The organism is Methylobacterium fujisawaense (assembly GCF_014138435.1).
GTDB lineage: Bacteria > Pseudomonadota > Alphaproteobacteria > Rhizobiales > Beijerinckiaceae > Methylobacterium > Methylobacterium fujisawaense.
Genome location: NZ_JACJIM010000007.1, coordinates 224,406 through 280,544 on the forward strand (window position 1 = coordinate 224,406; position 56,139 = coordinate 280,544).

Annotated in this window: 50 protein-coding genes (2 of these 50 running past the window's edge); 37 read left to right on the plus strand and 13 right to left on the minus strand. The window is 71.8% G+C overall.

The window, feature by feature from the left end; genetic code table 11:
• On the minus strand, positions 1-731 hold the 5' portion of the coding sequence (locus GGQ91_RS22060) for an AAA family ATPase (protein WP_182592842.1). Its footprint begins 274 nt before the window's first position; only the first 731 of its 1,005 coding nucleotides appear in the window; its start codon is at positions 729-731; its stop codon lies off the left edge, out of view.
• Between the two features lie 356 nt (positions 732-1,087).
• Between GGQ91_RS22060 and GGQ91_RS22065 the strand changes: the two genes are divergently transcribed.
• The 5 genes from GGQ91_RS22065 (at position 1,088) to GGQ91_RS22085 (ending at position 8,696) form a co-directional block, all read left to right on the plus strand.
• A complete protein-coding gene (locus GGQ91_RS22065) occupies positions 1,088-4,234 on the plus strand; it encodes a rhamnan synthesis F family protein (RefSeq protein ID WP_182592843.1) in 3,147 nt (1,048 codons plus the stop codon).
• Between the two features lie 19 nt (positions 4,235-4,253).
• The gene (locus GGQ91_RS22070; protein WP_182592844.1) at positions 4,254-5,786 is read left to right on the plus strand and encodes a glycosyltransferase; all 1,533 of its coding nucleotides are present in this window, start codon (positions 4,254-4,256) and stop codon (positions 5,784-5,786) included.
• Positions 5,787-5,969: 183 nt separating this feature from the next.
• Entirely contained in the window at positions 5,970-6,473 is a 504-nt protein-coding gene (locus GGQ91_RS22075) for a cupin domain-containing protein (protein WP_043349987.1), read from the plus strand.
• A gap of 140 nt (positions 6,474-6,613) precedes the next feature.
• A complete protein-coding gene (locus GGQ91_RS22080; protein ID WP_182592845.1) occupies positions 6,614-7,753 on the plus strand; it encodes an acyltransferase family protein in 1,140 nt (379 codons plus the stop codon).
• Positions 7,743-8,696: a phosphatase PAP2 family protein gene (locus GGQ91_RS22085; protein ID WP_182592846.1), complete on the plus strand. Its 954-nt coding sequence runs from the start codon at positions 7,743-7,745 to the stop codon at positions 8,694-8,696. The genes GGQ91_RS22080 and GGQ91_RS22085 overlap by 11 nt, the downstream gene beginning before the upstream one ends.
• A 7-nt stretch (positions 8,697-8,703) precedes the next feature.
• Here the strand turns inward: GGQ91_RS22085 and GGQ91_RS22090 are convergent, their stop codons facing one another.
• Positions 8,704-9,969 (minus strand): FAD-dependent monooxygenase, encoded by a 1,266-nt coding sequence (locus GGQ91_RS22090; protein WP_182592847.1) that lies wholly within the window; start codon positions 9,967-9,969, stop codon positions 8,704-8,706.
• Between the two features lie 99 nt (positions 9,970-10,068).
• Here GGQ91_RS22090 and tesB point away from each other — a divergent pair, with 99 nt between their 5' ends.
• The 3 genes from tesB (at position 10,069) to GGQ91_RS22105 (ending at position 13,187) form a co-directional block, all read left to right on the plus strand.
• Positions 10,069-10,968 (plus strand): acyl-CoA thioesterase II, encoded by a 900-nt coding sequence (tesB, locus tag GGQ91_RS22095; protein WP_078947062.1) that lies wholly within the window; start codon positions 10,069-10,071, stop codon positions 10,966-10,968.
• Positions 10,969-11,267: 299 nt separating this feature from the next.
• Positions 11,268-11,606 carry a P-II family nitrogen regulator gene (locus tag GGQ91_RS22100; protein WP_010683623.1) on the plus strand — a complete coding sequence of 113 codons (339 nt, stop codon included), beginning with the start codon at positions 11,268-11,270 and terminating at the stop codon, positions 11,604-11,606.
• Between the two features lie 81 nt (positions 11,607-11,687).
• Positions 11,688-13,187, plus strand: a complete 1,500-nt coding sequence (locus GGQ91_RS22105) for an ammonium transporter (protein ID WP_043381174.1) — start codon at positions 11,688-11,690, stop codon at positions 13,185-13,187.
• A gap of 155 nt (positions 13,188-13,342) precedes the next feature.
• Here the strand turns inward: GGQ91_RS22105 and GGQ91_RS22110 are convergent, their stop codons facing one another.
• Together GGQ91_RS22110 and trmD are read right to left on the minus strand one after the other, a co-directional pair.
• Positions 13,343-14,512, minus strand: coding sequence for a phosphoserine transaminase (locus tag GGQ91_RS22110; RefSeq protein ID WP_182592848.1), 1,170 nt, complete (start codon positions 14,510-14,512; stop codon positions 13,343-13,345).
• 352 nt (positions 14,513-14,864) lie between these two features.
• Positions 14,865-15,614, minus strand: a complete 750-nt coding sequence (gene trmD / locus GGQ91_RS22115; protein WP_043381166.1) for a tRNA (guanosine(37)-N1)-methyltransferase TrmD — start codon at positions 15,612-15,614, stop codon at positions 14,865-14,867.
• A gap of 75 nt (positions 15,615-15,689) precedes the next feature.
• Between trmD and GGQ91_RS22120 the strand changes: the two genes are divergently transcribed.
• Entirely contained in the window at positions 15,690-16,409 is a 720-nt protein-coding gene (locus GGQ91_RS22120; protein ID WP_182592849.1) for a class I SAM-dependent methyltransferase, read from the plus strand.
• Between the two features lie 7 nt (positions 16,410-16,416).
• Here the strand turns inward: GGQ91_RS22120 and GGQ91_RS22125 are convergent, their stop codons facing one another.
• Both GGQ91_RS22125 and GGQ91_RS22130 read right to left on the minus strand, forming a co-directional pair.
• Positions 16,417-17,454 (minus strand): aromatic ring-hydroxylating oxygenase subunit alpha, encoded by a 1,038-nt coding sequence (locus tag GGQ91_RS22125; protein WP_051975996.1) that lies wholly within the window; start codon positions 17,452-17,454, stop codon positions 16,417-16,419.
• A 406-nt stretch (positions 17,455-17,860) separates the two neighbouring features.
• Positions 17,861-18,490 carry an ATPase gene (locus tag GGQ91_RS22130; RefSeq protein WP_182592850.1) on the minus strand — a complete coding sequence of 210 codons (630 nt, stop codon included), beginning with the start codon at positions 18,488-18,490 and terminating at the stop codon, positions 17,861-17,863.
• A 299-nt stretch (positions 18,491-18,789) separates the two neighbouring features.
• Here GGQ91_RS22130 and GGQ91_RS22135 point away from each other — a divergent pair, with 299 nt between their 5' ends.
• The 10 genes from GGQ91_RS22135 (at position 18,790) to GGQ91_RS22180 (ending at position 27,035) form a co-directional block, all read left to right on the plus strand.
• A complete protein-coding gene (locus GGQ91_RS22135) occupies positions 18,790-19,008 on the plus strand; it encodes a glutathione S-transferase (protein WP_043381159.1) in 219 nt (72 codons plus the stop codon).
• An 18-nt stretch (positions 19,009-19,026) separates the two neighbouring features.
• Entirely contained in the window at positions 19,027-20,589 is a 1,563-nt protein-coding gene (gene ffh, locus GGQ91_RS22140) for a signal recognition particle protein (protein WP_043349964.1), read from the plus strand.
• Positions 20,586-20,918 carry a chorismate mutase gene (locus GGQ91_RS22145; protein ID WP_043349961.1) on the plus strand — a complete coding sequence of 111 codons (333 nt, stop codon included), beginning with the start codon at positions 20,586-20,588 and terminating at the stop codon, positions 20,916-20,918. Before ffh ends, GGQ91_RS22145 begins: the two co-directional genes overlap by 4 nt.
• Positions 20,919-20,925: 7 nt before the next feature.
• Positions 20,926-21,288: a 30S ribosomal protein S16 gene (rpsP, locus tag GGQ91_RS22150; RefSeq protein ID WP_020092607.1), complete on the plus strand. Its 363-nt coding sequence runs from the start codon at positions 20,926-20,928 to the stop codon at positions 21,286-21,288.
• Between the two features lie 11 nt (positions 21,289-21,299).
• Positions 21,300-21,995, plus strand: coding sequence for a ribosome maturation factor RimM (gene rimM / locus GGQ91_RS22155; RefSeq protein WP_043349959.1), 696 nt, complete (start codon positions 21,300-21,302; stop codon positions 21,993-21,995).
• 438 nt (positions 21,996-22,433) lie between these two features.
• Positions 22,434-22,670 carry a DUF6894 family protein gene (locus tag GGQ91_RS22160; protein ID WP_043349956.1) on the plus strand — a complete coding sequence of 79 codons (237 nt, stop codon included), beginning with the start codon at positions 22,434-22,436 and terminating at the stop codon, positions 22,668-22,670.
• A gap of 86 nt (positions 22,671-22,756) precedes the next feature.
• On the plus strand, positions 22,757-23,818 hold the full coding sequence (locus tag GGQ91_RS22165) for an MBL fold metallo-hydrolase (RefSeq protein ID WP_182592851.1): 1,062 nt from the start codon (positions 22,757-22,759) through the stop codon (positions 23,816-23,818).
• 147 nt (positions 23,819-23,965) lie between these two features.
• Entirely contained in the window at positions 23,966-25,585 is a 1,620-nt protein-coding gene (locus GGQ91_RS22170) for an ABC transporter substrate-binding protein (protein ID WP_075380774.1), read from the plus strand.
• Positions 25,586-25,924: 339 nt separating this feature from the next.
• Positions 25,925-26,338 (plus strand): EF-hand domain-containing protein, encoded by a 414-nt coding sequence (locus GGQ91_RS22175; RefSeq protein WP_043349950.1) that lies wholly within the window; start codon positions 25,925-25,927, stop codon positions 26,336-26,338.
• 370 nt (positions 26,339-26,708) lie between these two features.
• Positions 26,709-27,035 (plus strand): hypothetical protein, encoded by a 327-nt coding sequence (locus tag GGQ91_RS22180; RefSeq protein WP_043381150.1) that lies wholly within the window; start codon positions 26,709-26,711, stop codon positions 27,033-27,035.
• Between the two features lie 73 nt (positions 27,036-27,108).
• Here the strand turns inward: GGQ91_RS22180 and pcaD are convergent, their stop codons facing one another.
• The gene (gene pcaD / locus GGQ91_RS22185) at positions 27,109-27,906 is read right to left on the minus strand and encodes a 3-oxoadipate enol-lactonase (protein WP_182592852.1); all 798 of its coding nucleotides are present in this window, start codon (positions 27,904-27,906) and stop codon (positions 27,109-27,111) included.
• A gap of 424 nt (positions 27,907-28,330) precedes the next feature.
• Between pcaD and GGQ91_RS22190 the strand changes: the two genes are divergently transcribed.
• Positions 28,331-28,600: a hypothetical protein gene (locus tag GGQ91_RS22190; RefSeq protein ID WP_043381144.1), complete on the plus strand. Its 270-nt coding sequence runs from the start codon at positions 28,331-28,333 to the stop codon at positions 28,598-28,600.
• A gap of 52 nt (positions 28,601-28,652) precedes the next feature.
• Here GGQ91_RS22190 and GGQ91_RS22195 read toward each other — a convergent pair whose 3' ends face one another.
• Positions 28,653-29,036 carry a hypothetical protein gene (locus GGQ91_RS22195; protein ID WP_182592853.1) on the minus strand — a complete coding sequence of 128 codons (384 nt, stop codon included), beginning with the start codon at positions 29,034-29,036 and terminating at the stop codon, positions 28,653-28,655.
• A gap of 101 nt (positions 29,037-29,137) precedes the next feature.
• Between GGQ91_RS22195 and GGQ91_RS22200 the strand changes: the two genes are divergently transcribed.
• The gene (locus tag GGQ91_RS22200; protein ID WP_182592854.1) at positions 29,138-29,566 is read left to right on the plus strand and encodes a DUF1810 domain-containing protein; all 429 of its coding nucleotides are present in this window, start codon (positions 29,138-29,140) and stop codon (positions 29,564-29,566) included.
• Positions 29,567-29,570: 4 nt separating this feature from the next.
• Here GGQ91_RS22200 and GGQ91_RS22205 read toward each other — a convergent pair whose 3' ends face one another.
• Together GGQ91_RS22205 and GGQ91_RS22210 are read right to left on the minus strand one after the other, a co-directional pair.
• Complete coding sequence (locus GGQ91_RS22205) at positions 29,571-32,036, minus strand: PBP1A family penicillin-binding protein (RefSeq protein ID WP_182592855.1); 2,466 nt, start codon at positions 32,034-32,036, stop codon at positions 29,571-29,573.
• A gap of 161 nt (positions 32,037-32,197) precedes the next feature.
• A complete protein-coding gene (locus GGQ91_RS22210) occupies positions 32,198-32,863 on the minus strand; it encodes an HdeD family acid-resistance protein (protein ID WP_075380771.1) in 666 nt (221 codons plus the stop codon).
• Positions 32,864-33,054: 191 nt separating this feature from the next.
• On the opposite strand from GGQ91_RS22210, the gene GGQ91_RS22215 reads away from it, so the two are divergent.
• Together GGQ91_RS22215 and GGQ91_RS22220 are read left to right on the plus strand one after the other, a co-directional pair.
• Positions 33,055-34,332, plus strand: coding sequence for an HlyD family secretion protein (locus GGQ91_RS22215; protein WP_182592856.1), 1,278 nt, complete (start codon positions 33,055-33,057; stop codon positions 34,330-34,332).
• Between the two features lie 5 nt (positions 34,333-34,337).
• Positions 34,338-36,020: a DHA2 family efflux MFS transporter permease subunit gene (locus tag GGQ91_RS22220; protein WP_210281390.1), complete on the plus strand. Its 1,683-nt coding sequence runs from the start codon at positions 34,338-34,340 to the stop codon at positions 36,018-36,020.
• A 208-nt stretch (positions 36,021-36,228) separates the two neighbouring features.
• On the opposite strand, the gene GGQ91_RS22225 is transcribed toward GGQ91_RS22220, so the two are convergent.
• Positions 36,229-37,461 (minus strand): transglycosylase SLT domain-containing protein, encoded by a 1,233-nt coding sequence (locus GGQ91_RS22225; RefSeq protein ID WP_182592896.1) that lies wholly within the window; start codon positions 37,459-37,461, stop codon positions 36,229-36,231.
• Between the two features lie 324 nt (positions 37,462-37,785).
• Between GGQ91_RS22225 and GGQ91_RS22230 the strand changes: the two genes are divergently transcribed.
• From GGQ91_RS22230 to GGQ91_RS22280, 11 genes are all read left to right on the plus strand, one after another.
• Positions 37,786-38,976: an inositol-3-phosphate synthase gene (locus GGQ91_RS22230; protein WP_182592857.1), complete on the plus strand. Its 1,191-nt coding sequence runs from the start codon at positions 37,786-37,788 to the stop codon at positions 38,974-38,976.
• Positions 38,977-39,015: 39 nt separating this feature from the next.
• Positions 39,016-39,942 carry an HD domain-containing protein gene (locus GGQ91_RS22235; protein ID WP_182592858.1) on the plus strand — a complete coding sequence of 309 codons (927 nt, stop codon included), beginning with the start codon at positions 39,016-39,018 and terminating at the stop codon, positions 39,940-39,942.
• A 44-nt stretch (positions 39,943-39,986) separates the two neighbouring features.
• Positions 39,987-41,168, plus strand: a complete 1,182-nt coding sequence (locus GGQ91_RS22240) for a class I SAM-dependent methyltransferase (protein ID WP_053609047.1) — start codon at positions 39,987-39,989, stop codon at positions 41,166-41,168.
• Positions 41,168-42,163, plus strand: a complete 996-nt coding sequence (locus GGQ91_RS22245; protein WP_053609048.1) for a Gfo/Idh/MocA family protein — start codon at positions 41,168-41,170, stop codon at positions 42,161-42,163. Before GGQ91_RS22240 ends, GGQ91_RS22245 begins: the two co-directional genes overlap by 1 nt.
• 224 nt (positions 42,164-42,387) lie before the next feature.
• On the plus strand, positions 42,388-43,989 hold the full coding sequence (locus tag GGQ91_RS22250) for a YcaO-like family protein (protein WP_053609049.1): 1,602 nt from the start codon (positions 42,388-42,390) through the stop codon (positions 43,987-43,989).
• Positions 43,986-44,858, plus strand: a complete 873-nt coding sequence (locus GGQ91_RS22255) for a sugar phosphate isomerase/epimerase family protein (protein ID WP_053609050.1) — start codon at positions 43,986-43,988, stop codon at positions 44,856-44,858. The genes GGQ91_RS22250 and GGQ91_RS22255 overlap by 4 nt, the downstream gene beginning before the upstream one ends.
• Positions 44,859-44,943: 85 nt before the next feature.
• Positions 44,944-46,182 (plus strand): glycosyltransferase family 4 protein, encoded by a 1,239-nt coding sequence (locus GGQ91_RS22260; RefSeq protein ID WP_053609051.1) that lies wholly within the window; start codon positions 44,944-44,946, stop codon positions 46,180-46,182.
• A gap of 157 nt (positions 46,183-46,339) precedes the next feature.
• A complete protein-coding gene (locus GGQ91_RS22265; protein WP_075380767.1) occupies positions 46,340-47,098 on the plus strand; it encodes a PIG-L deacetylase family protein in 759 nt (252 codons plus the stop codon).
• Positions 47,088-47,717, plus strand: a complete 630-nt coding sequence (locus GGQ91_RS22270) for a uracil-DNA glycosylase (protein ID WP_043350466.1) — start codon at positions 47,088-47,090, stop codon at positions 47,715-47,717. The genes GGQ91_RS22265 and GGQ91_RS22270 overlap by 11 nt, the downstream gene beginning before the upstream one ends.
• Before the next feature lie 151 nt (positions 47,718-47,868).
• Positions 47,869-48,957: a lysylphosphatidylglycerol synthase domain-containing protein gene (locus tag GGQ91_RS22275; RefSeq protein ID WP_043350479.1), complete on the plus strand. Its 1,089-nt coding sequence runs from the start codon at positions 47,869-47,871 to the stop codon at positions 48,955-48,957.
• A 15-nt stretch (positions 48,958-48,972) separates the two neighbouring features.
• The gene (locus GGQ91_RS22280) at positions 48,973-50,244 is read left to right on the plus strand and encodes an ATP-binding protein (protein WP_078947064.1); all 1,272 of its coding nucleotides are present in this window, start codon (positions 48,973-48,975) and stop codon (positions 50,242-50,244) included.
• Here the strand turns inward: GGQ91_RS22280 and GGQ91_RS22285 are convergent.
• Positions 50,226-50,837, minus strand: coding sequence for a glutathione S-transferase family protein (locus GGQ91_RS22285; RefSeq protein WP_075380766.1), 612 nt, complete (start codon positions 50,835-50,837; stop codon positions 50,226-50,228). The two genes, GGQ91_RS22280 and GGQ91_RS22285, sit on opposite strands and share 19 nt — an antisense overlap.
• A gap of 178 nt (positions 50,838-51,015) precedes the next feature.
• On the opposite strand from GGQ91_RS22285, the gene GGQ91_RS22290 reads away from it, so the two are divergent.
• The 3 genes from GGQ91_RS22290 to GGQ91_RS22300 all read left to right on the plus strand — a co-directional run bounded on the left by GGQ91_RS22290 (position 51,016) and on the right by GGQ91_RS22300 (position 55,411).
• A complete protein-coding gene (locus GGQ91_RS22290) occupies positions 51,016-53,490 on the plus strand; it encodes a heavy metal translocating P-type ATPase (RefSeq protein ID WP_182592859.1) in 2,475 nt (824 codons plus the stop codon).
• The gene (gene cueR / locus GGQ91_RS22295; protein WP_043356871.1) at positions 53,487-53,960 is read left to right on the plus strand and encodes a Cu(I)-responsive transcriptional regulator; all 474 of its coding nucleotides are present in this window, start codon (positions 53,487-53,489) and stop codon (positions 53,958-53,960) included. The genes GGQ91_RS22290 and cueR overlap by 4 nt, the downstream gene beginning before the upstream one ends.
• Before the next feature lie 278 nt (positions 53,961-54,238).
• Positions 54,239-55,411, plus strand: coding sequence for a M20 aminoacylase family protein (locus GGQ91_RS22300; protein ID WP_043381111.1), 1,173 nt, complete (start codon positions 54,239-54,241; stop codon positions 55,409-55,411).
• A 38-nt stretch (positions 55,412-55,449) separates the two neighbouring features.
• Here the strand turns inward: GGQ91_RS22300 and GGQ91_RS22305 are convergent, their stop codons facing one another.
• Positions 55,450-56,139: the 3' portion of a leucyl aminopeptidase family protein gene (locus GGQ91_RS22305; RefSeq protein WP_043381109.1), read on the minus strand. It continues 711 nt past the right edge of the window; the window shows 690 of its 1,401 coding nt (coding positions 712-1,401); the start codon falls outside the window, past its right edge; the stop codon is at positions 55,450-55,452.

Here is a 56,139-nt window from a genome sequence, read left to right on the forward strand (position 1 = left end):
GCCTCGACCACGGCCTCCCCCACGGGCAGCCGGCGCACGAGGCGCTGGGCGGTGAGCAACTGCTCGGTGGACATCACCGCGCGCGGCCGCGCCTCGTCGACGCCGGTGGTCTCGATCAGGATCCGCCGCTCGGCGGCGCGGTCGGGATAGCCGACGTCGATCTCCAGAAGGAAGCGGTCGAGCTGCGCCTCGGGCAGGGGGTAGGTGCCCTCCTGCTCGATCGGGTTCTGCGTCGCCAGCACGTGGAACGGCCGCGGCAGGTCGTGGCGGGCGCCCGCGACCGAGACGTGGCCCTCCTGCATGGCCTGGAGCAGGGCCGACTGCGTGCGCGGGCTCGCCCGGTTGATCTCGTCGGCCATCAGGAGCTGCGTGAAGACCGGCCCCTGCACGAACCGGAAGGCACGGCGACGCTCGGCATCCTCCTCCAGGATCTCGGTGCCGAGGATGTCGGAGGGCATCAGGTCCGGGGTGAACTGCACGCGCCGCGCGTCGAGGCCCAGCACGGTGCCGAGCGTCTCCACGAGCTTGGTCTTGGCCAGCCCCGGCAGGCCCACCAGCAGCCCGTGGCCGCCGGCCAGGATGGTCACGAGGGCGAGATCGACGACCTTCTCCTGGCCGAAGATCACCCCGTGGATCGCCTCGCGGGCCGCGCCGACGGCAGCGAGGCAGCTCTCCGCGGTCGCCACGATGCCGTCGTCGAGGGTCGTGGCCGGGCTGATCCCCTGCGTCATGCCGTTATCCATCTCCTGTCCGGAGCCCCGCGGGACCCCTCTGGCCATTCCGACAAGTGTGGGGCTTCTGGTGCCGGGCTGGCAAGGTCGGGATCGCCGCACGCCATCGTCGCACGATTTTGCCCGGATGCTTCGGTCCGCGGCGCCGCTATCGCAGCGTGGACCCGACACCACAACCCGAAGCGAAACCGCCTCCCCGGGCGCAGGTCTTGGCGTCGGCGACCCGGACCTTTAGGAAGGCGCCCAAGCCGGGGCGGTCCTCACCCGCGACCGCCGGGCCGGCCGAACCCTCTGATGTCTCTCGCGGATCGCGGCGTGGGCAGCTTTGCGGGCTTCCCGCGTATCCGGACCTGACCATGCGCCTTCGAGATGTGTTCGTCGTCGGATCGTCGGAGAAGGCCGGCCTCGCCGGTGCGGCGCAATCCCTCGCGCGCCCGCTGACCCGGCGCCTGAAGCGCCGCCGCCGCAGCGAGCCCCGTCAGGCGGACCTCGTCCGCGCGGTCAAGGAATCCGGCCTGTTCGATCCGGCTTGGTACGCGCGGCGCTATCCCGACGTCGTCGGCGAGGGACTCGATCCCGCGCTCCACTACGCGGTCCATGGCGGCCGCGAGGGCCGCTGGCCGCACCCGCTGTTCCACGGCGATCTCTACCTCAATTCCGTTCCCGGCCTCCGGGCCGAGGGCATCAACCCCCTGCTCCACTATATCGACCGCGGCGCCGCGGCGGGTCTCCGGCCCAACCCCCTGTTCGATCCGGACTGGTACGCGGAGCGCTATCTCGGCGGCGCCGAGCACCGCGCCCGGGCGTTGTCCGATTTCCTGTCCCGGTCCGACACCGACCCGTCGCCGCTGTTCGACACCGCCTGGTACCTGTCCCGCTACCCGGATGCCCGCGCGGCCGGCGGCAACGCCCTCAGCCACTTCTTCGAGACCGGCCGGAAGCAGGGCTACCTGCGCAACCCGGAGGAATTCGCCGGCCTGTCCCGGCATGTCGACCTGATCCGCCGGTCGGGCCTGTTCGACGCGGCGTTCTACCGGGCGCGCTGCCCCGAGGCGGAGACCAGCGGGCTCGAGCCGCTGGAGCACTACGTGATGGCCGGCGGCTACCGCCGCTACGCGCCCCATCCGCTGTTCGATCCCGACTGGTACGCGGCGCAATCCGCCGCGGTCCGGGCCGACAGCCTCAACCCCCTGGTCCACTACCTGGAGCACGGCGCCGCCGAGGGGCTCGATCCCGGGCCCTGGTTCGACACGCGCTGGTACGCCGAGACCTACTTGGCGACCCGCGCGGCCGACGACGCGGCCGGGCAGAACCCGCTGGCTCATTTCCTCGCCGATGGCGGGCGCACGACGAGCCCGTCGCCGCGCTTCGACGCGCCCTGGTACCGCACCCGCTACCCGAAGGTCGCCGCGCTGGGCCTCAACCCGCTGGTCGACTACGTCACCACCGGCCTGGAGGCCGGCCGCCTGACCCGCCGCGTCCCCGGCGCCGCTGTGCCGGAAGCCTCCGACGCGCGCCTCTCCTGCCTGAAGCGCACGGCCCGCCGGCACGGCCGCACGGCCCTGTTCATCACCCACTGCCCCGAGGGGCGGATCCGCGGCCATGTCGAGCCCTACTTGAGGGCCTTCGCGGAGAACGGGACCGACCTCGTCCTGATCATCGCCGCCGACCAGCACAAGAACGCCGTGCCCCAGGCGATCCTGGATCTCTGCGCCTCCGTCTATCTCCGCGAGAACCGCGGCTTCGACTTCGCCGCCTGGGCGCATGTCCTCCTGGAGGACACCGATCTCCTCGATTCCGAGACGCTCTACCTCGCCAACGACAGCCTCGTCGGGCCCCTCGACCGCGCCGACTTCGCCGGCCTGCTCACCAAGATCGACGCCTTCCCGGAGGCGGTGATCGGGCTCGCCGACAATTTCTACTACAGCCACCACCTCCAGAGCTTCTTCCTGGCCCTGAAGAAGCGCTGCCTGTCCTCCTACGCGTTCAGCCAGTTCCTCCAGGCCGTGGCGAACTGGCCGGACAAGAACGCGGTGATCACCGAGTGCGAGTTGACCTTCTCGGGACGGATGCGCGCCGCCGGCCTCGGCATGCGCAGCCTGTTCTCGGCCCAGAACAAGCACATGTCGCTGGTCAACGACCCACGCAACAACCGCACCCTGTTCGACTGGGAGAACATGCTGGCCCAGGGCTTCCCGTTCGTGAAGCGCTCGCTGCTGGGCGAGCACGCCGCGATCGGCGGGGCGGCGGTGCGAGAGGCGATCGCCGAGCGCGGCTTCGACCTCGATCGGCTTGACGTGACCTACACGTATCCGGGCGGCAGGGTCTGGGCGGACCTGCGCAAGCCCCAGGCGCCGGAGCGGCCGCTGCGCGTCGCCTTCGTCTCACCGATGAACTACGCCAACGGGCTCGGCGTCGCGGCCCGCAGCTACGCCCGCGCCCTGCACCGCGCGCCCTTCGCGCTAAATGTCCACCCGATGGAGCGGCCGTTCCACGTCCATGCCCGGGTGGCGCCCGCGTGGCAGGCCCGGACCTTCTCGGGGCCCGCGGACGTCGCGCTGGTGCACTTCAACGGCGACAGCTGGCACTCGCTGATGAGCGACCGGCAGCGGGCGATCGCCGCGGCGGCGCGGCTGAAGATCGGGCTGTTCGTCTGGGAGACCTCCCACGTGCCCGGCGGCTGGCTGCCCACCGTCGACGGCCTCGACGCGATCTGGGCGCCCACGGAGTTCTGCGCGGCGATCTTCCGGCAGATCACCGACATCCCGGTCGACGTCGTGCCCTACGTGGTCGAGAACGAGGCCGGCGAGCCGGCGAGCGCCGCCGCCAAGGCGAACCTGCGCAAGGCCTTCGCCATCGACCCGTCCAAGCGGGTGATCCTCTACGCCTTCGACGGCTCGAGCTATCTCGCCCGCAAGAACCCGCACGCCCTGATCCGGGCCTTCCGGGCGGCCGGGCTCGGGCAGGCGGGCTGGCAACTGGTGCTGAAGACCAAGCACGTCTTCGACCTGCCCGAGGAGGGCAAGAAGCTCCTCGACCTCGTCGGAACGGCGGGCGACGTGGTGGTGATCGACCAGCCGCTCTCCCAGAACGAGCTCGGCGCGCTGTTCGACCTCTGCGCGGTCTACGCCTCGTCGCACTCCTCGGAGGGCTTCGGCCTGACGATCGCCGAGGCGATGGAGATGGGCAAAGTCGTGGTCGCCACCGATTACGGCGGCTGCCGCGACTTCCTCGACGCCACCTGCGGCTTCCCCGTGAAGGCGGAGGTCACGGCCCTCGACCAGACCTACGGCCCGTATCTGCGCGGCGCCGAATGGGGCCAGGTGGACGAGGCGGACCTCACCCGGGCCCTCAACGACGCGGCCCGGGCGGTGACCGGCGGCGACGCGGCCCGGATCGGCGCCGCCGCAAGGGCGCGCATCCGCGAGCGGCTGTCCATCGGCGCGGTGGCGACCGCTATGGAGGCGAGCCTGACCCGCCTGCTCGCCGCCGAACGGTCCTGATTCCCCGGAGACGCGACCCGTGTTGAAGAAGAAGCCGGTTCCGGCCCCGTCGGCCTCGTGGGGCACGCTCCCGTGGCCGGACGCGATCCTGCCGCTGCCCCTCGACGCGCAGGTCCGTCCCCTCGACGAGCGCCGGCTCGGCCAGATCGCGGCCGGTCAGATGCCCGCCTGCCGGGCCGTGTTCGTGGCTCCCGCAGCCTCCGAGCTGTGCCCCGACCTCGTGGCGCATCTCACGCGCGCGATGGCCGAGCGGCCCGATATCGGCATCTTCTACGGCGACGACGCCGTGGTGGACGGCGCGGGTCAGGTCCGCAGCGTCCATTGCAAGCCGACCTTCAACCCGGCCCTCCTCATGGCCGACGATTATATCGGCTTCCCGCTCCTCATCCGGGTCTCGGCCCTGGCCGGTCTGAGCCCGGATTTCGGGAAGCGCCACGGCAGCGCCGCGTGGTTCCGCGTCCTGCTCGGCGCGATCTCCGCCGGGATCGGGATCGACCGGATCCCCCAAACGCTGATCGCCTCGCCGCTGCAACGCCCGAAGGCGACGCGTACGGCCCGCGCCCACGCCCTCGACCGGTGGTTCGACGCGTCCGGCATGCCCCTGCGCGCCGCCCCCGGACTGACCGCTGACACGCTGGAGATCCGCCGGACCCTCGACGCGCGGCCCAGCGTGACCCTGGTGGTGCCGACCAACCAGAGCCGCCCGAAGGACGATCAGGGCCGCGTCGTGGAGGGCGCCAAGCCGCATGTGATCAACCTGCTCGACAGCCTCGGCCGCAGCACCTACCCGGCCGACAGGATCCGCGTGCTGATCGGCGACGACGTGGCCGACGACGCGATCTATCGCGGGCGCTCCGACCGGTTCGCCGTGACCCGCCTGCTGACCACCCGGGCTCCGGGGGAGCGGTTCAACTACGCGGCCAAGATGAACACGCTCTGGCGCGCGGCCGAGACGGATCTCGTCATCCTGATGAACGACGATCTCGTCGTGCGCCGGCCCGGCTGGATCGAGGCGCTCCTGGCCTTCGCGCTGGACCGCGGCGTCGGCGGGGTCGGCGGCCGGCTGCTGTTTCCCACGGGCAAGATCCAGCATGCCGGCATGACCGGCGGCATCTTCGACGTGTTCGCCCACCCCTGGTACAACCGGGACGCGGCCGAGCCGACCTACGGCGACTGGGCCCTGACGCAGCGCGATTGCTCGGCGGTGACCGGCGCGCTCTTCGCCACCCGCAAGGCGGTGCTGGAGGCCGTGAACGGCTTCGACGAGGCCTTCGCCCTCGACTTCAACGACGTTGACCTGTGCCTGAAGATGCGGCAGCTCGGCTACCGCATCGTCTACACGCCGTTCGCCGAGATGGCGCATCACGAGAGCGCCTCGCGGCAGACCAGCTTCGCGCCGGGCTCGCAGATCGCGCGCTTCCTGCGCCGCTGGGGCGACGTCATTGCGGAGGATCCGGCCTACAGCCCGCAACTGCGCATCGACACCGATGTCGTCGCCCCGCGGGCCGACGCGACGCGCTGGATCACGGAGCGCCGGGCCGACGCGGCCTGAGCCGGATCGCACGGGCGGCCCGGGCCGCGTCCGCTCCGGCGCGGGCGCATTAAGGACGACCCAAGAAGATCTTGGGGTTGTGCTGGAACAGGGTCGCCCGAGCCGCTACCCCTGCGCGGGCAATGCGCGGATAGTCTTGTCTTCGCCTGAAAGCGGGCCGCGCGCCGAGGTGCGGAGCTGACCGTGAAGAAGTTTCTCGTCGCCGCCGCCATCCTGCCGGTTCTGGTCGGCGCCGGCGCCTTCGCCGAGATCCGGCTGCACGAGCAGGGGCGTCCCGTCGCCAGCACGGCGATCCGGCCCGGCGGGGCCGCCTTTGCCCCGGCGCCGATCCCGGCGCACTGGGTTGTCGCGGGCGATCCGGTCACCGAGGTCGCGGAAGTCGCCCAGACCCACGACGGGAGCGCGCAGGTCTACCTGTGGCGCACCACGGCCAGCACGTTCCGCTGGACCCACCACGCCGACGAGATCGTCACCATCCTCGACGGCGAGGTCTTCATCACCGACGCGGATGGCCGGCGCCATCACCTGACGCCGGGCGACGTGGCGCATTTCCCCGTGGGGTCCGTCCAGCTCTGGGAGGTGCCCCGGACGCTGCTGAAATCGGCGATCCTCAAGCATCGCAGCCCGACCCTGATCGAGGCGTCCCTGCGCTGGCTGCGCCGGGCCCGCGCCCTCGTCACCGGCTGAGATCAAGGCGCGGCCCGCCGGTGCGTCCCGACGCGCGGCGCTGCGCGGGCGCCGTCGAGGGTGGATTCCGCAAGCGGGTGATACGGCTTGCTAAAGCATGGCGCGGCATCATCCGGTTCCCGATGCCGCGAACCGATCTCATGGCCCGACACCGCGACACGCAGCTCGACGCCGCGCGCGGCCTCGCCGTGCTGCTGGTCCTCTTCGGCCACCTCCTGCAGCCCGTCTTCTACGGCCCGTCGGGGCCCAACCCGGGGCCCGCCCTCGCGGTCTGGCGGGTCATCTACGCCTTCCACATGCCGTTCTTCTTCCTGCTCTGCGGGATGGTCGACCGGGTCAGGGGGGATGAGGATATCGCCGCGGCGAGCCTCTCCGCCCTGAAGCTCGTCCTCACGGCGCTGGCGTTCAGCACCCTCGCGTTGATCCCGCCGCTTCTCGACGGCACCGTTTCGCCGGGGAGCGCACTCCTCGACATGCTGCGCGCCCGTGACCTCAGCTTGAGCGTGCTCTGGTTTCTGGTCGCCCTGGGGCTGGTGCGGGTGGTCTACGCCGCCGCGCTCGCCCTGGCCTTTCCTCATGCCTATTGGGTCGTTCTGGGCGGCGCCCTGGCCGTGTCCTGGATCTGCAGCGCGCAGGCCTTCCCGTTCTGGCAGATCCACGCGCTCCTCGGCGCCCTGCCGTTCTACGTCGCGGGCCGGCGGCTCGGCCGGCGCGCGCTCGACGCGTCCGCGCTGCTCGGCGTCTGCGGTCTGGCCGTGCTCCTCCTCTGCGCGCCGCGGAACTTTGTCCATGTCGCGACGGGGCAGTACGGCAACCCGGCGCTCTTCGCGGTCACGGCCGTGGCGGGCTGCGGGTTCATGCTAGCGGTCGCGGGCCGGCTGCGCGGTCCGCCGCGCGCGGTGGCGGCCTTCCTGGGGCGGACGAGCTTCGATCTCTACATCGTCAGCGGCGCCTTCCTGCTCCTGGCGCCGTATCGTCCGGACTGGGACAGGTGGGGTCTTCTGGTGCTGCTGGCCGCCGTCGGTCTGCCGCTGCACCTGCTGGTAGCCCTGTCGCTGCGAGGGCCGATCCGGGCCGTCCGCAGGGGCGCCGAGGGCGTGGTCGACGGGCTGGCCGGCCGATGGCGCCTGCGGGCTCGGATCGACGCGCCCGGGTCGACGCGGCGAAGCCGGGCTTTTCCGATGCGGATCCTTAAGACTTGTGCGGGACCATCCCCGGCCAGTCCGGCCTCAAGACCTTCGATGACAGCGCCACACGCGATCGGCCCCGATGTTCGCTGAGCGCCCCCGCGGCCGCGTCGGCAGCTGGCCTCTGATCGCCGCCATGCTGGTCGCGACCGGCGTCTGGATGGCGATCGCCGGGCTGCGCTTCGCCTGGGACAGCGCGCTCGTCACCCTCGGCGCCTGCCTGGGCCTCGAAGCCCTGGCGCTGGTCTATCGCACGCGCCGTCCCGAACCGCGCATCGCGGCCACGCTCGACGGCCTGGCGCAGGTCATCGCCTTCAGCGCCTGCGCGGCCGCCCTGTCCTACGCCGTGGCGAGCACCGGCGGGCCGCTCTGGGACGCGACCTTTTACGCCTGGGACCAGCGGCTCGGTCTGGACTGGCGCGCCTACCTGGCCTTCGTGGACGGCCATCCGCGGCTCGGGCTGGTGCTCTCGCTCGCCTATCGCAGCCTGATCCTGCAGACCATGCTGGCGGTCATCTTGCTGGGCTTCAGCGGCCGGTTGCGGGCCCTGCAGGATTTCGTCCTCGCCTTCGCCATCGCCGGGACCGTGACGGTCCTCATCTCGGCGCTGACGCCAGCTATGGCGAACTTCGAGTTCCTGGGACTGTCTCCGGCAGACTTCCCCCAGCTGGAGCCGGCCGCGGCCGACGTCCATGTCGCGGATCTGACCGGCCTGCGCGACGGCACGCTCCGGACGATCTCCCTCGATCGTGTCGAGGGCATCATCACGTTTCCGAGCTTCCACGCGGCTTTGGGCGGCCTCTACATCTGGGCCTTCTGGAGCGTGCGCGCGGCGCGGTTCCCGGCCCTCCTGGTCAACGCCCTTCTCATCGCCGCCACGCCGATCGACGGGGGCCACTACTTCGTCGACGTGATCGCCGGGCTGGTCGTCGCCGCCCTGGCGATCTGTGCCGCGCGGGCCCTCGGGGGGAGGCCGGCCCCGGAGGCCGACCGCCCGCTCGTCTCCGGGTCCGGTCCCGCTCCGGAGCGGGCCTGACGCCCGCTTAGAGCGCTTCGCCCCGCAACAGACGCGGCCGCGATCCGCGCGCGGCCGCGGCCTCGCCGATGAAGAAGCGCTTGAGCCCCGGCAGCCGGTCCACGATCCCGAGGCCGAGGTCGCGGGCGAGGCGCAGCGGCAGGGCGTCGTTCGAGAACAGACGGTTCAACCCGTCGGTGGCCGCCGCCATGGCGAAGCTGTCGAAGCGCCGGGCGCGTTCGTAGGCGCGCAGCACGTCGGGTCCGCCGGGATCGAGCCCGAGACGCAGCGCTTCGGTCACGGCCTCGGCCAAAGCCGCGGCATCCGCGAGCCCGAGATTGAGGCCCTGGCCGGCGATCGGATGGATCACGTGGGCGGCATCGCCCAGCAGGGCGAGACGCTCGGCCCGGAAGGCACGGGCGATGCCGAAGGCCAGGGGATGCCGGCTCGGGCCGTGCTCCAGCGCGAGGGTCCCGAGATCCAGGGTGAACCGCCGCTCGATCTCGGCCAGCACCTCGTCGGGCCCGCCGGACAGCAGGGCCTCGGCGTCGTCCGAACGCTCGGTCCAGACGATGGAGGAGCGGTGCCCCAGGGGGCCGCCGTCCCGCAGTGGCAGGATGGCGAACGGGCCTGCGGGCAGGAAATGCTCGACGGCGCGTCCCCCGTGCGGCCGGGCATGGCCGATGGTCGCCACGATGCCGACCTGCGGGTAGGACCAGCCGACCCAGCCGATCCGCGCCGCCTCGCGCAGCCGCGAGCGCGCTCCGTCGGCGGCCACGAGCAGATCGCCCCGCAGGGTCTCGCCGGTCGTCAGCACCGCACCGATCGCCGCACCCTCCGGCACCGCGCGCACGACCCCCGCGGCGACGATCGACACCCCCGCCCCCCGGCAGGCCTCCGCCAGGGCTTCGGCCAGCGGTTCCGCCTCGATCATGTGGGCGAAGGGTTCGCCGGGGTCGCGGTCGTCCTCCGCCTCGCGGCCGAAGGTCAGGAAGACGGGCCGCACCGGGTCGGCGAGGCGGCTGTCGCTGATGACCATCTCGGTGATCGGCTCGGCCGCCTCCGCGACGCGGGGCCACAGGCCGAGGCGGTCCAGCATCCGCCGGCCGCCCGCCGCGAGGGCGTAGGCGCGGCCGCGATGCCGCCCGGGATCGGCGCGGCCCGGATCGATCACTGTCACGGCGAGCGCCGGTCCATGGGCCTGCTTGAGCGCCAGGGCCAGGGCGAGGCTGGGCAGGCCGCCGCCGGCGATCAGGAGGCGGCGGCTGCCGGGTCGGGGCGTCTCGGCCGTCATCGTGGCGGATCTCCTTCGGTCGCGCATGCGGGACGCGTGGATTGGTGCATTCGAAAAGCCTATGTCGCACGCGGACAACGAACGGAAACCCCGCGGGTCATGACCGACGCCAACACCGACGCGATGACGGATGCCGTCGCCGAGCTGATCGCCATCCTCGATCTGGAGCGCCTGGAGGTCGACCTGTTCCGCGGCCAGAACCCCAAGACGGGCTGGCGGCGGGTCTTCGGCGGGCAGGTGGTGGCGCAGGCGCTGGTCGCCGCGACCCGGACGGTGCCGGACGACCGCCCGGCCCATTCCCTCCACGCCTACTTCCTCCTGCCCGGGGACCCCCGGACGCCGATCGTCTACGAGGTCGAGCGCATCCGGGACGGACGGAGCTTCACGACCCGCCGGGTCAAGGCGATCCAGCACGGGCGGGCGATCTTCGCCACGACCGTCTCCTATCAGGTCGTGGAAGAGGGCCTGACGCACCAGCCGGCGATGCCCGCGGTGGCCGGACCGGAGGGGCTCCTCGACGGCAAGGCCCTGGCGGCCGCCGGCGGCACCGGGATGCCGGAGGCGATCGCGGCCTATTTCGGTCGCGAGCGGCCGATCGCCCTGCGGCCGGTCGACCTGAACCGCTACCTGCCCGCGGGCGCGGGCGGCCGGGCCCCCGACCCGATCTTCAATGTCTGGCTGCGCGCGGCCTCGGCGCTGCCGGACGATCCGGCGCTTCATCGGGCCGTGCTGGCCTACGCCTCCGACATGACCCTGCTCGACGTCTCGCTGATCCCGCACGCCCGCTCGGTGTTCGATCCGGCGATCCAAGCCGCGAGCCTCGACCACGCGCTCTGGTTCCACCGGCCTGTCCGGATCGACGACTGGCTCCTCTACGCGCAGGACAGCCCGGTCGCGGGCGGCGCCCGCGGCTTCGCGCGGGGCCAGATCTTCGACCGGGCCGGCAACCTCGTGGCCTCGGTCGCCCAGGAGGGTTTGATCCGCCCGATCCGGGATTAAAACGCGATCCGGCGCGTGCGTTGCCGATCCGCAACATCGCTGTGTGCACGGAATCGTGCAGTTTGCCTGATCGTTGTGCGGCACCTGCGCCGGGTCTGCCCGGGATGTGATCGATCCGGGCTAATCGATGGGCAGAATGACGATCCGCGAAAATGTTCCCAGCCAAGCGCGACTGGCATAGTCCTTGAATAGCGGCTTGCGACCGCGGGTCATCCCGAGCTTGCGGATGGTCCGGGCCGGGCCATCCCGCAGTCGGGTGACGGCAACGGTTCCCAAGGACTTCGAAGGGGGCGTCGCCCATGAAAATCGTGATGGCCATCATCAAGCCGTTCAAGCTCGAGGAGGTGCGCGACGCGCTCACCGGAATCGGCGTCCACGGCCTGACGGTGACGGAAGTGAAGGGCTATGGCCGCCAGAAGGGCCACACCGAGATCTACCGCGGCGCGGAATACGCGGTGAGCTTCCTGCCCAAGCTGAAGATCGAGGTCGCCGTCGCCTCCGACCTGACGTCCAGCGTGATCGACGCCATCGCCGGGGCTGCCCGCACCGGCCAGATCGGCGACGGCAAGATCTTCGTGATGCCGCTGGAGAAGGCGGTGCGCATCCGGACCGGCGAGACCGACGCCGACGCCCTCTGATCCGCGGCCCGGCGCGTCCGGGCCCGCCGATGTCGAGACCTTCTGACACAACACGGATTTAAGACCGGGAGCCACGTGCCCATGAAACTTCGTCATGCCCTCATGCTCGGCTTGGGAGGGGCGGCCATCGCCGCCCTCCTGATCGAGCCCTCCCTCGCACAGACGCCGACCCCGGAAGCCGCTTCGCCGCCGCCGTCGCCGATCCCCAACAAGGGCGACACGGCCTGGATGATGATCTCCTCGGCCCTGGTGCTGATGATGAGCATCCCCGGCCTCGCGCTGTTCTACGGCGGCCTCGTGCGCACCAAGAACATGCTGTCGGTGCTGACGCAGGTGTTCGCGATCGTGTCGATCGTCGGCCTGCTCTGGGTGTTCTACGGCTACAGCCTCGCCTTCACCAACGGCGGCGGCCTCAACGACTTCGTCGGCGGCCTCTCGAAGGCCTTCCTGAAGGGCATCGACGCGAACTCGACGGTGGCGACCTTCTCGAACGGCGTCGTGATCCCGGAATACGCCTATCTGTGCTTCCAGATGACGTTCGCCATGATCACGCCCGCGCTGATCGTCGGCGCCTTCGCCGAGCGGATGAAGTTCTCCGCGCTGGTGGTGTTCACGATCCTCTGGGTCACGATCATCTATTTCCCCATGGCCCACATGGTCTGGTACTGGGCCGGCCCGGACGCCGTCGGCAACGCCGCCAAGGCGCTGGCCGCCGCCACCGACGACGCCTCGAAGGCGACCGCCCAGGCGGCCCTCGACGCGGTCAACAAGGATGCCGGCTTCCTCTTCCAGAAGGGCGCCCTGGACTTCGCCGGCGGCACCGTGGTCCACATCAACGCGGGCATCGCGGGCTTCGTCGGCTGCCTGATCATGGGCAAGCGCATCGGTTACGGCCGCGACCTCCTCGCCCCGCACTCGCTGACCATGACCATGATCGGCGCCTCGCTGCTGTGGGTCGGCTGGTTCGGCTTCAATGCCGGCTCGAACCTCGAGTCCAACGGCACCGCCGCGCTGGCGATGCTCAACACCTTCGTGGCGACCTGCGGCGCCGCGGTGGCGTGGCTGTTCGCCGAGTGGGCGCTCAAGGGCAAGCCGTCGCTGCTCGGCATGCTGTCGGGCGCGGTCGCCGGCCTCGTGGCCGTCACCCCGGCCTCCGGCTTCGCCGGCCCGATGGGCTCGATCGTGCTCGGCCTCGTCGCCGGCGTGGTCTGCTTCGTGATGTGCTCCACCGTGAAGAACGCGCTGGGCTACGACGACTCCCTGGACGTCTTCGGCGTCCACTGCGTCGGCGGCATCCTGGGCGCGCTCGCGACCGGCATCCTGGTCGATCCGAACCTCGGCGGCGTCGGCATCCCCGACTACACCTCGAAGCCGGGCGAGCTGGCGGTCGGTGCCTACGACATGGTGAGCCAGGTCATCATCCAGGCGGAGGCGGTCGGCTTGACGCTCCTGTGGTCGGGCCTCGGCTCGGCGATCCTCTACAAGCTCGTCGACGTGACGATCGGCCTGCGTGTCACGCAGGAAGAGGAGCGCGAGGGCCTCGACATCGCCGATCACGGCGAGCGCGCCTACAATTACTGAGATGGGACGGCGCGGCCCTGCGGGGCCGCGTCCAGGCAAACGAAAACCCCGGCTCCGAAAGGGCCGGGGTTTTTTACGTCAGGCCGTCATCGCTTCGCTGCGCCGCGCTCGCGATGACGATGCGGGGCTGCGACCGGGCATCGACCCCGACGCTTTTACGCCGCCCGCGTCAGCGCCGCCTTCTCCTCCGCGAAGGCCCAGTCGAGCCAGGGCGTCAGCGCCTCCAGATCGGCGGTCTCCACGGTGGCGCCGCACCAGATCCGCAGGCCCGCCGGGGCGTCGCGATAGGCGCCGATGTCGAGGGCGACTCCCTCGCGGTCGAGGCGCTCCACGATCCCCGCCGCGAAGGCCGAGACCGCCGCATCGCCCCGGGCGAGCACGTCCGGATCGGCGATCACGAGGCAGACGCCGGTGTTGGAGTAGGTGGTGGGATCGACGGCCAGCGGCGCGATCCAGGGCGTCCGGGCGACCCAGTCGTAGATCGCCCGGGCGTTGGCGTCGGCCCGCGCGTGCAGCGCCGGCAGTCCGCCGATCCGCTCGGCCCAGTCCAGGGTGTCGAGGTAGTCCTCCACCGCCAGCATCGAGGGCGTGTTGATCGTGTCGCCCTTGAAGATGCCCTCGATCAGCTTGCCGTCCTTGGTGAGGCGGAAGATCTTCGGCAGCGGCCAGGACGGCGTGTGGCTCTCCAGCCGCGCCACGGCGCGGGGCGAGAGGATCAGCATGCCGTGCGCCGCCTCGCCGCCCATCACCTTCTGCCAAGAGAAGGTCACGACATCGAGCTTGTCCCAGGGCAGGGGTTGGGCGAAGGCCGCCGAGGTCGCGTCGCAGATCGTCAGGCCCTCGCGGTCCGCCGCGATCCATTCGCCGTCCGGCACCTTCACCCCGGCCGCGGTGCCGTTCCAGGTGAAGACCACGTCGCTCCGCTGGGTGTCGATCGCCGCGAGGTCCGGCAGGATCCCGTAGGGCGTCTGGTGGATGCGGGGCGCGATCTTGAGCTGCTTCAGCGCGTCGGTGACCCATTCCTTGCCGAACGCCTCCCAGGCGGCGACCTCGACGGGCTTCGGCCCGAGCATCGTCCACATCGCCATCTCGACGGCGCCGGTGTCGGAAGCCGGCACGATGCCGATCCGGTACCCGGCGGGCACCTGCAGGACGGACCGCGTCAGGTCGATGGCCCGGGCGAGCTTGGCCTTGCCGAGGGGCGAGCGGTGCGACCGGCCCAGCGCGGCGTCGGCCAGGGCGGCCGGGGACCAGCCGGGCCGCTTGGCGCAGGGGCCGGAGGAGAAATGAGGCACGCGCGGGCGCTGCGTGGGGCGGCTGGTCATGACGGATCCATCCTTGCAGAGGGACGCTCCTCCGCGGGGAGACGTGTCCCGGCTCGCGCATGCGCCGAAACCCGCCGGCTTGCAAGCACTTGTTCCGTCAGCAGTCTTCGCGTCGATGCCCCTGCCCGGGACAATGCGTCGAGACGCGGGGAACAGTCGATTAATCCAGGCCCGTTAGCCTTAATGCGGTGCCGCGTTGCGTTTGAGGTGCGCCGATGTCTTTCCACAGCGCCGCGATATTGGCGATTTGGTCAGTTCTTCTCTTGGTTATTGGGGCCTTAATACCCCGCGTCGTGCTGGCGAGCCGGACGCCGCGGCTCGTGCCGCAGCCGCTGCAGCTCGATCCCTTGGATTACGACCGCGACGGCCCGGTGATCGACCTCGAGCCGGCCTGACCGGGGTCGCCCCCGGCGCGCAGGTCCGGGCGCCGCTCGGCGGTGATCCGCTCGGCTTCCGCCCGCCGCCAGCGGGCGATGGCCGCATGGTTGCCGCCGGAGAGGACGTCCGGGATCGCGCGTCCCTCCCACGCGCGGGGCCGCGTGTAGTGCGGATATTCCAGAAGCCCGCCCTCGAAGCTCTCCTCGACGCCGGATTCCATCTTGCCCATCACGCCCGGCAGGAGCCGTACGCAGGCGTCGAGCACCACCAGGGCGGCGATCTCGCCGCCGGACAGGACGTAGTCGCCGATCGAGACTTCCTCCAGGCCGCGTCCGGCGATCACGCGCTCGTCGACGCCCTCGAAGCGGCCGCAGACGATCAGCGCGCCCGGTCCCGCCGCGAGGTCGCGGACGCGGGCCTGGGTGAGCGGCCGGCCCCGCGGCGACATCAGCAGGCGCGGGCGCGGATCCTCCGCCCCGGTCGCGGCGTCGATGGCGGCGCCGAGCACGTCGCAGCGCAGCACCATCCCGGCGCCGCCGCCGGCCGGCGTGTCGTCCACGGAGCGGTGGCGGCCGAGGCCGTGCGCGCGGATGTTGCGGGCCTCCAGGGTCCAGTCGCCCCGCGCCAGGGCATCGCCCGACAGGGAGACGCCCAGCGGGCCCGGGAACATCTCCGGGTAGAGAGTGAGGATCGTGGCCCGCCAGGGCGTGTCCGCGCGTGTCATGGCGCTTGATGGCGTGACGGGTGCGGCACGGTCAACGGACCCGGCACCGTCGGGGCCCCCCGCGGGTTGTCGGCCATGATCCGTGCCCTCGCTGTCCTCTCCGTCGCCCTGGCCGGCCCGGCCCTCGCCGCCGAGCCGCTGGCCCCCCCGGGTGCGCCCGCGGGCGCCTTTCCCAGGCCCGACCGGCCGGTGGCCGAGATCGTCGCGCCCCGCTGGTCCTCGGAGGCCGAGCGGGACAAAGCCGGCGAGTTCGAGCAGGTCGCCAAGGGGATGGGCATCGCCCCCGGCGAGACCGTGGCGGATATCGGCGCCGGCAGCGGCTACTACGTGGTGCGGCTGAGCCCCCGGGTCGGGTCGGCGGGCCGCGTGCTCGCCGAGGACGTGACGCCCGCCTACCTGTCGGCCCTGGAGACGCGGGTGAAGGCGCTGAAAAACGTCACGGTGGTGCGGGGCGAGCCCCATGATCCGCGCCTGCCGCCGGCCTCGGTGGATGCGGCGATCCTCGTGCACATGTACCACGAGATCACCCAGCCCTTCGGCCTGCTCCACAATCTCGCTGCGGGGATGCGCCCGGGCGGGCGCGTCGGGATCGTGGATGCCGACGCGATCCCCTCGCGGCACGGCACCCCGCCGGCGCTCCTGCGCTGCGAACTCGCCGCCGCCGGCTACCGGGAGACCGGCTTCCAGCCGCTGACCGACGGGGCCTATCTGGCGGTCTTCGCGGCGCCCGCGCCGGAGGCGCGCCCGAAGCCGGAGGCGATCCGTCCCTGCCGGGACGACGCGACGGCGCGGTAGACGCGCCTCAGGAGCGCCAGCGCAGCTCGCGGCGCTCCAGCGGATTGACGAACGGGCGCCCGTCGCGGGCCGATTCCAGGGCCTCGCGCTTCAGCCGGAAATACCATTGCGAGGGCAGGTCGCCCTGGCCGAACAGGACCATGGTGGGCTTGCGGTCGAGCCCGTCCTGCGCGTGCTGAAGCACCTGCTGGTCCTGGGTGAGGAACTGCCGCATCAGCGGGCGCGCCACCGGCTTGAGCAGGTTCAGAGCCGGCATGCTCCAGTAGAGGGCGTTGGTGAGCAGCGTCCGGTCCGGCGTCAGCGGCGTCGCGAAGGTGTAGTTCGCCACCCGCTTCTCACCCGCGCGGATGCGCTCCAGCCGCACGCCGGGCAGGCGGAACTCGATCTCCACCTCGGGGACGCCGCCGAGCAGGCGGTAGACCGGCGAGCTCGTCGTGGTGGCGTGGCTCGTCATCACGAAGCCGTGGGGCACCGGCTGGAAGGTCTTCACCTTCTCGCGGAGCTGCTTCGAGGGCCGGAACCACCACGAATCGTGGACGAAGGCGACGTGCCCGGGATCGACGAGGCTCAGGGTGGTGAGGTCGAAGGAGGCCTCGACCACGAGTTCGACCACGAGGGAGCCGGCCGGCGCGAAATCCAGTGTGGGCACCTCCGGCACAGCCCCGGTGGCGGGACCGATATGCGGGTTGACCCAGAGGAAGCCGGCGCTCTCGCGGATGGGGAAGCGCTGCACCTGGATGCGGGAGAAGTCGGCCGCGTCGTGCTCCGACAGGGTCGGGACGTCGCGGCAGCGCCCGTCTGTGCCGAAGCGCCAGCCGTGGAACGGGCACATCAGGGTATCGCCGTCGAAGCGGCCCTTCGACAGGGCCATGCCGCGATGGGGGCAGCGGTCGCGCAGCGCGAAGGGCGTGCCGTCGGGGGCGCGGCCCAGCACGATCTGCTCGCCGTTGAGTTCCACGGCCCGCAGGCCCGTCCGGCTGCCTGCCGTGCCGAGGCTCCGGGCCTGCCCGACGCAGTACCACGCATTGCCCAGAGGCTGGCGCATCGCGTCGGGATCGAGCGCGGCCTCGTCGGCGGGACGTTGCGGATTGGCGAAGGGCGCGTTCAAGGCGGTACGGGCTGACCTCGGGGCACCCGTCATACGCCCCGCCGGAGATGCGGGGAAGCGCGGGCCGGGAGAGGACAAACGGGCGCAGGCGCGGGGCTTCACAAGCCGGGCGCGGCCACTTACCTTCGCGTCACCCGCAACCAACGAAAGGAGGTGATCCAGTGTCTCATTGTCATCAGCCGTGTGTCTCGGCTCATCGGACCTGGACCGTCGCCTCCGGCGCGTCGCTCTAAGACGCGTCAGAGACCCGATCTCGGGACAGTTCCGCCGGACAGCACGGTTCGGCAATGGAAGGGCCACCCTCGCGGGTGGCCCTTCGTCGTTTCGGGGGTCGGATGCCGCGTCAGCGCCGCTGGGATTGGAACAGCGGCTGGGCCAGCGCCTCGGTCCGGGCGCGCCACAGGTCGCGCTCCTCGCGCAGGGCATCGCGCTCGCCGACCAGGGTCAGCCGCTCGGACCGCAGGGCGTCGCGGTCCGCAAGCGCCCGGTCGCGCTCGGCGCGCATCTCCTCGCGCTCGATCCGGAAGCGTTCCCGCTCCCCGCGGAACTCCTCGCGCTCGATGCGGATCTCTTCCTGCTCGGCCCGCAGATCCTCCAGCGAGCCGATCTCGTCGCGGATGTGCTCGCGCAGGGTCCGGATCTCCTCGGCCAGGATCGCCTGCAACTCGTCCTGGCGCCCGGCTTCCACGCGGAGCTTGGCCTTGAGCATCAGGTTCTCGGCCATCAGCTCGGCGATGTCGGGATCCTCGGTCGCCACCCGCGGCGCCTCGGGGGCCGGCACGACCCGGGGCGACCATGCCGCCTCTCCGCCGCGGACCCGCTTCGGTTCCGGCTGGGCCTCGGCCGGCCGCGCGTCGCCGTGCGTCTCCGTCGGCGCGTGGGCCTTCATCGCCGCCAGCCAGTCGCGGAGCGGGCCGGTGGCGGGGAAGCTGCCGGACTCGGTCGGCGAGAGGGAGCGGGCGGGTTCCGACATCGGAGGGCGTCCTGAGCGAATATGGCACGAAGACAATCCGAACATGCTTAACGTTCGGTAAAGCCGCACTTCGATCGGCCGCCCATTCCAGCACGCCGCCGCCGGCGGCGGGGCCGGAAAATTGACTTTCCGGCCGTGTACCGCTACGCCCCGCCCTCCCGATCCGTTGCAGATCGACCGATGCCAAGCCGACCGGTCCCATGAGACCGGAGGTCAACGCCCGACAGCGCGTCCGCGCCCTCGGGCGCGATGGGTGTTGGCCGATTCGCGGCGACGGGATCCGCCGGCCGAGGCATCCCATGACGCGCGATCAAGAAGCGTTGAACATCGAGGACGCGATCAACGAGACCTGCCCGTGGTCGGGCAAGCCGATCTCGGCGGATTCGCTGACCCTCTACAACGGGGCCGTGGTCGGCTTCTGCAACCCGGAGTGCCGGGACAAGTTCGCGAGCGCGGTGCGCGGCTTCGAGGCGGCCCTGCAGGCCCGCCGCGTCGAGCGCGCCGGGCTCGAACAGTGACGGCGGGGCTCTAGGATCATGTTCGAAGGCCTGTCCGACCGCCTCTCCGGCATCCTCTCGGGGCTGACGCGCCGCGGCGCGCTCACCGAGGCCGACGTCACCGCCGCCATGCGCGAGGTGCGGCGCGCCCTGCTGGAGGCCGACGTTGCCCTTGAGGTGGTCCGCGGCTTCACCGACCGGGTGAAGGAGAAGGCCGTCGGCGCCGTCGTGCTGAAGTCGGTGACGCCCGGCCAGATGGTCGTGAAGATCGTCAACGACGAGCTCGTGGCGATGCTCGGCACCGATGCCGAGACCGTGGACCTCAACGCCCCCGCGCCGGTGCCGATCCTGATGGTCGGCCTGCAGGGCTCGGGCAAGACCACCACGACCGCCAAGATCGCCCGCCGCCTCTCCGACCGCGAGAAGCGCAAGGTGCTGCTCGCCTCCCTCGACACGCGCCGCCCGGCCGCCATGGAGCAGCTCGCGGTGCTGGCCAAGCAGGTCGGCGTCGAATCCCTGCCGATCATCGCCGGCCAGTCGGCGGTGCAGATCGCCAAGCGCGCCATGGACGCCGCCCGCCTCGGCGGCTTCGACGTGGTGATGCTCGACACCGCCGGCCGCACCACGGTGGACGAGGGCCTCATGGCCGAGGCCGCCGAGGTGAAGGCCGCGACCCGACCGCACGAGGTGCTGCTGGTGGCCGACGCGCTCACCGGCCAGGACGCGGTCAACACCGCCCGCGCCTTCGACGAGCGGCTCGGCGTCACCGGCATCGTGCTGACCCGCATGGACGGCGATTCCCGCGGCGGCGCGGCGCTCTCCATGCGCGCGGTCACCGGCAAGCCGATCAAGCTCGTCGGCGTCGGCGAGAAGGTCGACGCCCTGGAGGAGTTCCATCCGGCCCGCGTCGCCAACCGCATCCTCGGCATGGGCGACATCGTCTCGCTGGTCGAGAAGGCGGCCGAGACCATCGACCACGAGCAGGCGCTCCGCACCGCGGAGAAGATGCGCAAGGGCAAGTTCGATCTTGAGGACCTGTCCATGCAGCTCGCCCAGATGGAGAAGATGGGCGGCATCGGTGGCCTGATGGGCATGCTGCCCGGCATGGGCGCGATCAAGAAGCAGGTCGAGGGCGCCAACCTCGACGAGAAGATGTTCAAGCGCCAGCGGGCGATCATCTCGTCGATGACCCCGCAGGAGCGGAAGAACCCCGACCTCCTCAAGAACAGCCGCAAGAAGCGCATCGCGGCGGGCTCGGGAGTCGACGTCTCGGAGATCAACAAGCTGCTCAAGATGCACCGGACCATGGCCGACATGATGAAGGCGATGGGCCAGGGCAAGCGCGGGATCGGGCAGGCGCTCGGCTCGATGTTCGGCCTCGGCGGCGGTGGGATGGGCGGCGGCATGCCCGGCTTGCCCCCCGGCATGCCGGAGCCGACGCCGGAGCAGATCGCGCAGCTTGAGAAGCAGTTCGGCGGCAAGCTGCCGCCGATGCCGCCGGGCCTGGGCGGGGGCGGAATGCCTAAGCTTCCCGGACTTCCGGGCCTGGGCGGTCCGAAGCTGCCGGGTCTCGGCGGGTTCATGCCGGGGAAGAAGAAATGAGCATCCTCTCCGCTCAAGCCGTCGATCCCGAACTCGCGCGTCTGCGGGAGAGCATCGACAATTTCGATGCGGCGCTGATCCATCTCCTCGCCGAGCGCTTCCGCTGCACGCAGCGGGTCGGCGAGCTCAAGGCCCGAAAGGGGATCCCCCCTTCCGATCCGGACCGGGAGGCCCGTCAGGTCGCCCGGCTCCGCAAGCTCGCGGTCGAGGCCAAGCTCGACCCCGACTTCGCCGAGAAATTTCTGGCCTTCGTGGTCAAGGAAGTCATTCGGCACCACCAGTCGATCAAGGCGGACCACGAGTCCCAGATCGAGCAACAGCGAAAGTAGTCAGACCATGGCCCTCAAGATCCGTCTCACCCGCGGTGGCGCCAAGAAGCGCCCGTACTACCGCATCGTCGTCGCCGACGCCCGCGCCCCCCGCGACGGCCGCTTCATCGACAAGGTCGGCGCCTACGACCCGATGAAGGCCAAGGACGATCCGGCCCGCATCGTGCTCGACAACGAGAAGATCCAGAGCTGGCTCGCCAAGGGCGCGCAGCCGACCGACCGCGTCCTGCGCTTCCTCGACCAGGCCGGTCTCGCCAAGCGCCCGACCCGCAACAACCCGCAGAAGGCCGAGCCGGGCGAGAAGGCCAAGGAGCGCGCCGCCAAGCGCGCCGAGAAGGCCGCGGCGCCCGCCGAGGACGCCGCCGCGTAAGGCGCCCGATCATGGCGCGCCGCCCCGCAGGTTCCACGCCCCGCGACGGCGGCCGCCGCGGCCGCACGAGCTCGGCGATCGGCAAGATCGCCCCCGATGCGGCGACCTCGCCCAAGGCGCCGGCCCCCAAGCCGGCGCCGCTCCCCGTGCCGCCCGATCCGAACCTCGTCCTGCTGGGCGAATTCGGGCGGGCGCACGGCCTCAACGGCGAGGTCCGGCTCAAATCCTACACCGGCGATCCGCGGGCGATCGCCGGCTACGGCGCCCTGCTAACCGCGGACGGACGGTCGTTGACGCTCGCCGACGTGCGTCTCGCCCCCGGTTCATCACCCGACATGCTGATCGCCCGGGTGAAGGGCGTCTCCGGCCGCAGCGCCGCCGAGGCGCTCAACCGCGTCGCCCTGTTCATCCCCCGCGACCGCCTGACGGCCCCCGAGGACGACGACGAGGTCTATACGGCCGACCTGATCGGCGCCACGGCGGTGGACGAGGCCGGGACACTCGTCGGGACGATCGTGGCCGTGCCGAACTACGGTGGCGGCGATCTTCTGGAGCTGCGCCCTCCGAACGGCGGCGCCACGGCGCTCCTGCCCTTCACCAAGGCCTTCGTGCCGGTGCTCGACATGGCGCAGCGCCGCGTCACCGTGGCGGCGCCGGAGGATCTGTTCGCGCCCCCGGGCGAGAAGCCCGCCGACGATCCCGGCTGAAGGGTCGGGCGCGGCCTGTCGAACGGTCGTCGCCCGATCGAGGCAGCCCGTGCCCTCGCTCGTCCGGGCCGGGACGTCCGCGCCGGACGCGGCTCCGTTAGTTTTCTCCCGCGAATCTCTCTCGCGGTTCTCTCGTGCGCCGAGCCGGCCCTCGGAACGGGCCCAACCCGGGCCAACGCGCTGCCCATCGGCGCTGCGGCGGCGGATCTCCAGGCCGCCCTTCATCCCGAAAAAAGCTCGTCGGTTTCAGGTCCAGGTCGGGCGCAATCCACCGGACGGGCCCTTCGCCGGACTGCCCGATGCGCACCCTCCGGCCGTCGCAGCGGCGGCGTCGGCCGAGCGACCGAGCGGCCTCAAAACCTGAAATTTAAGGCATCATTAACCATAGCAAGACCAATCTTCTCGGCGAACGACTTCTCTTTGAGACGCTTCGAGCCGATGCCCCGCTTCTTCATCGACCTGCACGACGGCTCGCAGCCGATCCATGACGAGGTCGGCTTCGACCTGCCGGACCTCCCCGCCGCCCGCGCCAAGGTGACCCGCATCATGTCGGCGATCGCCCGCGACATGCTGCCGGATGTCGAGCGTCAGGACTATGTCGCCTGCGTCCGCGACGGCGTCGGCAAGATCGTCTACCGGGCGCGCCTGTCGCTCGCCGCCGAGATGGTGGAGTGAGCCGGCGGCGTCCCGCAGGCGCCTGAGGCTCCCCGTCGCGCCGCCCGGGTGCTTGACCGGCCCCCGGATCCGGCCATCTCGGATCCATGAAACGGCGCAGCCTGCTCACGGTCGCGAGTGCGGCCACGGTCATGACGCTCGGCGGTGTCGGCTATGCCGCGCACCGGCGCGGCCGGAACCCCTATTACCGCGGCCCGACCTCCGACCATTTCGACGGTCTGCGGTTCTTCCTGCCGGAGCAGGCCACCGACAAGGCGCTGTCCGACGTGGTGCGCTGGCAGGCCAAGCGGCAGCGCGAGCCGTGGCCGAAGAGTTTTCCCAGCCCCTATCCCGCCGACCGGCCGCCCGAGCGCGTGGCGGGCCTGCGGGTCGTGCTGATCGGCCATGCGAGCTACCTCGTGCAGGTCGCCGGCCGGAACATCCTGATCGACCCGGTCTTCGCCAAGCGTGCGAGCCCGGTCCGGTTCGCCGGGCCGAAGCGCGTCAACCCGCCGGGCATCGCCTTCGCCGACCTGCCGCCCATCGATGCGGTGCTGGTCACCCACAATCACTACGACCATCTCGATGGGCCGTGCCTCGCCCGGATCTGGCAGGCGCACCAGCCGCTGATCGTGGCGCCGCTGGGCAACGACACGATCCTGCGCGGCTACGACGACACGATGCATGTCGAGACCCGCGACTGGGGGCAGTCGGTCGATCTCGGCGACGGCCTGCAGGTCCATCTCGTGCCCGCCAACCACTGGTCGGCCCGGGGCGTGAACGACCGGCGGATGGCGCTGTGGTGCGCCTTCGTGATCACCTCGCCCCGCGGCGTGCACTACCACGTCGGCGATACCGGCTTCGGCGACGGATCGCTCTTTTCCGACATCCGGGCCCGCTTCGGGCCGCCCCGCCTCGCGACGCTGCCGATCGGGGCCTACGAGCCGCGCTGGTTCATGCAGGCCCAGCACGTCGATCCGGCCGAGGCGGTGAGGGCCTTCGCGCTGCTCGGCGCCGAGCAGGCCCTCGGCCACCACTGGGGCACGTTCCAACTCACCGACGAGGGCGTCGAGCGGCCCGCGGAGGCGCTGACGGCCGCCCTTGGCGGGGCCGGCATCGCGCCCGGGCGGTTCCTCGCCCTCAGACCCGGCCAGGTCTGGGAGGTCTGACCAGAGCGGACCCGGGGCCCGGCCCGTCGGGCATGATGCATGCATCATTCGGTGTGCCGCATGGGGGCACGGTCCGGACAGCGCCGCCGCGCGCCTGAAGGCGTGTGCCGCGCCCTGCGACGCCCGCGCCTTCAGCCGAGAGACACGATGGACCCGATCAAGCCGACACGCCGATCCCTGATGGCCGGGGGCGTCGCCCTCGCCGCGCTCGGGGCGGCGGGCCGGGCCGGCGCGCAGGGCGCGGCCCCCGGCACCCTGACCTACGGCATCTCGATGACCGACCTGCCGCTCACCACCGGTCAGCCCGACCGGGGGGCCGGCGGCTACCAGTTCACCGGCCTGACCCTCTACGATCCCCTGGTCGCCTGGGAACTCGACGTCGCGGACCGGCCGGGCCGGATGGTGCCCGGGCTCGCCACCGCCTGGGAGGCCGATCCGGCCGATCCCAAGGTCTGGACCTTCCACCTGCGGGAGGGCGTGGCCTTCCACGACGGCTCGACCTTCGATGCCGACGCGGTGATCTGGAACTTCGACAAGGTGCTGAACAAGGAGGCGCCGCATTTCGACCAGCGGCAGGCCGCCCAGGTCCGGCCGCGCCTGCCCGGGGTCGCGAGCTACCGGAAGCTCGACGCGAAGACCGTCCAGGTCGTCACGAAGACGCCCGACAGCCTGTTCCCCTACCAGATGCTCTGGTTCCTGATCTCATCGCCGGCGCAGTACGAGAAGGTCGGGAAGGACTGGGCGAAGTTCGCCTTCGACCCCTCGGGGACCGGGCCGTTCCGGCTGGGGCAGCTGGTGCCGCGGGTGCGCCTCGAGTTGCTGCCGAACGTCGGCTACTGGAACCCGAAGCGGGTCCCGAAGCTCGCGAAGCTGACCCTCACCTGCGTGCCCGAGGATCTCGCCCGGGTGAACGCGCTCCTGTCGGGCAGCGTCGACCTGATCGAATCGCCCGCGCCCGACGCGGTGCCGCGCCTGAAGGCCGCCGGCATGCGGGTGGTGGGCAACGAGACGCCCCATGTCTGGAACTACCACCTGTCGATGCTGGAGGGCTCTCCCTGGCGCGACCTGCGCCTGCGCAAGGCCGCCAACCTCGCCATCGACCGCGCGGGCGTCGTCGAACTGATGGGCGGCCTCGCCCAGCCGGCCGTCGGGCAGGTGCAGGAATCGAGCCCGTGGTTCGGCAAGCCGAGCTTCAAGATCAAGACCGACGTGGATCAGGCCCGCAAACTCGTCGAGGAGGCCGGCTACTCGGTCAAGAACCCCGTGAAGGCCACGGTGCTGATCCCGACCGGGGGGACGGGGCAGATGCTGTCGCTGCCGATCAACGAGTTCGTCCAGCAGAGCTGGGCGGAGGTCGGCATCCAGGTGGAGTTCAAGACCGTCGAGCTGGAGGTGGCCTACACCGCGTGGCGCCAGGGCGCCGCGGATCCGAGCCTCAAGGGCGTGAGCGCCGGCAACATCGCCTACGTCACCTCGGACCCGTTCTACGCGATCCTGCGCTTCTACGATTCGCGGCAGATCGCCCCGAACGGGGTGAACTGGAGCCATTACCGCAATCCCGAGGTCGACGCCCTCTGCGACAAGGTCAAGGCGAGCCTCGATGTGGCTGAGCAGAACAGGCTGCTGGCGCGCATCCACGAGATCGTCGTCGACGATGCCGTGCAGGTCTGGGTGGTCCACGACACCAATCCGCACGCGCTTTCGCCGCGGGTGAAGAACTACATCCAGGCGCAGCACTGGTTCCAGGATCTCGCGACCCTCGCCTGACCGGACGTGCGGTGATCATTGTCCCGGGCGGCGGTCCCGCGGCCGGTTAGGGATTTCGGGATCCGTCTCGCCGGCGCCTCTCTCGCGGATCGCCCGGGCCGCCGGCCGTGATTCGGTAACTGTCCGATGATTCGGCCCGGCGATGGATACTGAAACGCGCCGCCGCGCGCCGTCCGGCGACTATGCGCTCTCTTCAGGGGTCGGCTGCAGCCGGCCCCTTTCTCTATGTCCGTGCCCTCTGAGCCGCACCGATCTGCCCCCGGGGCGCAATTTCGCACTTGCAGCATGAGGAGTCGGCGACTAGGAAGATCGGGCATAATTTTTCGGGAGCATCTGGCAATGACCCTTCGTTTCATCAGTGGCTTCGCGGCAGTGACCCTCGCGGTGTGCGGCCTCTCTGCTCCGGCCGCGCTGGCGAAGCCGATGGGCGGAGCGAGCGCCGTCAAGATGATCGACACCGACAACGACGGCACCGTCGACATGAAGGAAGTGGAGGCGGTGGCCTCCGCGACCTTCGATCGTCTCGAGAAGGACGCCGACGGGACCCTCGACGCCCGCGAACTGAAGGGCCGCCTCAGCCAGGCCGGCGTGAAGCGGGCCGATCCGGACAGCGACGGCACCCTCGACAAGAAGGAGTACCTCGCGGCGGTCGGCGAGCGCTTCAAGATGGCCGATCCGGACAACGACGGCACCCTCGATGCCAAGGAGCTGAACTCCAAGGCCGGCAAGGCTCTCATCGCCCTCATCAAGTAAAACGGGCCGGTCGCTCCCAGTGGAGCATCGATGAGAAGGGCTCCCGCGGAGATGGCCGCGGGAGCCCTTCTGCGTTCGACAGGGCCTTCACCTTCGCGCGGGGCTCTGCAGGACCGAGCCTGCACGTAAAAGTTGTGGTTGACCGCGGGTAAATTCGCAGATCCATCCTCAACCCGGTTCGGCTGCGGCCCGAAAATCCTCTATCCCCCGTCCCCTGTCCCCGCCCTGCCGCCAGGTTCCGGACGGGCCTGCCCGATAGCCGCGCGGCGCAACCGGGCTGCGACGCTCGACCGCTCATGGACGGCCCGGAGGCCGGTTGACGCTTCTCAACCTGTGAGTGCAACCTCACGATGGTTGAGGGGCCAAGACGATGCGCAACGACCCACCGGAAGACGGAGCGAACAGGTTCGGGCTCGCGGATCTGTGCGCCATCGCGGAGGCGCCGCACGGGGACGCCGCACGGCCATCGGCGGAGGATGCGCCCGCCCTGGGCGCCGAAGGGGACGGGCAGGCCGCCGATGCGGGCGCCGCGGACCTGCTCGGCGAGATCGGCGACACGCTGATCGTCGCCTATCGTCTGGCGGTTCAGGACGGTGATCCGACGACCGTGACCCTCATCCGACAGGCCCTGCTGCATACCGGGCGTCGGCTGGCGCGGGGGATGTCGCCCGCGGAAGCCGGCCTATCCTGTCACTGAAACGGGATTCCCGCGGCAACCGGTCGATGCGGCGCTGCCCGCCATCATCGACCGGAGCGGCCCGGAGGGCCGCCTAGGCGTCCCGGGACGCGCGGTCGAGGAAGGCCCGCAGATAGCCTCCGACGGCCTCGGCGCGCTCGACGGCCAGCAGATGGGCGGCGCGGGGCAGGACGAGGAGTTCGGCCTGGGCGATGCCGGCGCAGATTTCCTCGGCCATGGCCGGGGGTGTCGAAGGGTCGTCGCGCCCGGCGATCACCAGGGTCGGCGCGGTGATCGCGGAGAGCGCCGGCCGGAGATCCATGCACCCGATCGCTCCGCAGCACACCGCGTAGCCCGCCGGATCGCAGGCGACGAAGCGTTCACGGATCGCCTGGATCGCCGCAGGATCGCGCTGCGCGAAGCCGGGCGTGAACCAGCGCCCGAGCGTCGCCTCGACCACGGCCGCCAGTCCCTGGGCGCGAACGGTCGCGGCGCGCTCCTCCCAGCTCTGCGGGCTCGGCATATGGGCCGCCGTCGCCATCAGGGTGGCGCTGAGCGCGTGTTCGGGCTCGGCGCTCGCGAGGGCCTGCACGGTCATGCCGCCGAGCGACAGGCCCACCAGATGGGCCCTGCCGATTCCGAGGGCGTCGAGCAGCCCCGCGAGGTCACCGGCCAGATCCGTCACCGTGATGGGTTGATCCCGGGTTTCCGAGCCGCCGTGGCCGCGCGTGTCGTAGCGCAAGGTGCGGTAGCGCCCGGTCAGGGCCGGCACCAGCGCGTCCCACATCTCCAGGGTCGCACCCAGCGAGTTCGAGAATGCGACGGCGGGAGCGCCTTCCGGCCCCTCAAGGAGGTAGCGGAACCCGATCCCTCCGACTGTGATCTGCGGCATGCGGTTGTCTCCGTCCAAGGTCTTCGCGAGGGCCTTCGCGCGAGGTCTTCGCAGATGTCACGCCGGCGCGACTGTCGGCGCCGACGCGCGCGGGGGCCTGTGCCGGCGCGGGAGCGTCACGGGGGCGTCACGGGGGCGGACGAGCCGGTCTGCGCCGCGGGCGCGGCGGCGGGGCGGTCATGCGCTGGCACAGCGTCCGCGGGCATACGGTCTCCCTGTCGTCCATGCGAAACAATTGCGCGGCGGCACGATCCGTTATGGGCGTCGCACCGGACGCGGCCCACCGGATCCGCCCGGGCGCGGATGACGATGCCGCGAGCCCCCCGGCGCCGGCACGGATCGGGGTGCTGCCTTCAACATGGGTCAATGCACCGGCGGGGGAAACGTCCGACAACGAGCGCCGCGAGGCAGGAGGAGACGAGCGATGCACGACCCTTCGACTGGCGATGCCGCGATCCGACCGGCGGAGTTCTGGGACACGGTGGCCGGGCTTGTGACCGCCAAGGTCGAGCCGGTGATCGGCCGGGGCGACCGGCAGCGGGGTCCGGTGATCGACTACCTGCGCGACCTGGAAGCCCTGGCACGGCGGCAATGCGGCAGCCGCGAGACGGTCCAGATCATCGCCTCGGGCCGGCGGCTTCTCGGCGACCGCAGCGAGATCGGGCCGTCGGATGGTCCGTTCACCCACGCCTGAACGCGGCGCCCGGCGCCGCGCCCGATCGCGCGACGGATGGCCGGGCGGCCCATCAGGGGCGCCCGCGGCGCGGCGGCTGAAGGGGCGCCGCGCGCGCCATCCGTGACCGGATCAGGTAGATCGCCCCCGCCACCACCCAGGCGGCGCAGGTCGGCGCCACCCATTGCTGCAGGTTCGGCAGCGACCACCCGTACAGGAACTCGGCGCCGAGATGCGCCTGCACGGCATCCCAGCCGGCATGCTTGATGTCGTGTTCCCGCTGCCCGGCCTCGCGGCCATAGTAATAGGTCGAGACCACCAGCGCCGCGATGCCTTCGGGGCGGGGACTGCGCAGCAGGATCAGCGCGGCCGACAGGCCGGCGGTCTCGAGGGTGGCCGTCAGGGCGTGGCTCATCGCCGGGTTCGCGACCATGAAGGCGACAAGCGTTCCGAGCATGGGCCGCCCTTACACCCTTCGGGGCCGCCCGTCTCCGCAGCCTGCATCCGGGACCGGCGCAACGTCGTTGACGGAGCGGGACCGAGCACCGGAGCAGCGCTATGACCGACAGCCACCAACTCGGCCGCTTCGTCGACGCACAGGAGGGGATCTACGACCGCGCGCTGGCGGAATTGCGGGCCGGTGCGAAGCGCAGCCACTGGATGTGGTTCGTCTTCCCGCAGATCGCCGGGCTCGGGGCGAGCCCGATGGCGCAGCGCTACGCGATCGGATCCCTGGCGGAGGCCGAGGCCTATGCGGCGCATCCGGTGCTGGGCGCGCGCCTGCGCGCCTGCACGGCCGCCGTCAACGCCGTCGACGGGCGCTCGGCCCACGCGATCTTCGGGTCGCCCGACGATCTGAAGTTCCGCTCCAGCATGACGCTGTTCGACCGCGCCGCGCCCGAGGAGCCGCTCTTCGCCGCGGCGCTGGCGCGCTACTTCGACGGCGTCCCCGACCCGCGGACGCTGGCGAAGCTCCGGGCGGCCTAAGCCCTCACCGGCCCCACAGGCCGACCCGCTCGGCGCGGGCCTGCTCCTCCGCGCCCAGGAGGTCCGGGGGCGCGTCCTCCGTGGCCCGTGCGCCGCCCGCCGCCAGGATCAGCCCGGCGAGGTCGTCGCCCTCGATGCGGCAGCGGGCCGTGGCCCCGTCGGAGAGGCCGGAGCAGACCACCTCGCGGCGGCGCAGGTAGCTGGCGAGCTGGCGGGCGAGATGGCCGCGCTCGCCGACGACGCCGAGGAGGCGCACGACCCGTCCGCGCAGGTTGAGGGTGCCGGTGTCGATCACCTCCGGCACGCCGCGGACCTCGCCGGCCGCGGCCGGCTCGACCGTGGGGGCCGGCGCCGGCGCCCGGGGCGGCTCGGCCCGCTCCGCCGAGGGGCGGGGCTTGCCCTTGGCGAGCTTCTCGGAGGCGCGCTGGATGAAGTCGTGGAAGATCCCGGCCGGCATCTCGCCGCCGAACATGCGGTTCATCGGGCTGTCGTCGTCGTTGCCGACCCAGATCCCGACCACGAGGTCGGGGGTCATGCCGACGAACCACGCATCGCGGAAGTCCTGGCTCGTGCCGGTCTTGCCGCCGATGATCTGCCCCGGCACCCGCGCGGCGCGGCCGGTGCCGGATTCCACCACCGCCTGGAGCGAGTCGAGCATCATGGTGCGCGGCCCCTGCGCCAACGTCTGGCCCGGGGCCGCGTCGGCACGGACGTAAAGCGGCTGCGGCGCGGCCCCGCGGATCGCCTGGATGCCGTAGGCCTGGAGCGGCGTGCGCCCGGACAGGACCGAGCCGTAGGCGCGGGCCATCTCCAGGAGGCTCACCGCGCCCGAGCCGAGAACGAGGCTCGGCACGTTCGGCAGGTCGGACTGGATCCCGAGCTTGCGCGCGGTGGCGATCACCGCCGGGATGCCGACATCCTGCCCGAGCTGGGCCGCCACGGTGTTGATCGAGAGCGCGAAGGCGGTCCGCAGCGGCACCGGCCCGCGGTAGCGCCCGTCGTCGTTCTCCGGGTCCCAGTCGCCGATCTGGACCGGACGGTCGACCATCACGGATTCCGGCGTGTAGCCCTTCTCGTAGGCCGTCAGGTAGACGAGGAGCTTGAACAGGGAGCCGGGCTGGCGCTTGGCCTGGACGGCGCGGTTGAACTGGCTGTCCTCGTAGTCGCGGCCGCCGACCATGGCGAGGATCGCGCCCTCCTTCGACAGCACCACCATGGCGGCCTGGCCGACCTTACGGCGGGCGCCGTCCTTGTCGAGCCGGCGGGCGACGACGCCCTCGGCGAGACTCTGCAGGTCGAGGTTGAGGGTCGAGCGCACCGTCATGTCGCCGTCGGTGCCGGCGAGGCGCTTCACGTCGCCCGCGATCATGTCGAGGAAGTAGTTGGTGCCGGGCGGCGCCTCGGGGGGCGATTTCAGGGTCACGCTCTGCTTGCGCGCGGCGTCGGCCTCTCCTTGCGTGATCGCGCCGGTCTCGACCATGGCCTGGAGCACCACGTCGGCCCGCTCCTTGGCGCCGCCGAGGTTGCGGGTCGGGGCGAGCTGCGAGGGCGCCCGCACCAGCCCGGCCAGCATCGCCGATTCCGGCAGGTTCAGGGCCTTGGCGGGCTTGCCGAAATAGCGCCGCGCCGCCGCATCCGCCCCGTAGGCGCCGGCGCCGAAATAGGCGGAATCGAGGTAGCCGAGCAGGATCGCGTCCTTGCTCATCGTCGATTCGACCCGCAGCGCCAGGAAGGCTTCCTGCACCTTCCGCCAGAGCGTCTTCTCCTGGTTGAGGGAGGTCAGGCGGACATATTGCTGGGTGATGGTCGAGCCGCCCTCGCGCACGCCGCCGCCGCGGAGATTGCGCCACGCCGCCCGGGCGAGGCCGCGCAGGTCGATGCCCCAGTGGCTGTAGAAGCGGCGGTCCTCGATCGCCACGATCGCCTGGGCGAGGTGCGGCGGCAGGTCGGATGCCGTGAGCTTCTGGCCGCGGAAGCTGCCGCGGGTGGCGAAGACCCGGCCGTCGTCGGCCTCCACGGTGATCGCCCGCTGGCCGGTCTCGACCACGGCGCCCCCGAGAGGCGGCAGGGTCACCAGGGCGGCGAACAGGTAGACCGCCAGCGCCAGGACCGGCAGCAGGATCACCAGGCCGGCGGCGAGCAGGGCCGGGTGCCGGCGGCCGAGGATCGTCCGGGCGCCCCGCCGCTCGACGCGCCCATCGACCTCCGGGACGACGGTGTCGGCCGGCCTCTCGACCGAAGCCGACCGCGTGCGCGCCCGTGCCGCTGCGCGGGCGGAAATGGCCCGGCCACCGCGCGCGAGGCCAAGGCCGGCCGCGGTCACCAGGGTCCGGAGATGCCGGGCCAGGTCGCGCGCGGCGCGCCCGGCCTCGCGGGCGGCGAGGCGCGGGTCCGGGGACTCGGCGGCTGGAGCCGGCTTCGGCGGGTTCGGCCCGTCGGCCGGGGCGCGTTCCGGCGCGTCGGGCGTCATCGTGGTTCGGGTTCCGGGACCGATCGATCCGGTCGAGGGAGCCTTCTAGGCCGCATCCGATCCCGTGTCCCGCGCGTGCGGGGACGCAGGGCGACCGGCGCGTCGATCGCGCCGCGACCGTGTGGATCGGGCCACGGGGCCCGATCCGGTTTGGGACCGGCTCACCGGCCGAGCGGCGTTCCCGGCCCCGCGGCCGCCCCGTGCCGGCTGCGCAGCTGGAAGGCCAGGATCAGCAGCAGGATGCCGAAGGCGAAGGTGTAGGAGCCGATCCACAACGTCAGCACCAGGGCCGACATGCCCGGGTTGATGAGCAGCGCGAGGCCGAACAGGATCGACACGACCCCGCCGAGGACGAGCCACCACCGGCCGTAATGCAGATGCAGGCGGAAGGCGGCCGCGATCATCAGGCCGCCGGTCACCAGCGCCCATACGGCGAGCAGCAGCACGAAGGCCCAGACGGCCGCGGCCGGCACCAGCGCCGCGGCGACGCCCACGACGATGTCGACGACGCCCTCGAGCAGCAGGAAGCCCCAGCGCTCGTGACGCTGCGCCGCGCGGACCGCGCCCACGATGGCAATGATGCCGTCGGCAAGCATGTAGGCGGCGAAGAACAGCACCAGGGACAGCACGAAGGCGCCCGGCGCAACGAACGCGATGACACCGAACAGGATCGCGATGACGCCGCGCAGCGCCACGAGCCACCAGTTCCGCGCCAGCGCCGCGCTCATGGCGTCGAGGCGGGCGACGCCGACGAGCGGGATGCCGGTGGGCGAAGTCGGCGAGCCGGAGCCGGGGCTCTGCGGGGTCGGGGATGGGCTGTGCGTCATGGCGTACTCCTGGGCTCGGTGCCCGAGAACGGCAAAGGTTCCGGGCGCAGAACGCCGCAGGGCCGCCTGCGTTCCGGTGGCCCGCTCCGCGCATGGAACCTTGAGCCTGCGGCCGGCTTTTGCTGCCTGAGGCGGGCGATGCGACAAGCCCGGTCACCGTGCGGTGACCGGCCATCGGGCGGCGACTTCCCATGTTTGACGATCAGCGGCCTTCCTCCGAGGGTGAGGCGCGCCCGCATCCCTCCGACGGCCGTCCGGCCGTGCGCGAACGGGACGTGCTGGATCTCGGCCGGGCCAAGCCCGCCCGGGACGCTGGCGCCGCCCAGGAGACCGCCCGCAAGCCGGGCACGGAGGATGCGGCCGACGACGCAGAGGCGCAGGACGGCCAATCCGACGACGCCGCGGAAGATGCCGACGACCGCGAGGACGACGCCCGGCGCCCGAACGTCCTGCGGCGCCACCCGTTCGCGTTCCTGCTCGGCGGCCTCGCGGTCGTCGCGCTCTGCGTCGGCGTGTTTTTCTACTGGTTGCTGTACATGCACCCCTACGAGAGCACCGACGATGCCTTCGTCGACGCGCGCAGCATTGCGGTCCAGCCGAAGGTCGGCGGCTACCTCGTCGATGTGCCGGTCACCGACAACCAGCACGTCGAGGCCGGCCAGATCCTGTTCCAGATCTTCCAGCGCGACTATCAGATCGCGCTCGATCAGGCGAAGGCGCAGATCGAGGCCGACGAGGCCGGCATCAAGAACATCGATGCGCAGATCCAGGCGCAATACGCCAACATCGACGTGTCCAAGGCGCAGGTCGCCACCGCCGAGGCGGCGCTGAAGTTCGCCCAGGAGGATGCGGCCCGCTACAAGGACCTCGCCGAGCGCGGCTCCGGCTCGATCCAGCAATCGCAATCGGCGACCTCGACGCTGCAGCAGCGGCAGGCCTCCCTGCAGAGCGCCCAGGCGAGCGTGGTCGCGGCCCAGAAGCAGATCGGCGCCCTCCAGGCGCAGAAGGCCTCGACCCAGGCGCAGCTCGCCCGCGACCGGGCACAGGTGGAGCAGGCCGAACTGAACCTCGGCTACACGACGGTCCGCGCCGTGCAGGCCGGCCGCGTCGTGCGGCTGACCGGCGGCATCGGCCAGCTCGCCCAGGCCGGCCAGAGCCTGGCGATGTTCGTGCCCGACGACATCTGGGTCACGGCGAACTTCAAGGAGACCCAGATCACCGACATGCGGCCGGACCAGCCGGTCGACATCGAGATCGACGCCTATCCCGGCCGCAAGATCCAGGGGACGGTGGCTTCGGTGCAGCCGGGCTCGGGTACGGCCTTCAGCCTGCTGCCGGCACAGAATGCCACCGGCAATTACGTGAAGGTGACCCAGCGCATCCCGGTCAAGATCGTGGTCAAGAACTGGCCGACGGACGTGTCGATCGGCCCGGGTATGTCGATCGTCCCGACCGTCACGGTGCGGTGAGCGCCATGGCCGGCGGGACCGGTGCGGCCGCGTCCGGACGCAAGCCGAACACGGGCAAGGCGCAGGGAAGCAAGACACAAGGAGGCAAGGCGCGAGGCGGCACGGCATCCGCGAAGGCGCCGGGTGGCCACAATCCGTGGCTGATCGCCGGCGTGGTGGCGCTGGCGACCTTCATGGAGGTGCTCGACACCACCATCGCCAACGTGGCGCTGCGCTACATCTCGGGCGGCCTCGCGGTCGGCCCCGACGAGGCCGCCTGGGTGGTGACGAGTTACCTCGTGGCCAACGCGATCACGCTCACGGCGTCGAGCTTCCTGGCCAAGCGCTACGGCCGCAAGGCGTTCTTCATGTGGTCGGTGGCCCTGTTCACCGTCTCGTCGATCCTGTGCGGCTTCGCCTGGAGCCTGGAATCCCTTCTGCTGTTCCGGGTGCTGCAGGGGCTCGGCGGCGGCGGCATGGCGCCGCTCGCCCAGTCGATCCTGGCGGATTCCTTCCCGCCCGAGAAGCGCGGCCAGGCCTTCGCGCTCTACGGCGTCGCCATCGTTGTGGCCCCGGTGATCGGCCCGACCCTCGGCGGCTGGCTCTCCGACAACGCCTCCTGGCACTGGTGCTTCCTGATCAACGGTCCGGTGGGGGTCATCGCCCTCGGGCTGATGTACTGGCTCATCGAGGACAGCGCGGCGGCCAAGAAGGAGCGCCGTGCGCTGGTCCGGAAGGGGATCCGCTTCGACATCGTCGGCTTCGTGCTGGTCGCCCTGTTCCTCGGCTCGCTGGAGGTGATCCTCGACGAGGGCCAGCGGAAGGACTGGTTCGGGACCTCGACGCTGATGAACGTCTCCGGCGTGCTGATGGTCGTGTCGTTCGTGGCCATGATCCCCTGGCTCCTGACCAAGAAGAACCCGGCCGTCGATCTCCGCCTCATCGGCAACCGCCAGTTCGGCTCCTGCTTCCTAGTGATGATGTTCACCGGGGCGATCCTGATCGCCACCACGCAGTTCATCCCGCAGATCACGCAGGAATATTACGGCTACACCGCCACGCTGTCGGGGCTCGTGCTCGGTCCGGGGGGCATCGTCACGGTGGTGATGATGTTCCTCACCGGCCGCGTCTCCGCCTACGTGCAGCCGAAATGGCTGATCGCCGCCGGCATGACCATCGTGGCTTTGGGCATGGTCGACCTGACGCGGCTCGACGGCTCCACGACGTTCTCGTTCTTCGCGTGGTCGCGGGTCTATATCGGGATCGGCCTGCCGATGGTGTTCCTGTCGATCACTTCTGCCTCGTACGAGGGGATCCGCAAGGACCAGACCGATCAGGCCTCGGCGCTGATCAACGTCGCCCGCAATGTCGGCGGCTCGATGGGCGTCTCGCTGGCCCAGAACATCCTGGCCTACCGGAGCCAGTTCCATCAGAGCCGCCTGGTGGAGAGCGTCAACCCGACCGCGCCGGCCTATCAGGAGACCATGCGGCAGGCGACGCAGTACTTCTCCGAGCACGGCTATGCCGGCGTCGAGGCCCAGAGCCAGGCGACCGCGTGGATCGGGAGCGTGCTCAGCACGCAGGTGGCGTACTGGGCCTATATCGACGTGTTCTGGGTGCTCGGCCTCGTCGCCGCCTGCGCGGTCCCGCTGGCGCTGAGCCTGAAGAGCGTCAAGCTCGGCGGCGGGGCGCCGGCCGGGGGCCACTGAGGCGGATCGGCACGGCTGAACGTCATCCCGAGGCGCCGCGCCTGCCCACCCGGATTGGCGCAAATCACCCGCCGGCTCCGGCGCCGGAGCCCCGGTTTCGGGTTCGGGTCCCCTGACCTGAAGGGAGCGGGAGGCGCGTTGGAAGCCCCCCGCGCCCCGATTGAGACGATCGAGCGCCTCAGCAGGATCCGCTTCCCCTGCGCGATCCTCACACGCCGTCTGGCGGCAACGCCTCCGTCACCTCGACGCGGCGGTTGCCGGCCACCGGCGCCGTTTCCTCGGCGCTGACGATCTCGTTCTGGGACTGGCCCTTGTCGAGCGCCTCGGCGACCGCCGCGACGCCCTGGTAGCGGGTCAGCCGCCGGTCGATCATGTCGTCGATCCGTCCGTGCAGTTCCGCGACGGTCAGGCTGCGGCGCTTGCCGCCCGTCTTCGCGGTGAACAGGCTGCGATTGGCCCGCGCCGCGGTGCGGAACTCGCGCCCTGCGACCTCGTCGGGCTTCTCGGAGGAGAGCGACAGGAAGCGCCCGGCGCTCGCAGTCCCGAGGAAATGGGCGAGGTACAGCTCGGTCGTGGTCAGCGCGCGCCCGACCCGGGCCTCGATCCGCTCACGGTCGCGCTTGATCAGCTCGGCCGCCATCAGGGCGGCGACGCGCGGGTCGTTGCGCAGGCCGAGCACCCGGCCGCGCATGCTGCCCGTGACGGTGATCGCGGCGCCCCGGCCCTTCACGGCGGCGGCCTCCTCGGCGAGCCCGTAGCGGGCGCCGTAATCACGGATCATCTCCAGCCAGGTGCGGGCCACGAACTGGAACAGGCCCGCCGCCGAGGAGGTCGCCGCCTTCGCGTCCGTGTCGAAGCTCGATTCCTTGTCGGCCAGCGCCATCATGTAGACGGGGTCGACGCCGGCCTCGTCGGAGGCCTTGACGATCGTGTCGACCACCTTGCGCGGCACGCTGCGCTCGCCGAACTTGACCGCGTCCTGACCCTGCTCCTGCGTCACCCGCGGCAGGGCCGCGAGGTCTTCCTGGATCAGCGCCAGGGTGGCGGGCTCCTGCTCGGGAACCGGAAGGCCGTTCCAGGTGTTCTGGACCGGTTCGTCCGCCGCGACGGCCGGGGCCGCGGGCTGGGAAGCCGTCTGCGCGAGCACCTGAGCGGCGCGCGGGCTGGTGTCGATCCGGTCGTGGGCCTGGGCGGCCGGTGCGAAATACGCCGGCGCGAAGGCGGCCTGCGGCAGGCCGAGCCCGGCGACGAGCCCCAGGGCCAGCGTCCCGGAAATCCGGCCGAGGCCGGTGCGGCGAAGTGACCGGCGCCCTGTCCCGCGTCCGGCCCGCGGCAGCCATGCCACGGCTTCATCCTCGATATGGCCCGTGCCGTTCAGGGTCGGCGGCACGAGTCGGCTCACGTCGTCGGCGCAACGCGCCGGCTCCGGGAAAACCCCCATCATTGGTCCTCTTCAGATCGGTCCTTGCGTCCGCCCGGCTCTGACGGCCGGGTTTTTTCGGAAGCGGCGGCCCTATCGACGCCGGCCGTGACCAGAATGGGACGGCCCCGTGATCCAAGCGTGGCACGGTCAACGAAGGGTTAACCCTGCCGCTTAGGGGGCCGTTAACACCGTGAACCGGCCACGCTTCGGACGACGGAGGGGCAATGTTGTCGCATTCGGGTTGGAACGCGGCACCGTCGAGCCAGTTAGATACGGCCCCGGGGGGGTCGAACTTTCCGTCCCAAGACGCCACCCGCGTCCGCACAAGGACATCATTTTCCGATGAGCATGCAGTCCGGTCGCCGCATCGGTGTCGCGTTCGTTGGCATGGGAGGCGCCGTCGCCACCACTGCCATCGCCGGCATCGAAATGATCAAATCCGGCTCCAATCGCCTCGACGGGCTGCCGCTCGCCGGTCTCTCCGTGGCCGGCATGGCCGACTACAAGGACCTCGTCTTCGGCGGCTGGGATCTCAACGGCGACGACCTCGCGGCCGCTGCGAGCGGCCACGGCGTGCTCTCGAAGGACGACATCGAGAGCGGCGCGCAGGCCCTGAAGGGCATCACCCCCTGGCCGGCGGTGGGCAGCGCCAAGTTCTGCAAGAACATCGACGGCCAGAACCGCATCGTCGCCAAGGACCACCGCGAGGCGGTCTCGGTGATCGCCAACGACCTCCGCCGCTTCCAGAAGGAGAGCAACCTCGACGACGTGGTCGTGGTGAACCTCGCCTCCACCGAGCGCTGGCCGGACCTGAACGACCCGGCCCTGAACTCCACGGCCGCCTTCGAGAAGGGGCTCGATTCGAGCGACGAGGCGATCTCGCCCGCGATGCTCTACGCCTACGCGGCGATCAAGAGCGGCATCCCCTACGCCAACTTCACCCCGAGCGTGGCGGCCGATGTCCCGGCCCTCCTGGACCTCGCCAAGGAGCTGAACGTCCCGGTGGCCGGCAAGGACGGCAAGACCGGCCAGACCATGATGAAGACGGTGCTGGCCCCGGCCTTCAAGGCGCGGGCGCTCCACGTCGACGGCTGGTTCTCGACCAACATCCTGGGCAACCGCGACGGCCTCGCCCTGAACGATCCGAACTCCCTCCAGTCGAAGCTCAACACCAAGGGCACGGTGCTCGACTCGATCCTCGGCTACCCGGTCGAGGACCACCTCGTGCACATCCACTATTACCGCCCGCGCGGCGACGACAAGGAAGCCTGGGACAACATCGACGTCACCGGCTTCATGGGCCAGCGGATGCAGGTGAAGGTGAACTTCCTCTGCAAGGACTCGATCCTAGCCGCGCCCTTGGTCATCGAGATCGCCCGCGTCCTCGACCTCGCCCGCACGCGCGGCGACGGCGGCGTGCAGGAGCAGCTCTCGACCTTCTTCAAGGCCCCGATGGTCAAGAACGGCCATGGGCCGGAGCACGCCTTCGGCAAGCAGGAGCAGATGCTCCGCGACTGGCTGGGCGTGCACTAGGCCTCGTCGCGACCAAGGGGCGGCTTCTGGAGCGAGACGATGCCAAGCGAGAACCAGCCGCCTTCCTCCGGCGCTGCCCCCGAGGCGCTGCGCGACCTCTTGATCGAGATGAACGACCTCAAGCGCGTCCGCTCGGCGGGGCGCGAGGGGTCGATCGCCGAGCGGCTGTTCGCGCAGGGGTGGGGCCTCCTCACCGGGGGCGCCGCGCCCGATGACGTCGCCCTCGACATCACCGCCGTCACCCTCGCGGCGACGCGCCTCTGCGATCTCGACGCGGCCTTCCTGACCGCGGCCGGGCTGTCGGAGGAGGCGGCCTCGGCGGTGCTGGTGGCGGGCTTCGACGCCGTCACCGGGGAGCTCGATCCGGCTCTGCGCGAGCGCCTGCGCGGGCGGCTCGCGCCGCGGCCGGCCGGAAGGCCCGGACCGCTGCCGGGCTTCGTCGCCGCTCTGGCGCAGCAGCCGCGGGCGGGAGTCACCTGTCCCGGCCGCGCCCGGATCCTGCTGGAGCCGCCGGAGAACCACGCCGAGCACTGCCTCATCGTGGCGGTCTACGGGGTCTGCCTCAGCCCGTTCTACCGGGCCGATCCCGGCACCGTGTTCCTGGCCGCGATGGCGCATCACTTCCACAACGCCGCGATGCCCGATGCCGGCTTCACCGGCGAGATGCTGCTCGGCGACCATCTCGGGCCGATCATGGCCACCACCACCGCCTGGGCGCTGGCCGAGCTCGCCGAGCCCCTGCGGGGTCAGGTGGAGCGGGCCCGCGCGGTGCTACCCGACGACGCCACCGCGGAGGGCCGCGCCTTCCACGCGGCGGATTGCATCGACCGTGTCCTCCAGATCGCCCAGCATCTGCGCGGGGCCTCGACCACGATGGGGATGGTGCTCGACGAGTGGGAGCTGGTCCATGCCGGCCCGGTGAAGGGCTTCCATGATCGTGTCCTCGCCGACATGCGCATCCCTTGATCGCCGGACCCCGCCGCCCATCTGCCCGGGCGGCTCCGAGAACCATGATCCCGTTCGAACTCCATTCGCCGGACACCGGCAACCCGCTGAAGGCCGACGGCCCGCACGCCCTGCGCGATGCGGAGACCGGCGCCCGCTGGCCCGTGATCGACGGCATCCCGTACCTGCGGATCAACCGCGAGGCCCTGGTCGAGCGGGTTCTGGCCCATCTCGACGCCGGCGAGCCCGACGAGGCGCTGGCCGCGCTGCTCGTCGATCAGGACGATTGGTGGAACGGGCCCCCGGCCGATCCCGCCGGGGTCATCCGCCTCATCAAGGAGCGCCGCACCGCGACGCTGCGTGACGCGGTCCAGGGTCTCGGCTGGGGCCGCGTCGGCGACTATTTCCTGCATCGCTGGAGCGATCCGACCTTCCTGGCCGGCCTGTCGCTTCTGGAGGCGCACTGGAACGAGCCCATCTGCGTCTTCGAATTCGCCTGCGGCATCGGCCATTACCTGCGGGAATTGCAGCGGCGCGGCTGCAAGGTCGCCGGCGCCGACGTGGTCTTCGCCAAGCTCTGGGTCGCGCGCCACTGGGTGGTGGACGAGAAGGCGCAGCTCGTCTGCTTCGACGCCGGCTCGCCGCACTGGCCCATCCCGGGCGCGCCGGTCGACCTCGTCGTGTGCAACGACGCCTTCTACTTCCTCGACGACAAGGCGGCCCTGCTGGAGAACCTCCGCCAGAATGCCGGCGACGACGGCTGGCTGGCGCTGAGCCACATCCACAACCGCGACTGCCCGGGCTTCTCGGCCGGCCGGGCGGTGACCGCCGAGGAGATCGCCGAGTATTTCCCCGACGCCCTGGTCTACGACGACGCGGAACTCACGCGGGCGCTGGTGGAGGCGCGGGCGCCGGGCCCGCAGGAGCCTGGGGCCTTGCGGACCTGCGAGGCGTTCTCGGTGGTGTGCGGCCCCGGCATGCGCCCGGCGCCGCGCGCGCTGGTCGACGGGCTGACCCTGCCGAAGCCCGGCACGGTGCTGCGGCTCAACCCGCTCTATGCGCCCGTGGGGGACGGCTACGTCGTCCGCTGGCCCTCGGAGCGCTACGAGGCGGAATACGCATCCCGGGCCACCTACCCGCTGCACGCGCCCGGCCCCGAGCATCTGACCTTCGACGGCACGCTCGATAGCCCGGAGACGCAGCGTATCCGGGTGCGTGAATTCGTCGACCTGCCGGAGCGGTGGTGATGGACGCGGTCGGCTGGGGCATCGTCGGCTACGGCTGGGTCGCCCGCGACTACATGGAGCCGGGCATCCGCGCCGCCGGGCACCGGCTGGTGGCGGTCTGCGATCCGAACCCGGAATGCCGCGCCGCGGCCGAGCGGGCGGGCGCCCGCGGCCATGCCGATCTCGCCGGTCTCATCGCCGAGCCCGGGGTCGAGGCGGTCTACGTGGCGACGCCGAACCATCTCCACCGCGGCGCCGTCGAGGCGCTCGCCGCCGCCGGCAAGGCGGTGCTCTGCGAGAAGCCCATGGCGGCGACGCTCGCGGACGCGGAAGCCATCGCGCGTGCGGTCGAATCGCAAGAAATCTTCTACGGCACGGCCTTCGATCAGCGTCACCACCCGGCCCATCGGACGATCCGCGCCCAGGTCGCGGCCGGGCGGCTCGGCACCGTCACCACGGTGCGGATCGTCTACGCCTGCTGGCTCGGGCGCGACTGGTCGGAGGCCGGCCAGCCCAACTGGCGGATCGATGCCGCCCAGGCCGGCGGCGGCGCCTTGATGGACCTCGCCCCGCACGGGCTCGACCTCGTGGATTTCCTGCTCGACGAGCCGATCGCCGACCTCGCGGCCCTGACCCAGAGCCGGGCCCAGGACTATTCCGTCGATGACGGCGCCCTGCTGATCGGGCGGACCGCGGGCGGCGCGCTGGCAAGCCTGCACGTCGCCTACAATTGCCCCGACGCGCTGCCCCGCCGCCGCCTGGAGGTGGTCGGTACGAAGGGGATGCTGATCGCCGAGAACACCATGGGCCAGACGTCCGGCGGATCGCTGTCCTTCATCGACGGCGCCAGCGGGCGCGTCGAACCGCTCGCCTTCGACGCCGACAGCTCCCCCTTCACCGAGCAGGTGCGCGCCTTCGGCTCGGCCCTGCGCCGGCCCGAGGAGCGGGGGGCGTACTCGGCCGCACGCGATCTCCACACGATGCGACTCGTCGCCCGCGCCTATGGGCAGGGGTAGCGACCGCAGGACAGGATGAGCAGACACCGGACAGCTACCTATCCAATCCAAGCCGCACCCTCATCCTGAGGTGCCCGCACCAGCGGGCCTCGCGGGAGGGCTCCAGGAAGCGCTGTGCCGTCCAGAGCCCTCCTTCGAGGCCTTCGCTGCGCTCCGGTAGCTCAGGATGAGGGGATGGGCAGGACGAAGGTGAGCAGGCGGTCCGAGGAACACGGGAACACGACGTGAGCAACGCAGACGGCTTCCACGACCAGGACGACCGCGCCCGGCACGCGCGGATCAAGGCGCCGCGCCCCTATCGCTTCGGCGCCAAGCGGCCGATCGAGGGGCTGCCCGAGACCCTGCCGGATCCCGTGCGCGCCTATCTCGACGTCCTGCCGGAAGGGCGCATCGTCGGCTTCCCGCTGGCGCCCCTCGACCGCACCGGCATCCCGGTCTGGTTCGTGGCCCTGTTCCTCGACGACCCGTTCTTCGTGGGCGCGATGCCGTCGGGCATCGGCTACGGCGCCACCGACGACGAGGCGCTGATCGGCGCGGTCGCCGAAATCGCCGAGAACCTGATGCCCTCGCTCGCGGTGCTGCCCCGGGCCAAGGAACGGGCGAGCTACACCGACCTCGCCCGCGTCTACGGCGCCAAATCCGTCGCCGACCCGCTGACCCTCTGCCTGCCCGCCGGCTCCCCGGTGGGCCGGGACACGGTGCTCGAATGGACGCCCAGCGTCCGGCACGCCACGGGCGAGATCGTGCTCATGCCGCTCGACGTCGCCGCCACCGACTATTTCGAGCTGTCCGAGGGCTACAAACCCTTCACCAACCTGATCACCAACGGTCTCGGCGCGGGGCCCGACGTGCCCTTCGCGCTGGGCCACGGCGTCCTTGAGCTGCTCCAGCGGGACGGCAACGGCCTGCTGTTCCGGGCTCTCGACCAGGGCGTGATGCTCGACCTCGACGGCATCGGCCCGGAGAATGCCGCGATGCTGGCCCGGCTCAAGGAGCTTGGCATCCACGCGCTGCCGAAATTCGCCACCGACCAGTTCGGCCTCACCAACCTCTACGTCGTCGGCTACGACGCGGATCCGGCGCGCACCCCGGCGCCGATCGCCCTGTCGGCTTGCGGCGAGGCCTGCGATCCGGACCGGGAGCGGGCCCTCCGCAAGGCGCTGCTCGAGTTCCAGGCCGCGCGGGTGCGCAAGACCTTCGGCCACGGCCCCCTCGACATGGCCGCCACGGTGACCCCGCCGGGCTACATCGACGCCTTCATCCAGAAGGCGCTTCCGAGCCTCGATCTCGAGGAGAGCCGCGCCCTGCAGGCGATGCTCGAATGGATCGAGATGCCCGCCGCCGACCTGCGCGGCGTGCTGGCCGACACCGTCTATTCGGAGCGGAGCACCAAGCGCTTCGCGGACCTGCCCTCGACCCCGGCCGCGGACGGGCATGCCAGGGGCAAGATCGCCTGCGACCGGCTCACGGAGGCCGGGTTCGACGTCCTCTACGTCGACTGCACGCCCCCGGGCGGAGGGGTCGGCGTGGTCAAGGCGATCGTGCCGGGGCTCGAGGTCGAGACCATGAGCTACTACCGGATCGGCGAGCGCAACACGAAGAAGCTCATCGACCGCGACCACCCGCTGATCAAGTTCGGCACCGAGAGCGAGACCCTGCGGCCGGTCCGCCTGACGCCGGAGGCCCTGGAGCGTTTCGGGGGGCAGCCGCTGTTCGACGTCGCCCTGGCCGAGCGGATCGTCGGGCGGCACTATCCGCTCTATCGCGAGCCGGAATCGCACCACGCGCCGTTCCGCCTCGCCCAGCGTCAGGGGAGGGCGGCATGACGCTCCGGTTCGCCTACAACACCAACGGCGCGGCCAACCACCGCCTCGACGACGCGATCCACCTGATCAAGGCCGCGGGCTACGACGGCGTGGCCCTGACGCTGGACATCCACCACCTCGATCCGTTCTCCGAAACCTGGGCGGCGGAGGCCGGCCGGGTGGCGAGCCTGCTGGAGAAGCTGGAGCTGACCTGCGTCATCGAGACGGGCGCCCGCTTCCTCCTCGACCCCACCGCCAAGCACGAGCCGACGCTCGTGACGGCCGATGCCGCGGGCCGCGCCCGGCGGGTCGGCTTCCTCAAGCGGGCGATCGAGATCGGCGGCATGCTGAGCGCCGAGGCGGTCTCGTTCTGGGCCGGCGTGCCGAAGCCCGGCGTCGATCCCGGCGAGGCCCGGCGCTGGCTGGCCGAGGGGCTGCACGAAGTCGCGGCCTTCGCCACGGAGGCGGGCGTCGTCCCCTGCCTGGAGCCGGAGCCCGGCATGCTGATCGAGACCCTCGACGATTACGCGTCCCTCGACGTGCCGGGGCTGAAGCTCGCCCTCGATACCGGCCACTGCCTCGTCACGGGCGAGCGCGAGCCGGCGGCGGCCGTGCGGGAATTCGCCGACCGGATCGGCACCGTGGCGATCGAGGACATGAAGCGCGGCAGCCACATCCACCTGCCCTTCGGCGAGGGCGACATGGACGTGCCGGGCGTCCTGGAGGCGCTGGAGGCGATCAACTTCGGCAAGCTGATCTGCGTCGAGCTGTCCCGCGAGAGCCACCGGGCCGACGTGATGATCCCGCAGGCGCTCGACTACCTCCGCGGCTGCCGGCGCCCCGGCCCGGTTCTGGCCGGCGAGCAGGAGACGCGGCGGCAATGGCAGTGAGAGACGAGCCGGGGCGAGACGGGACGCCGGCGCGGGAGAGGGGGCCACGCGGCACCGCTCCCGGTTTGCGCGAAGGGGCGGCACGATGAGAATCCTCTTCCTCAGCCGCCGCTACTTCCCCGCCATATCGGGCATGAGCGTCTACGCGCAGAACCTCCTGCGCGAGTTGGTCGGCGCCGGCCACGACGTGACGATGATCTCGCAGTACCGGGGCGACGCCTTCGGCACCCGCGTTTACGGCGGCGGGCCGCCGCCGCCGGTGCCGGGGGTGCGGGTGATCGGCCTGGAGCAGCTCGGCGAGCAGACGTCGGGCGATTTCGAGCGCGACATCGCCACCATGGTGGACGCGATCGCCCAAGAGCACGCCCAGAACCCCTTCGACATCCTGCACGCGCAGTACGGCTACCCGACCGGCTGGGCGGTGCTGCTGGCCGCCCGCAAGCTCGGGGTGCCAAGCGTCGTCTCGATCCAGGGCGGCGACGGCCACTGGGTCGGCTCCTGCTGCGAGACCCACCGGGTCGCCATGTGCGAGGTGCTGGCTCACGCCAACGCCCTGCTGATCGGCGGCGCCTCTTTCGTGGACGAGGTCTGCGAGCGCCTGGGCTCGGACCCCGCCCGCTTCACGATCGTGCCCGGCGCGGTCGACACCGAGCGCTTCGCGCAGGGCACGCCCGACGGGCTGCCAGCGCCCCAGGGCGGGCCGGTGCGGCTGTTCTACCATGGCCGGGTCGACCGCCGGAAAGGCGTGCTCGATTTCATCGAGGCCCTGGCGATCCTGCGCCGGCAGGGCACGCCCTTCGCGGCCACGATCTCGGGGATCGGGCCCGACGTGGACCCGGCCAAGGCGCTCGCCGCGGAGCACGCCTTCTCCGAGCGCGAGATCGCCTTCACGGGCTATGCCGAGTACGGCTCCGTGCCCGACCTCTACCGCCGCGCCGACGTGTTCGTCTCGCCGACCTACGCGGAGGGGTTCTCGAACACGATCCTGGAGGCGCTGGCGGCCGGGCTCGCCACCGTCTCGTGCCACGCGGTCGGCGTGTCGGACTGCCTGCGCGACGGGGAGAACGGGCTGCTGGTGAATCCGGGCGACGTGCCGGCGCAGGCCGCCGCGCTCACCCGGATCATCACGGACGCGGCGCTCCGCCGCCGCATCGCGAGCGCCGGCCTGGAGGAGTGCCGGCGGGTCTATTCCTGGCACGCGGTCGGGCGGCAGATCATGGAGGTCTACGCGCGGGTGCGCTCCGAGACGCCGGCCACCGACTTTGCGACGGACCTGCCCGACGATCCCAGCTGCCGGTTCCGCGCCGAGCCACACCTGCTCTGACGGGACTCCGCACTTGGGCCGTCCCATCCGGGGCCTCGTCCTGAGGTGCGCCCGCGGGGCGCAAGCCGCGAAGGCGCCCTCGCGCCGGCACTGCGCTCCGGCACCTCCGGATGAGGCTCGGGGTTGGAGCATCCCCCCAGCCGACAGGCTCTGAACCATGCCGATCGCCCTCGCCCTGTCCCCCCATCTCGATGATGCGGCCTTCTCCTGCGGCGGCCTCCTGGCGGGCCTGGCGCGGGACGGCTGGCGCGTGGTGATGGCGACCCTGTTCACCGGCAGCGTCGCCGACCCGACGGGCTTCGCCCTCGCCTGCCAGCTCGACAAGGGCTTGGCGCCGGAGGTCGACTACATGGCCCTGCGCCGGGACGAGGATGTCCGCGCCGCCGCCGCGCTCGGCATCGCGCCGCCCGTCCACCTGCAGTTCCGGGAGGCGCCGCACCGGGGCTACGGCGCGCCGCCGGAACTCTTCTCCGAGACCCGCGCCGACGACGGCATTGTGGGCGACCTCGCCCCCGCCCTGGCGGATCTGATCGCCGCCGAGCGGCCCGACCTGATCCTCGCCCCCCAGGCGATCGGCGGCCATGTCGATCACGTCCAGGCGGTCCGGGCGCTGCGCGGGCTCGCTGTGCCGTCACCGATCCTGTGGTGGCGCGATTTTCCCTACACGGTGCGGGAGGCCGCGCCGAAGGCGCCGCTGGCCGCGCTGTTCGCGGGGCTTCCCGAGCCGGTGATGCGCCTCGATCCGGAGGCGCAAGCCCGCAAGCGCGCCGCCTGCGCGGCCTATGCCAGCCAGATCGGTTTCCAGTTCGGCGGCCTGGCCGGCCTCGACGCGCGCCTCGCCCGGGAGGAGGGCCTCGAGCGCTTCCGCCTGTCCGGCCCGCTCGGCGTGTCCGTCCCCGGGCTCGATGCCGGCTGAGCCGCAGGCGCCGAGGGCCCTGGCCGATCCGGACGCCCTCGCGGCACGCCGCGCCCTGATCGGCAGCCCCCACATCGCCCCGATCCGGGCCCTCGCCGCGCGCATTGCGGCCGAGCGTGGCGCCCCGGTCCCGGCGCCCGACCCCCTGGATGGCGGCGTCGACGCCCGGATGCTGCTCCTCCTCGAGACGCCGGGCCCGGCGGTGCTGCGCACCGGCTTCGTGACCCGCGACAGCGCGAACGGCACCGCCGCGAACCTGTTCCGCTTCCTCGCCGAGGCCGGCATCGCCCGCGCCGACACGCTGATCTGGAACGCCGTCCCCTGGCTGATCCACCAGGAGGGCGCACGCAACCGCGCGCCCCGCCGCGCCGAGGTCGCGGCCGCCGCGCCCTATCTGGCCCCGCTCCTCGACCTCCTGCCGCGCCTCGCCGTGGCGGTGCTGGCCGGCCGCTTCGCCGGCGAGGCGGCGCCGGCGCTCGCGGTGCTCCGCCCCGACCTGCCGGTCATCCGGGTGCCGCATCCGAGTCCGACCTATGTCTGCACCGCGCCGGAGGTGCCGGCCCGGATCCGGCGGGGCCTCGCCGAGGCGGCGGCGCGGCTCGGGCGGATGCCCGGCTGAGGATAGAACGCCTGTCCCGGCGGCCGCTTCCCTGGTCTTGGGCGCCGGTTCGGCCTACATGCGGGGCAACGGGCCGCGGTCCGGGAGTTTCCGGCTCGGGCTGACGGCCTTCGGCCGGGCCGCGCAGCCGGAAGGGCGGACGCCGATCGGCATGAATTTTCAGGGACAGCACCGGAGCCCGGCCGAGCCGGTCGAGCCGGTTGAGCACGATGCCGCCGCGGACGCGAAGCGGAAGGTCCGGCGCAGCCGCTATGCCTGGATCGGCACGGGCGCCAGCATCGTGCTGTTCGCGGTCTCCCTCGGCGTCCTGTGGAAGCTCGTCCAGAGCGTGAGCTGGGCGGAGGTGCGCAGCGCCATCGCGGCCGCGACCGCCGAGCAGCTCGGGCTCGCCTTCCTGTTCGTCGGCGTCAGCTACGTGTTCCTCACCGGCTACGACGCGCTGGCCCTGCGCCAGCTCAAGATCAAGGTGCCGTACCGGATCACCGCGCTCGCCTCGTTCACGAGCTATGCGGTGAGCTTCACCCTCGGTTTCCCGCTGCTCACCGCCGGCACGATCCGCTACTGGATCTATGCCCGGCAGGGCCTGTCCACCGCCAAGATCGCGGCTCTGACCGTGATCGCCGGCTTCACCTTCTGGCTCGGCATGGGCGTGGTGCTGGGTCTGAGCCTGATCATCGAGGCGGGCCAGCTCGCCGGGCTCGCCTTCACGTCGATCCGGATCAACCAGGGCGTCGGCCTCGCGGCGCTCGCCCTCGTGCTCGGCTACCTCGCCTGGGTCTCGGCCAAGAAGCGCAGCATCACCGTCAAGCACTGGCGCCTGGAACTGCCCGGGGCCTCCGTCTCCATCGGCCAGATGATCGTCGGGATCGGCGACGTCTGCGCGGCGGCGGCCGTGCTCTACGTGCTGCTGCCGCAGGAGACGACGCTCGGCTTCACCACCTTCCTGGCGATCTACGTGCTCGCCGCCATGCTGGGCATCGCGTCGAACGCCCCCGGCGGCATCGGGGTGTTCGAGGCGACCGTCCTGCTCGCCCTGTCGAGCCTGCCGCGCAACGAGGTGCTGACCTCGCTGCTGCTGTTCCGGGGCTGCTACTACGTCGTCCCGTTCGTGACCGCCCTGGCGATGCTCGGCCTGTACGAGATCGTCAAGCGGGCGGGCGGCGCACGCGATCCGGGGCCTCCGGAGGGCACGGCCGGCCCGTCCGGCCGGGCGTGGCGCGACGAGTCCGAAACCCGCTGATCCGCCGCGCCTGCCATGTCCGGTCGCCTGCGCAGCTCCCCCGCCTGGACCGGCGCCGCGATCGCCGCGGGCCTGCTCGGGCTCGCCACCGCGCTGGCCGGGCGGCTCGATCTCCCGCTGATCCTGACCGGGCTCGTGGCCGTCTGCCTGGGCGGCTGGCTCGGCGGCCGCGGCCGCGAGGCCCCGGTGCCGCGTCCGGCTGCAACCACGCAGCGCCACGCCGTCGCCGAGGCGCTCCTGGCCCACGTGCCGGATCCGGTGATCCTGGTGGACCGGCGCACCCTGGTGGTGGAGGCGAACCCCGCCGCCCGGGCCCTCCTGCCGGCCCTGCACCACGCCCGGCCCCTGTCCTTTGCGCTCCGCGACCCGGAGGTCCTCGACGGCGTCGAGGCGGTGCTGAGTTCCGGCCTGCCGCGCCGCGTCGCGCTGTCGACCCGGGTGCCCCTGGAGCGGACCTTCGAGGTCCAGATCGGCGCCCTGCCGATGCCCGACGGATCCGGCGTCAGCGCGCTGCTGTTCCTGCGCGACCTCACCTCGGCCCGGCGTCTGGAGGCCATGCGGGTCGACTTCGTCGCCAATGCGAGCCACGAGCTGCGCACGCCGCTGGCCACCCTGATCGGCTTCATCGAGACCCTGCAGGGCCCCGCCCGCGATGACGCGCAGGCCCGGGAGCGCTTCCTGGAGATCATGCGCGTCCAGGCCCTGCGCATGACCCGGCTGATCGACGATCTGCTGTCGCTGTCGCGGATCGAGCTGCGGGAGCACGTGGCCCCCACCGCCGTGGTCGATCTCGCGGCGCTGGCCCGCCAGATGGTCGACGCCCAGGGGCCGCCCGCCGAGGCGCGGGGCGCCACGATCCGCCTGGAGGAGGGCGCCGGCCCCTTCGCGGTCCCCGGCGATTCCGACGAGCTCGCCCGGGTGATCGAGAACCTGATCGAGAACGCCGTCAAATACGGCGGCGGCCGGATCAGCGTCGGGCTCGCCCGCGAGGACGATCCGCGGCTCGGGCCCCGGATCGTCCTGTCCGTGGTCGATGACGGGCCGGGCATCCCGCCCGAGCACATCCCGCGGCTCACGGAGCGCTTCTACCGGGTCGACGTCGCGTCGAGCCGCGCCCGCGGGGGCACGGGCCTGGGGCTCGCCATCGTCAAGCACAGCCTCAACCGCCACCGCGGACGCATCGCCATCGAGAGCGCGGTGGGGGAGGGGACCACCGTGCGGGTCAGCCTGCCGGAATACGGCACCGCCGCGCTGCCGCCCCCGGCCGATCAGGCCGGCCCGGCATAGGGGCCGATCCCGAGGCCGTCCTCGACGCGCCCGATCCAGGCGCGGATGGCCCCGTAGCCCGCGAGGTCGAAGCCGCCCTCATGGGCCATGCGGGTGTAGGCGACGAGCGCCACATCGGCGAGGGTCAGGGCCTCGCCCGCCAGGAAGGCGGAACAGGCCAGCGTCCGCTCCATCAGCCTCAGGGCGTCGGCGCCGCGCTCGGCGAGCTTCGGGTCGAGATCCTCCGGCGCCCGCTTGAGGTAATGGAGCTGGTAGCGGCGGACCGCGATGTAGGGCTCGTGGCTGTACTGCTCCCAGAACATCCACTGCAGCATCCGGGCACGGGGCAGGGCCGCTTCAGGGATCAGCGCGGAGCCTTCCGCGAGATAGACGATGATCGCGTTCGACTCCGACAGCACGGCGCCGTCGGGCAGGACGACGATCGGCACCCGCCCGGCGGGGTTCAGGGCCAGGAATTCCGGCGTGCGGGTCCCGCCGCCCGGGACATCCACATCGCGCCAGACCGCCGGGATGCCGAGATGGGCCGCGACCCACTTGACCTTGAGGCAGTTCCCGGAGCCCGGGTCGCCATAGATCGTCAGCGGTTCGCTCATCCGCGCCCTCGTCGCTCCGGCATGCGGGAAGCTTGGCCGGGCACGAGCGATTCGACAACGGGCGAAGCGGCTCGCCATCGCCCGGATCTGTCCGATATCCGGCCCGCGCGCCCTTGACCTTCCTATGATGGGAAGCCCCATCTGACCCGGCATGGATGCTTCGAACCGGATCACCGCCATGTCGAAATCCGTCGCCCTGACCCTGCCCGTCACGGGCATGTCCTGCGCCTCCTGCGTCGGCCGCGTGGAGCGCGCCCTCGCGGCGCTGCCCGGCACCCGGGACGTGGCGGTGAACCTCGCCACCCAGCGCGCCAGCCTCGTCCTCGATGGGGGCACGAGCCCGGGCGAGGTCGCGATGGCGCTGGCGGAGGCCGGCTACCCCGTCCCCGAGACGCAGAGCCTGCTGGCCGTGGACGGGATGTCCTGCGCGAGCTGCGTGGGCCGCGTCGAGCGGGCGCTGGCCGCCGTGCCGGGGGTGACCGGAGCCAGCGTCAACCTCGCCGCCGGACGGGCCGCGATCCGGCATCCCGAGGGCGTCGTGTCGATGGACGATCTGGTGACGGCCGTGGCGGCGGCCGGCTACGACGCCCGCCCGGTCGAGGCCGGCCAGCCGGCCGACCCGTCGGCCCGTCAGGCGGAGGAGGGCCGCGCCCTGCGCCGCGACCTGATCGCGGCCGCCGTGCTCTCGGCGCCCGTCGTCGCCCTCGACATGGGCGGCCACCTTCTTCCCGGGCTGCATGGCGGCCCGGTGACGGCCCTGGTCCAGGCGATCCTCGCCACCCTGGTCCTCGCAGGCCCGGGACGCCGCTTCTTCCTGCGCGGCGTCCCGGGCCTGCTGCGCGGCCATCCCGACATGAACGCCCTGGTCGCCCTCGGGGCCGGGGCCGCCTACCTGTACTCGCTGGTCTCGACCCTGGCGCCCGACCTCCTGCCGGCGGGGGCCGCGCACCTCTACTTCGAGGCGAGCGTCCTGATCGTCACGCTGATCCTGCTCGGCCGGACCCTGGAGGCCCGGGCCAAGGGGCGGACCGGCCAGGCGATCGCCCGGCTGATGGACCTGACCCCGAAGACCGCCCGGATCGTCCGCGACGGCGCCGAGACCGAGGTGCCCCTCGACGCCCTGCGCCTCGGCGACGTCGTCCGGGTGCGTCCGGGCGAGCGGGTGGCGGCGGACGGCGCCGTGGTCTCCGGGACCAGCCATGTCGACGAGAGCATGGTGACCGGCGAGCCTGCGCCGGTGCGCAAGGGGCCGGGCGATTCCGTGGTCGGCGGCACCCTCAACGGCCGCGGCAGCCTCGACCTGCGGGTCGAGGCCGTGGGCGGCGCCACCGTGGTCGCGCAGATCGCCGCCCTGGTGGAGCGCGCCCAGAGCGGCAAGCTGCCGATCCAGGCCCTGGTCGACCGCGTCACGGGACGGTTCGTGCCGGCGGTGATCGGGATCGCCGCGGCGACCTTCCTGGCGTGGCTGCTCCTGGCGCCCGCCCCTTCGCTGGGGCCGGCCCTGGTCAACGCCGTGGCGGTGCTGATCATCGCCTGCCCCTGCGCCATGGGTCTGGCGACGCCCACCGCCATCATGGTCGGCACCGGACGCGCGGCGGCGCGCGGCGTGCTGTTCCGCGACGGCGCCGCGCTCCAGGGCCTGCGCGACGTGCGGGTCGTGGCCCTCGACAAGACCGGTACCCTGACCGAGGGCCGCCCCCGGCTCACCGAGATTGTGCCGGCTCCGGGCATCGCCGAGGCCGAGGCCCTGGCCCTCGCGGCCGCGCTGGAGACCCGCTCCGAGCACCCGCTGGCCGGCGCCGTGGTGGCGGCCGCCCGCGACCGCGGCCTCGCCATGCCCGAGCCGGACCGCTTCGAGGCAGTGGCGGGCTTCGGAATCTCCGGACGGGTCGCGGGCCGGGCCGTGGCTGTCGGCGCCCCGCGCTACCTGGAACGGCTCGACGTCGCCCTGAACCCGGATCTCGCCGCCCGCGCCGAGACGCTGGCCAGCCAGGGCCGCAGCCCGGTCCACCTCGTCCTCGACGGCCGCCATGCCGCGATCCTGGCGGTGGCCGATCCTGTGAAGGCGGGGGCCCGTGCGGCCGTGGCGGCCCTGAAGGCGCGCGGCCTCGTGGTGGCGATGGTCACGGGCGACGACCCCGTCACCGCCGCCGGCGTGGCGCGGAGCCTCGGCATCGACGCGGTGGCCGCCGGGGTATTGCCCGGCGGGAAGGTCGAGGCTGTCCAGCGGTTCCGGGCCGAGCACGGGCCGGTGGCCTTCGTGGGCGACGGCATCAACGACGCGCCGGCGCTGGCGGAGGCCGATGTCGGGCTGGCCATCGGCACCGGCACCGACATCGCGGTCGAGAGCGCCGACGTGGTGCTGATGTCGGGCGACCTGGAGGCCCTGGTCGAGGCCCTGGCGCTGTCGCGGGCGGTGATGGCCAACATCCGCCAGAACCTGTTCTGGGCCTTCGCCTACAACGCCGCCTTGATCCCGGTGGCGGCCGGCGTGCTGGTGCCGTTCGGCGGCCCGGCCCTGTCGCCGATCCTGGCCGCGGGCGCCATGGCGTTTTCCAGCGTGTTCGTCCTCGGCAATGCTCTGCGGCTGCGCCGGGCCGGCGGACGGCCCGCGGCCGGCGCGGCGCCCGCGCTCAACGCGAGGGCGGCATGAGCGCGGCGAGTCTGACGATCGGCGAGGCGGCGCGCCGCACCGGCGTCTCGGCCAAGATGATCCGCTGGTACGAGGCGACCGGCCTGCTGCCGCCGGCCGCGCGGTCCGAATCCGGCTACCGCCATTACGGCGACGCCGACCTCCACACGCTCCGCTTCATCCGCCGCGCCCGCGACCTCGGCTTCAGCGTCGACGCGATCGCGGATCTGCTGGCGCTCTGGCGCGACCGCGCCCGGCCGAGCGCCGGGGTGAAGGCGATCGCGCAGGAGCAGATCGCCGATCTGCGCCGCCGCATCGCCGAGATGGAGGGGATGGCGCGGACGCTGGAGCATCTGGCGGAGGCCTGCTGCGGCGACGAGAGGCCGGATTGCCCGATCCTCGACGATCTCGCCGCGGACGACCATCCGCCCGAACCACGGCGGCGCAGCCGCGGGCTGGCGGGGCGGGGACCGGCGCGGGGGGCGGCCTGAGCGGACCGGAAGGCGCACTGGGCCGCCGGCGGAGGCTCGGTGGCGCGCCACGATCCCGGCTCGCCTCCCTCTCAGAACGGGGCGATCCGTTGAATCCCCCTGCGAGGTCTGTGCGCGGCGCTCGCGGATCGGGTGGTTGATCCGGACGGCCGGGCTCTGCGCGTCGTCCGGATCGGGCCCTGAGCGCCGCGCATGCGCCAAGCGCGGCCGTTGACGGCGGCGCTGGCCCCGGCTTTGCTGGTCCGGCCCACCCCAAAGGCCACGAAAGCCCCGACCCGATGCCCGTCCTCGAACGGATCCGCGACTTCGCCGACACGATGACGGCGTGGCGGCACGACCTGCACGCCCATCCCGAGCTGCTCTACGATGTCACCCGCACCGCCGGCTTCGTGGCCGAGACGCTGCGGTCCTTCGGCTGCGACGAGGTGGTCACCGGCATCGGCCGCACCGGGGTGGTCGGCGTGATCCGGGGCAAGGGCTGCGCCTCCAACCGCGCCATCGGCCTGCGCGCCGACATGGATGCCCTGCCGATCCAGGAGGTGCGCGACCTGCCCTACCGCTCCACCGTGCCGGGCAAGATGCACGCCTGCGGCCATGACGGGCACACGACCATGCTCCTCGGCGCCGCCAAGTACCTCTCTGAGACCCGGGACTTCGACGGGGCGGCCGTGCTGATCTTCCAGCCCGCCGAGGAGGGCGGGGGCGGCGGCGAAGCCATGGTCGAGGACGGCCTGATGGAGCGGTTCGGCGTCGAGTCGGTCTACGGGATGCACAACATCCCCGGCATGGCGATCGGCACCTTCGCGATCCGCCCGGGGCCGATCATGGCCTCCACCGACCGCTTCACCGTGACCATCGAGGGGCGGGGCGGGCACGCGGCGCTCCCGCAGAACGCCATCGACAGCGTGCTCGTGTCGAGCCACGTGATCATCGCCCTGCAGAGCATCGTGTCGCGCAACCTCGACCCGGTGCAGCAGGCGGTGGTCTCGGTCTGTGCGCTCGAGGCCGGCGAGGCCTTCAACGTCTTGCCGCAGACCGTGACCATGCGCGGCACCATGCGCACGCTGTCCCAGGCGGTGCGCAGCCAGATCAAGGGACGGATCGAGACCCTCGTGGCCGACATCGCCGGCGGCTTCGGCGCCCGCGGCCGGGTCGAGTACGGATCGAGCTATCCGGTCACCGAGAACCATCCCGCCGAGACCGACTTCATGGCCGATGTCGCCGAGGCCCTGGTGGGGCGAGAGAACGTCGATCGCGCGGTGGCGCCGATGATGACCGCGGAGGATTTCTCCTACATGCTCGGCCGCCGCCCCGGCGCCTACATGTTCATCGGCAACGGCGACAGCGCCTCGCTCCATCACCCGCATTACGATTTCAACGACGCGGCCGCGCCGTACGGGGCTTCCCTGTGGGCGCGCCTGATCGAGACCGGCTTGCCGCTCACCGCCTGAGCGCGCGCCCCGCCGTCCCGACCCTCGCGGAGGCCGGATCAGCCCCCGTAGCGCGTCTTGAGCAGCGTGTAGGTCAGCCGCGCGGTCTGAACCTCGCCGCCCTCGGGCCGCCCGGGCTTGGTGGAGGGGTTCCAGCCGTAGAGATCGAAATGGCCGTGCGCCTTGGTGTTGGGTGCGAAGCGGCGCAGGAACAGGGCCGCGGTGATCGCCCCCGCGAACGGCCCGCCGGACACGTTGTTGAGGTCGGCCACCTTGGAGTCGAGGAGGCTCGCGTAGGGCGCGTGCAGCGGCATGCGCCAGACCGGATCGATCGCCGCCCGGCCGGCCTGTGCCACCGCTTCGGCTAGCGCATCGTCCTCCGTGAAGAAGGCCGGCAGGTCCGGCCCGAGGGCCACCCGGGCGGCGCCGGTGAGGGTCGAGAAGTCGAGGATCAGGTCGGGGGAGTCCGCGTCCGCGAGGGCGAGCGCGTCGGCCAGGATCAGCCGGCCTTCCGCATCGGTGTTGCCGATCTCGACGCTGAGCCCGGCCCGGCTCGGCAGCACGTCGCCGGGGCGGAAGGCGTTGCCCGATACGGCGTTCTCCACTGCGGTGATCAGCAGGCGCAGGCGCAGGCGCAGGCGCGCGCCCATGACCATGTCGGCGGCGGCCAGCGCTGCGGCGGCCCCGCCCATGTCCTTCTTCATCAGCAGCATCGCGGCCGACGGCTTGATGTCGAGGCCGCCGGTGTC

Excerpts from the sequence above, each read along its gene's own strand:
- GGQ91_RS22135 (WP_043381159.1), top strand. The coding sequence starts at position 18,790 with ATGACGCGCGATCAAGAAGCGTTGAACATCGAGGACGCGATCAACGAG.
- GGQ91_RS22230 (WP_182592857.1), top strand. The coding sequence starts at position 37,786 with ATGAGCATGCAGTCCGGTCGCCGCATCGGTGTCGCGTTCGTTGGCATG.
- GGQ91_RS22205 (WP_182592855.1), bottom strand. The coding sequence starts at position 32,036 with ATGACGCCCGACGCGCCGGAACGCGCCCCGGCCGACGGGCCGAACCCG.
- GGQ91_RS22215 (WP_182592856.1), top strand. The coding sequence starts at position 33,055 with ATGTTTGACGATCAGCGGCCTTCCTCCGAGGGTGAGGCGCGCCCGCAT.
- GGQ91_RS22260 (WP_053609051.1), top strand. The coding sequence starts at position 44,944 with ATGAGAATCCTCTTCCTCAGCCGCCGCTACTTCCCCGCCATATCGGGC.
- GGQ91_RS22300 (WP_043381111.1), top strand. The coding sequence starts at position 54,239 with ATGCCCGTCCTCGAACGGATCCGCGACTTCGCCGACACGATGACGGCG.
- GGQ91_RS22090 (WP_182592847.1), bottom strand. The coding sequence starts at position 9,969 with ATGACGGCCGAGACGCCCCGACCCGGCAGCCGCCGCCTCCTGATCGCC.
- GGQ91_RS22210 (WP_075380771.1), bottom strand. The coding sequence starts at position 32,863 with ATGACGCACAGCCCATCCCCGACCCCGCAGAGCCCCGGCTCCGGCTCG.
- GGQ91_RS22180 (WP_043381150.1), top strand. The coding sequence starts at position 26,709 with ATGCGCAACGACCCACCGGAAGACGGAGCGAACAGGTTCGGGCTCGCG.
- GGQ91_RS22240 (WP_053609047.1), top strand. The coding sequence starts at position 39,987 with ATGATCCCGTTCGAACTCCATTCGCCGGACACCGGCAACCCGCTGAAG.
- GGQ91_RS22080 (WP_182592845.1), top strand. The coding sequence starts at position 6,614 with ATGGCCCGACACCGCGACACGCAGCTCGACGCCGCGCGCGGCCTCGCC.
- rpsP (WP_020092607.1), top strand. The coding sequence starts at position 20,926 with ATGGCCCTCAAGATCCGTCTCACCCGCGGTGGCGCCAAGAAGCGCCCG.
- GGQ91_RS22125 (WP_051975996.1), bottom strand. The coding sequence starts at position 17,454 with ATGCGCCAGCCTCTGGGCAATGCGTGGTACTGCGTCGGGCAGGCCCGG.
- trmD (WP_043381166.1), bottom strand. The coding sequence starts at position 15,614 with ATGACACGCGCGGACACGCCCTGGCGGGCCACGATCCTCACTCTCTAC.
- GGQ91_RS22220 (WP_210281390.1), top strand. The coding sequence starts at position 34,338 with ATGGCCGGCGGGACCGGTGCGGCCGCGTCCGGACGCAAGCCGAACACG.
- GGQ91_RS22120 (WP_182592849.1), top strand. The coding sequence starts at position 15,690 with ATGATCCGTGCCCTCGCTGTCCTCTCCGTCGCCCTGGCCGGCCCGGCC.
- GGQ91_RS22245 (WP_053609048.1), top strand. The coding sequence starts at position 41,168 with ATGGACGCGGTCGGCTGGGGCATCGTCGGCTACGGCTGGGTCGCCCGC.
- GGQ91_RS22225 (WP_182592896.1), bottom strand. The coding sequence starts at position 37,461 with ATGGGGGTTTTCCCGGAGCCGGCGCGTTGCGCCGACGACGTGAGCCGA.
- tesB (WP_078947062.1), top strand. The coding sequence starts at position 10,069 with ATGACCGACGCCAACACCGACGCGATGACGGATGCCGTCGCCGAGCTG.
- cueR (WP_043356871.1), top strand. The coding sequence starts at position 53,487 with ATGAGCGCGGCGAGTCTGACGATCGGCGAGGCGGCGCGCCGCACCGGC.
- GGQ91_RS22270 (WP_043350466.1), top strand. The coding sequence starts at position 47,088 with ATGCCGGCTGAGCCGCAGGCGCCGAGGGCCCTGGCCGATCCGGACGCC.
- GGQ91_RS22145 (WP_043349961.1), top strand. The coding sequence starts at position 20,586 with ATGAGCATCCTCTCCGCTCAAGCCGTCGATCCCGAACTCGCGCGTCTG.
- GGQ91_RS22085 (WP_182592846.1), top strand. The coding sequence starts at position 7,743 with ATGTTCGCTGAGCGCCCCCGCGGCCGCGTCGGCAGCTGGCCTCTGATC.
- GGQ91_RS22105 (WP_043381174.1), top strand. The coding sequence starts at position 11,688 with ATGAAACTTCGTCATGCCCTCATGCTCGGCTTGGGAGGGGCGGCCATC.
- GGQ91_RS22195 (WP_182592853.1), bottom strand. The coding sequence starts at position 29,036 with ATGCTCGGAACGCTTGTCGCCTTCATGGTCGCGAACCCGGCGATGAGC.
- rimM (WP_043349959.1), top strand. The coding sequence starts at position 21,300 with ATGGCGCGCCGCCCCGCAGGTTCCACGCCCCGCGACGGCGGCCGCCGC.
- GGQ91_RS22170 (WP_075380774.1), top strand. The coding sequence starts at position 23,966 with ATGGACCCGATCAAGCCGACACGCCGATCCCTGATGGCCGGGGGCGTC.
- GGQ91_RS22065 (WP_182592843.1), top strand. The coding sequence starts at position 1,088 with ATGCGCCTTCGAGATGTGTTCGTCGTCGGATCGTCGGAGAAGGCCGGC.
- GGQ91_RS22190 (WP_043381144.1), top strand. The coding sequence starts at position 28,331 with ATGCACGACCCTTCGACTGGCGATGCCGCGATCCGACCGGCGGAGTTC.
- GGQ91_RS22175 (WP_043349950.1), top strand. The coding sequence starts at position 25,925 with ATGACCCTTCGTTTCATCAGTGGCTTCGCGGCAGTGACCCTCGCGGTG.
- ffh (WP_043349964.1), top strand. The coding sequence starts at position 19,027 with ATGTTCGAAGGCCTGTCCGACCGCCTCTCCGGCATCCTCTCGGGGCTG.
- GGQ91_RS22165 (WP_182592851.1), top strand. The coding sequence starts at position 22,757 with ATGAAACGGCGCAGCCTGCTCACGGTCGCGAGTGCGGCCACGGTCATG.
- GGQ91_RS22275 (WP_043350479.1), top strand. The coding sequence starts at position 47,869 with ATGAATTTTCAGGGACAGCACCGGAGCCCGGCCGAGCCGGTCGAGCCG.
- GGQ91_RS22285 (WP_075380766.1), bottom strand. The coding sequence starts at position 50,837 with ATGAGCGAACCGCTGACGATCTATGGCGACCCGGGCTCCGGGAACTGC.
- GGQ91_RS22235 (WP_182592858.1), top strand. The coding sequence starts at position 39,016 with ATGCCAAGCGAGAACCAGCCGCCTTCCTCCGGCGCTGCCCCCGAGGCG.
- GGQ91_RS22280 (WP_078947064.1), top strand. The coding sequence starts at position 48,973 with ATGTCCGGTCGCCTGCGCAGCTCCCCCGCCTGGACCGGCGCCGCGATC.
- GGQ91_RS22265 (WP_075380767.1), top strand. The coding sequence starts at position 46,340 with ATGCCGATCGCCCTCGCCCTGTCCCCCCATCTCGATGATGCGGCCTTC.
- GGQ91_RS22100 (WP_010683623.1), top strand. The coding sequence starts at position 11,268 with ATGAAAATCGTGATGGCCATCATCAAGCCGTTCAAGCTCGAGGAGGTG.
- GGQ91_RS22290 (WP_182592859.1), top strand. The coding sequence starts at position 51,016 with ATGTCGAAATCCGTCGCCCTGACCCTGCCCGTCACGGGCATGTCCTGC.
- GGQ91_RS22255 (WP_053609050.1), top strand. The coding sequence starts at position 43,986 with ATGACGCTCCGGTTCGCCTACAACACCAACGGCGCGGCCAACCACCGC.
- GGQ91_RS22160 (WP_043349956.1), top strand. The coding sequence starts at position 22,434 with ATGCCCCGCTTCTTCATCGACCTGCACGACGGCTCGCAGCCGATCCAT.
- GGQ91_RS22130 (WP_182592850.1), bottom strand. The coding sequence starts at position 18,490 with ATGTCGGAACCCGCCCGCTCCCTCTCGCCGACCGAGTCCGGCAGCTTC.
- GGQ91_RS22200 (WP_182592854.1), top strand. The coding sequence starts at position 29,138 with ATGACCGACAGCCACCAACTCGGCCGCTTCGTCGACGCACAGGAGGGG.
- pcaD (WP_182592852.1), bottom strand. The coding sequence starts at position 27,906 with ATGCCGCAGATCACAGTCGGAGGGATCGGGTTCCGCTACCTCCTTGAG.
- GGQ91_RS22110 (WP_182592848.1), bottom strand. The coding sequence starts at position 14,512 with ATGACCAGCCGCCCCACGCAGCGCCCGCGCGTGCCTCATTTCTCCTCC.